This is a genomic window from Rhodococcoides fascians A25f, from assembly GCF_000760935.2.
Taxonomy (GTDB): Bacteria; Actinomycetota; Actinomycetes; order Mycobacteriales; family Mycobacteriaceae; genus Rhodococcoides.
In genome coordinates this window covers 2,150,344-2,208,014 of the sequence record NZ_CP049744.1, presented here as the reverse complement: position 1 = coordinate 2,208,014, position 57,671 = coordinate 2,150,344, and the positions used below count along the sequence as shown (strand labels likewise).

49 protein-coding genes, 2 tRNA genes and 1 pseudogene (2 of these 52 only partly in view) are annotated in these 57,671 nt (G+C 62.7%); 22 read left to right on the top strand and 30 right to left on the bottom strand.

Going from position 1 to position 57,671, the window contains the following annotated elements; genetic code table 11:
- The 4 genes in view from BH93_RS10510 to BH93_RS10495 are tightly spaced (at most 4 nt apart) and all read right to left on the bottom strand, a layout consistent with a single transcriptional unit that may run on beyond the window.
- Positions 1-1,438, bottom strand: the 5' portion of a protein-coding gene (locus tag BH93_RS10510; RefSeq protein ID WP_037177202.1) for a mannitol dehydrogenase family protein. 80 nt of this gene lie to the left of the window's left edge; the window shows 1,438 of its 1,518 coding nt (coding positions 1-1,438); its start codon is at positions 1,436-1,438; its stop codon lies beyond the left edge, outside the window.
- A 4-nt stretch (positions 1,439-1,442) separates the two neighbouring features.
- Positions 1,443-2,660 carry a D-mannonate dehydratase ManD gene (gene manD / locus BH93_RS10505; RefSeq protein WP_032379266.1) on the bottom strand — a complete coding sequence of 406 codons (1,218 nt, stop codon included), beginning with the start codon at positions 2,658-2,660 and terminating at the stop codon, positions 1,443-1,445.
- A complete protein-coding gene (locus BH93_RS10500; protein WP_052065826.1) occupies positions 2,657-3,664 on the bottom strand; it encodes a 2-hydroxyacid dehydrogenase in 1,008 nt (335 codons plus the stop codon). The genes manD and BH93_RS10500 overlap by 4 nt, the downstream gene beginning before the upstream one ends.
- Positions 3,661-4,677, bottom strand: a complete 1,017-nt coding sequence (locus BH93_RS10495; RefSeq protein WP_037177200.1) for a LacI family DNA-binding transcriptional regulator — start codon at positions 4,675-4,677, stop codon at positions 3,661-3,663. The genes BH93_RS10500 and BH93_RS10495 overlap by 4 nt, the downstream gene beginning before the upstream one ends.
- Positions 4,678-4,831: 154 nt before the next feature.
- Here BH93_RS10495 and BH93_RS10490 point away from each other — a divergent pair, with 154 nt between their 5' ends.
- From BH93_RS10490 to BH93_RS10480, 3 genes are all read left to right on the top strand, one after another.
- Positions 4,832-5,761 (top strand): aldo/keto reductase, encoded by a 930-nt coding sequence (locus tag BH93_RS10490; RefSeq protein WP_037177198.1) that lies wholly within the window; start codon positions 4,832-4,834, stop codon positions 5,759-5,761.
- Positions 5,762-5,954: 193 nt separating this feature from the next.
- Entirely contained in the window at positions 5,955-6,317 is a 363-nt protein-coding gene (locus tag BH93_RS10485; protein ID WP_037177196.1) for an STAS domain-containing protein, read from the top strand.
- A gap of 112 nt (positions 6,318-6,429) precedes the next feature.
- The gene (locus tag BH93_RS10480) at positions 6,430-7,326 is read left to right on the top strand and encodes a glucose 1-dehydrogenase (protein ID WP_037177194.1); all 897 of its coding nucleotides are present in this window, start codon (positions 6,430-6,432) and stop codon (positions 7,324-7,326) included.
- Here the strand turns inward: BH93_RS10480 and BH93_RS10475 are convergent.
- The gene (locus tag BH93_RS10475) at positions 7,319-8,938 is read right to left on the bottom strand and encodes an MFS transporter (protein WP_037177791.1); all 1,620 of its coding nucleotides are present in this window, start codon (positions 8,936-8,938) and stop codon (positions 7,319-7,321) included. The two genes, BH93_RS10480 and BH93_RS10475, sit on opposite strands and share 8 nt — an antisense overlap.
- 92 nt (positions 8,939-9,030) lie before the next feature.
- Positions 9,031-9,624 (bottom strand): TetR/AcrR family transcriptional regulator, encoded by a 594-nt coding sequence (locus tag BH93_RS10470; protein WP_242459180.1) that lies wholly within the window; start codon positions 9,622-9,624, stop codon positions 9,031-9,033.
- Between the two features lie 112 nt (positions 9,625-9,736).
- On the opposite strand from BH93_RS10470, the gene BH93_RS10465 reads away from it, so the two are divergent.
- The 4 genes from BH93_RS10465 (at position 9,737) to BH93_RS10450 (ending at position 14,048) form a co-directional block, all read left to right on the top strand.
- Complete coding sequence (locus BH93_RS10465) at positions 9,737-11,425, top strand: nitroreductase family deazaflavin-dependent oxidoreductase (RefSeq protein WP_037177190.1); 1,689 nt, start codon at positions 9,737-9,739, stop codon at positions 11,423-11,425.
- A gap of 96 nt (positions 11,426-11,521) precedes the next feature.
- Positions 11,522-12,493, top strand: a complete 972-nt coding sequence (locus tag BH93_RS10460) for an alpha/beta hydrolase (RefSeq protein WP_037177186.1) — start codon at positions 11,522-11,524, stop codon at positions 12,491-12,493.
- Between the two features lie 9 nt (positions 12,494-12,502).
- Positions 12,503-13,552 carry a helix-turn-helix domain-containing protein gene (locus tag BH93_RS10455; RefSeq protein WP_242459179.1) on the top strand — a complete coding sequence of 350 codons (1,050 nt, stop codon included), beginning with the start codon at positions 12,503-12,505 and terminating at the stop codon, positions 13,550-13,552.
- Positions 13,553-13,559: 7 nt separating this feature from the next.
- Entirely contained in the window at positions 13,560-14,048 is a 489-nt protein-coding gene (locus BH93_RS10450; RefSeq protein ID WP_037177184.1) for an SRPBCC domain-containing protein, read from the top strand.
- 1 nt (position 14,049) lies between these two features.
- On the opposite strand, the gene BH93_RS10445 is transcribed toward BH93_RS10450, so the two are convergent.
- A complete protein-coding gene (locus BH93_RS10445) occupies positions 14,050-14,331 on the bottom strand; it encodes a DUF7218 family protein (RefSeq protein WP_037177183.1) in 282 nt (93 codons plus the stop codon).
- 113 nt (positions 14,332-14,444) lie between these two features.
- Here BH93_RS10445 and BH93_RS10440 point away from each other — a divergent pair, with 113 nt between their 5' ends.
- Positions 14,445-15,563: a hypothetical protein gene (locus BH93_RS10440; RefSeq protein WP_052065824.1), complete on the top strand. Its 1,119-nt coding sequence runs from the start codon at positions 14,445-14,447 to the stop codon at positions 15,561-15,563.
- A gap of 59 nt (positions 15,564-15,622) precedes the next feature.
- On the top strand, positions 15,623-16,330 hold the full coding sequence (locus BH93_RS10435) for an enoyl-CoA hydratase-related protein (RefSeq protein ID WP_032379278.1): 708 nt from the start codon (positions 15,623-15,625) through the stop codon (positions 16,328-16,330).
- A gap of 9 nt (positions 16,331-16,339) precedes the next feature.
- Here the strand turns inward: BH93_RS10435 and BH93_RS10430 are convergent, their stop codons facing one another.
- The 4 genes from BH93_RS10430 to BH93_RS10415 all read right to left on the bottom strand — a co-directional run bounded on the left by BH93_RS10430 (position 16,340) and on the right by BH93_RS10415 (position 19,550).
- Positions 16,340-17,368, bottom strand: coding sequence for an LLM class flavin-dependent oxidoreductase (locus BH93_RS10430; RefSeq protein ID WP_032379279.1), 1,029 nt, complete (start codon positions 17,366-17,368; stop codon positions 16,340-16,342).
- Positions 17,369-17,451: 83 nt separating this feature from the next.
- Positions 17,452-17,622 carry a hypothetical protein gene (locus BH93_RS10425; protein ID WP_155291123.1) on the bottom strand — a complete coding sequence of 57 codons (171 nt, stop codon included), beginning with the start codon at positions 17,620-17,622 and terminating at the stop codon, positions 17,452-17,454.
- Positions 17,623-17,975: 353 nt separating this feature from the next.
- Complete coding sequence (locus BH93_RS10420; RefSeq protein ID WP_037177182.1) at positions 17,976-19,157, bottom strand: lipase family protein; 1,182 nt, start codon at positions 19,155-19,157, stop codon at positions 17,976-17,978.
- A 60-nt stretch (positions 19,158-19,217) separates the two neighbouring features.
- Positions 19,218-19,550 carry a putative quinol monooxygenase gene (locus BH93_RS10415; protein WP_052065914.1) on the bottom strand — a complete coding sequence of 111 codons (333 nt, stop codon included), beginning with the start codon at positions 19,548-19,550 and terminating at the stop codon, positions 19,218-19,220.
- A 118-nt stretch (positions 19,551-19,668) separates the two neighbouring features.
- Between BH93_RS10415 and BH93_RS10410 the strand changes: the two genes are divergently transcribed.
- From BH93_RS10410 to BH93_RS10400, 3 genes are all read left to right on the top strand, one after another.
- Positions 19,669-20,145, top strand: coding sequence for a hypothetical protein (locus BH93_RS10410; RefSeq protein WP_242459178.1), 477 nt, complete (start codon positions 19,669-19,671; stop codon positions 20,143-20,145).
- Between the two features lie 45 nt (positions 20,146-20,190).
- Positions 20,191-21,255: a hypothetical protein gene (locus tag BH93_RS10405; protein ID WP_155291122.1), complete on the top strand. Its 1,065-nt coding sequence runs from the start codon at positions 20,191-20,193 to the stop codon at positions 21,253-21,255.
- 128 nt (positions 21,256-21,383) lie between these two features.
- Positions 21,384-22,052, top strand: coding sequence for a hypothetical protein (locus BH93_RS10400; RefSeq protein ID WP_155291121.1), 669 nt, complete (start codon positions 21,384-21,386; stop codon positions 22,050-22,052).
- 18 nt (positions 22,053-22,070) lie between these two features.
- Here the strand turns inward: BH93_RS10400 and BH93_RS10395 are convergent, their stop codons facing one another.
- From BH93_RS10395 to BH93_RS10385, 3 genes are all read right to left on the bottom strand, one after another.
- Positions 22,071-22,553 (bottom strand): GNAT family N-acetyltransferase, encoded by a 483-nt coding sequence (locus BH93_RS10395; RefSeq protein WP_242459177.1) that lies wholly within the window; start codon positions 22,551-22,553, stop codon positions 22,071-22,073.
- 326 nt (positions 22,554-22,879) lie between these two features.
- Positions 22,880-23,350, bottom strand: coding sequence for a hypothetical protein (locus BH93_RS10390; protein ID WP_037177178.1), 471 nt, complete (start codon positions 23,348-23,350; stop codon positions 22,880-22,882).
- Between the two features lie 144 nt (positions 23,351-23,494).
- The gene (locus BH93_RS10385; RefSeq protein ID WP_037177779.1) at positions 23,495-23,968 is read right to left on the bottom strand and encodes an SRPBCC family protein; all 474 of its coding nucleotides are present in this window, start codon (positions 23,966-23,968) and stop codon (positions 23,495-23,497) included.
- Positions 23,969-24,057: 89 nt separating this feature from the next.
- Between BH93_RS10385 and BH93_RS10380 the strand changes: the two genes are divergently transcribed.
- Positions 24,058-24,312, top strand: a complete 255-nt coding sequence (locus tag BH93_RS10380) for a DUF6461 domain-containing protein (RefSeq protein ID WP_037177177.1) — start codon at positions 24,058-24,060, stop codon at positions 24,310-24,312.
- 199 nt (positions 24,313-24,511) lie between these two features.
- Here the strand turns inward: BH93_RS10380 and BH93_RS10375 are convergent, their stop codons facing one another.
- Positions 24,512-25,438: a LysR family transcriptional regulator gene (locus tag BH93_RS10375; protein ID WP_037177176.1), complete on the bottom strand. Its 927-nt coding sequence runs from the start codon at positions 25,436-25,438 to the stop codon at positions 24,512-24,514.
- Between the two features lie 71 nt (positions 25,439-25,509).
- On the opposite strand from BH93_RS10375, the gene BH93_RS10370 reads away from it, so the two are divergent.
- Positions 25,510-26,574: a DMT family transporter gene (locus BH93_RS10370; RefSeq protein WP_080739260.1), complete on the top strand. Its 1,065-nt coding sequence runs from the start codon at positions 25,510-25,512 to the stop codon at positions 26,572-26,574.
- 677 nt (positions 26,575-27,251) lie between these two features.
- Here BH93_RS10370 and BH93_RS10365 read toward each other — a convergent pair.
- Positions 27,252-27,907: pseudogene (locus BH93_RS10365) on the bottom strand (Fic/DOC family protein).
- Positions 27,908-27,923: 16 nt separating this feature from the next.
- On the bottom strand, positions 27,924-28,106 hold the full coding sequence (locus BH93_RS10360) for an antitoxin VbhA family protein (RefSeq protein WP_080739259.1): 183 nt from the start codon (positions 28,104-28,106) through the stop codon (positions 27,924-27,926).
- Between the two features lie 544 nt (positions 28,107-28,650).
- Between BH93_RS10360 and BH93_RS10355 the strand changes: the two genes are divergently transcribed.
- On the top strand, positions 28,651-29,817 hold the full coding sequence (locus tag BH93_RS10355) for a hypothetical protein (RefSeq protein ID WP_155291120.1): 1,167 nt from the start codon (positions 28,651-28,653) through the stop codon (positions 29,815-29,817).
- 224 nt (positions 29,818-30,041) lie between these two features.
- Here the strand turns inward: BH93_RS10355 and BH93_RS10350 are convergent, their stop codons facing one another.
- The 6 genes from BH93_RS10350 to BH93_RS10325 all read right to left on the bottom strand — a co-directional run bounded on the left by BH93_RS10350 (position 30,042) and on the right by BH93_RS10325 (position 38,839).
- Positions 30,042-32,468 (bottom strand): SIR2 family NAD-dependent protein deacylase, encoded by a 2,427-nt coding sequence (locus tag BH93_RS10350; RefSeq protein ID WP_165712686.1) that lies wholly within the window; start codon positions 32,466-32,468, stop codon positions 30,042-30,044.
- A 177-nt stretch (positions 32,469-32,645) separates the two neighbouring features.
- Positions 32,646-32,864: a hypothetical protein gene (locus BH93_RS10345; RefSeq protein ID WP_155291119.1), complete on the bottom strand. Its 219-nt coding sequence runs from the start codon at positions 32,862-32,864 to the stop codon at positions 32,646-32,648.
- A 729-nt stretch (positions 32,865-33,593) separates the two neighbouring features.
- Entirely contained in the window at positions 33,594-34,694 is a 1,101-nt protein-coding gene (locus tag BH93_RS10340) for a hypothetical protein (RefSeq protein ID WP_037177167.1), read from the bottom strand.
- 419 nt (positions 34,695-35,113) lie between these two features.
- Positions 35,114-37,612 carry an AAA family ATPase gene (locus tag BH93_RS10335; protein ID WP_037177165.1) on the bottom strand — a complete coding sequence of 833 codons (2,499 nt, stop codon included), beginning with the start codon at positions 37,610-37,612 and terminating at the stop codon, positions 35,114-35,116.
- An 836-nt stretch (positions 37,613-38,448) separates the two neighbouring features.
- Positions 38,449-38,525 (bottom strand) — tRNA-Lys (locus tag BH93_RS10330).
- Between the two features lie 92 nt (positions 38,526-38,617).
- Positions 38,618-38,839 (bottom strand): DUF3618 domain-containing protein, encoded by a 222-nt coding sequence (locus BH93_RS10325; protein WP_032375974.1) that lies wholly within the window; start codon positions 38,837-38,839, stop codon positions 38,618-38,620.
- Between the two features lie 77 nt (positions 38,840-38,916).
- Here BH93_RS10325 and bcp point away from each other — a divergent pair, with 77 nt between their 5' ends.
- A complete protein-coding gene (bcp, locus tag BH93_RS10320; protein WP_037177163.1) occupies positions 38,917-39,390 on the top strand; it encodes a thioredoxin-dependent thiol peroxidase in 474 nt (157 codons plus the stop codon).
- On the opposite strand, the gene BH93_RS10315 is transcribed toward bcp, so the two are convergent.
- On the bottom strand, positions 39,379-40,743 hold the full coding sequence (locus tag BH93_RS10315; protein WP_037177162.1) for a dipeptidase: 1,365 nt from the start codon (positions 40,741-40,743) through the stop codon (positions 39,379-39,381). The genes bcp and BH93_RS10315 overlap by 12 nt on opposite strands.
- A 76-nt stretch (positions 40,744-40,819) precedes the next feature.
- Positions 40,820-42,202, bottom strand: coding sequence for a hypothetical protein (locus BH93_RS10310; RefSeq protein ID WP_165712681.1), 1,383 nt, complete (start codon positions 42,200-42,202; stop codon positions 40,820-40,822).
- 349 nt (positions 42,203-42,551) lie between these two features.
- Between BH93_RS10310 and BH93_RS10305 the strand changes: the two genes are divergently transcribed.
- The gene (locus tag BH93_RS10305; RefSeq protein ID WP_371829127.1) at positions 42,552-43,193 is read left to right on the top strand and encodes a TetR/AcrR family transcriptional regulator; all 642 of its coding nucleotides are present in this window, start codon (positions 42,552-42,554) and stop codon (positions 43,191-43,193) included.
- Positions 43,194-43,269: 76 nt separating this feature from the next.
- Here BH93_RS10305 and acpS read toward each other — a convergent pair whose 3' ends face one another.
- Entirely contained in the window at positions 43,270-43,662 is a 393-nt protein-coding gene (acpS, locus tag BH93_RS10300) for a holo-ACP synthase AcpS (RefSeq protein ID WP_037177160.1), read from the bottom strand.
- A complete protein-coding gene (locus tag BH93_RS10295; RefSeq protein WP_037177158.1) occupies positions 43,662-52,967 on the bottom strand; it encodes a type I polyketide synthase in 9,306 nt (3,101 codons plus the stop codon). Before BH93_RS10295 ends, acpS begins: the two co-directional genes overlap by 1 nt.
- A 435-nt stretch (positions 52,968-53,402) precedes the next feature.
- Here BH93_RS10295 and BH93_RS10290 point away from each other — a divergent pair, with 435 nt between their 5' ends.
- Entirely contained in the window at positions 53,403-54,134 is a 732-nt protein-coding gene (locus BH93_RS10290; protein ID WP_155291117.1) for a hypothetical protein, read from the top strand.
- Here the strand turns inward: BH93_RS10290 and BH93_RS10285 are convergent.
- Positions 54,101-54,889: a TetR/AcrR family transcriptional regulator gene (locus BH93_RS10285; protein WP_037177156.1), complete on the bottom strand. Its 789-nt coding sequence runs from the start codon at positions 54,887-54,889 to the stop codon at positions 54,101-54,103. The genes BH93_RS10290 and BH93_RS10285 overlap by 34 nt on opposite strands.
- An 83-nt stretch (positions 54,890-54,972) precedes the next feature.
- On the opposite strand from BH93_RS10285, the gene BH93_RS10280 reads away from it, so the two are divergent.
- The 4 genes from BH93_RS10280 (at position 54,973) to BH93_RS10265 (ending at position 56,626) form a co-directional block, all read left to right on the top strand.
- Positions 54,973-55,054 (top strand) — tRNA-Leu (locus BH93_RS10280).
- 71 nt (positions 55,055-55,125) lie between these two features.
- Positions 55,126-55,785, top strand: coding sequence for a maleylpyruvate isomerase family mycothiol-dependent enzyme (locus BH93_RS10275; RefSeq protein WP_037177154.1), 660 nt, complete (start codon positions 55,126-55,128; stop codon positions 55,783-55,785).
- Positions 55,786-55,874: 89 nt separating this feature from the next.
- Positions 55,875-56,276, top strand: coding sequence for a glucitol operon activator (locus tag BH93_RS10270; protein ID WP_037177153.1), 402 nt, complete (start codon positions 55,875-55,877; stop codon positions 56,274-56,276).
- On the top strand, positions 56,273-56,626 hold the full coding sequence (locus BH93_RS10265) for a DUF3817 domain-containing protein (RefSeq protein WP_037177152.1): 354 nt from the start codon (positions 56,273-56,275) through the stop codon (positions 56,624-56,626). The genes BH93_RS10270 and BH93_RS10265 overlap by 4 nt, the downstream gene beginning before the upstream one ends.
- Positions 56,627-56,628: 2 nt before the next feature.
- Here BH93_RS10265 and BH93_RS10260 read toward each other — a convergent pair whose 3' ends face one another.
- Positions 56,629-57,438, bottom strand: coding sequence for an esterase/lipase family protein (locus BH93_RS10260; protein ID WP_037177151.1), 810 nt, complete (start codon positions 57,436-57,438; stop codon positions 56,629-56,631).
- Between the two features lie 3 nt (positions 57,439-57,441).
- A protein-coding gene (gene rdgB, locus BH93_RS10255) for an RdgB/HAM1 family non-canonical purine NTP pyrophosphatase (RefSeq protein ID WP_037177150.1) crosses the window boundary here: on the bottom strand, positions 57,442-57,671 show its end. It continues 385 nt past the right edge of the window; only the last 230 of its 615 coding nucleotides appear in the window; its start codon lies off the right edge, out of view — the gene reads right to left on this strand; the stop codon is at positions 57,442-57,444.

The following is a 57,671-nucleotide window of genomic DNA, read 5'->3' as shown; positions in this document are numbered from 1 at the left end:
CGTGACGAACAACAGTATCCACCAATTCCGCAGTGCGTGTGATGAATTCGGGAAACTGCGTCAACTCGATGGGGAGAATGTCGCCGCGCTCGAGAACCGAACGGACGAAATCCTCACTGGACGCTGCCGAGGCGGCAAGTCCTGCCAAACGCGCACGTGCGGGGTCGGCCATCGCACGGGCGTGCCGGCCTGGGTCGAAACCGTCTGGCGGGCACATGCAGCAGAGGTACGCAGCCAAGGTCAATGAGAGATATTGCGGTACAACACCGTTGCGCAAATGGTAGAGCACTGGGGTCGGAATTCTCTGCGCGAGCTTCGCCGAGCCGTCGGAACCGACCTGCGCGGTCTTGTGACCCAGAGCCGAGTTGGACCACCGCACGAACAGCTGGGCGATGTAGTCGTCGATGTCCACCCCGTCCGGCACGGGCACGGTCGGGAGATACTCGTCGACCAGCACTGCTCGGGCCGCAGCCTCGACGAAAGGGCGACCGATCGAGTCCGGAATTGTCGCGCAGCCGTCGAGTGCGCCGAGATATGCGATGAGAGAGTGGGTTCCGTTGAGCAGCCGAACTTTCATCAGTTCGTACGGCTCGACGTCTTCGGCGAACACGGCACCGCCGGCTTCCCACTGGGGACGCCCCGCGGCGAATTTGTCCTCCATCACCCACATCGTGAACGGCTCCGCCGGTACGGCAATGGTGTCCACAGCGCCCAATCCGGCGGTGGACTCGGCGTCGTACGACGATCTGCTGGACGGGACGATGCGATCGACCATGGAATTGGGGAACGTCACCGCCGTTGCCAGCCAGTCGATCACATCGTCCGCACCGCACCGGGTGAGGAATTGGCGTACGAGAGCGGCGGTGCGATCACCGTTTCCCAGCAGGTTGTCGCAGCTGGCCACTGTGATCGGAGCACCGTGAGTTCGAGCCCGTACCGCCAGGGACCGCGCCAGCTGTCCGATCGTGGTGGTCGGCACCTCTGACCGTGATAGATCCTGTTGCACTGCAGTTGATTCCAGATCGAGGGCGCCCGTCTTGGACGAGAAAGTGTAGCCGAGCTCCGTGACGGTGATCGTGACGATCCGAACGTTCTGGTCCGCGATGGCAGCCACGACGGCGGCGGGGTCGTGGGCCGCCACCATGACTCCGGTGTGCGCCCCGGGCACACCGACTCGCGCGCCGGACGGCGAAATCTCTACGACGCCGTACAGCAGGTCCTGGGCGAGCATGGCATCGGTGACCGTACGAGATCTGTTGGCGACTCCCAGGATTCCCCAGGATCCACCATCGCGCTCCAGTGCCGCGGCCGTGTACACGGCTTGATGCGCGCGGTGGAAGTTGCCCAGTCCCAGGTGCACGATTCCGGTTCCGTGCGGCCGTACGGGAACGAGTCCCGAACCGGCGAGCGCCGAACGGGACAGTCTCGGTTCGATCATCTCGTCACCAATCCGTCATGGAGCCGTCGAGGCGACGCGCAACCGGTAGATATGCGGGCTCGTACGGGTATCTCGCCGCCAACGACTCGTCCATGTCGACGCCGAGACCGGGCGCATCACCCGGGGTGAGGTAGCCGTCGGCGAACGACCATGCGTGCGGGAAGACTTCGTCGACCAGCGGGTCGTAGCCCATGAATTCTTGAATGCCGAAGTTCGGGGTCGCCATTCCGAGGTGCACGCTCGCGGCGAGGGTGATCGGCGAGACGTCGGACGGTCCGTGGGGCCCGCAGCGCACCTGATGCACCTCGGCGAGCGAAAAGATCTTGCGCACATGGCTGATGCCGCCGGCATGCGCGATGGCGACGCGGATGAAGTCGATCAGCTTCTCGGAGATCAACTGCTGGCAGTCCCAGATGGTGTTGAACACTTCACCGATGGCGAGCGGGGTGGTGGTGTGATGACGCACCAGCCGCAGGGCGCTCTGGTCCTCAGCGGTGGTGACGTCCTCGAGCCAGTACAGGTCGACGTCTTCGAGCGACTTACCCAGTCGCGCAGCCTGTTGCGGTGTCAGTCGGTGGTGCGCGTCGTGCAACAACTTCAGTTCGGATCCCACGTGGTCGCGCACAGCTGTCAGCACTCCGGGGACGTGATTGAGGTAGGCGTCGGTATCCCACACCTCCTCCACCGGAAATGCTCCGCGCCCTGCGGGTTCGTAGCCCTGCGCTCCCCGGTGCACGCCGTACACGGAATCCAGTCCCGGCACCCCGGACTGGGCGCGCACCGCACGAAAGCCCTGAGCCCGACGCCGATCGACCGAATCGATCAGTTCCGAGGTGTCCCAGCCGGTGGCATGGGTGTACGAGAGAATGCGGTCTCGGACGGCTCCGCCGAGTAGCTGGTACACGGGTTGGCCCAGCGTCTTTCCCTTGATGTCCCACAGCGCGAGATCGACTGCACCGATCGCGGCCATCGTCACCGGGCCTCGACGCCAGTAGACACCGCGGTAGAGGTACTGCCAGGTGTCCTCGATGCGCGCTGGATCTCGGCCGATGAGCAAGGGAGCGACGTGATCCCGTAGGTACGACGCCACGGCAAGTTCCCGGCCGTTCAAAGTCGCATCGCCGTAACCGACGACGCCGTCAGCGGTGGTCACTTTGAGGGTGACGTAGTTGCGAGCGGGGCTGCAGACGATCACGTCCGCGGCGATGATCCGATCGGTCATGAGATCGGCACCTCTGCGGTGAAGTTATCTCCCGCAACCACATTGGTCAGGGGTTCGCTCTTTGCGAGTCGACCGATGTTGGCAGTGATGTCGTCGACCCTGCCCTGAAAGGTTTCACCGGTGATGCCCGAGGAATGGGGTGTCATGAGGACGTTGGGCAGGGTGTGAAACGGACGCGGCGAGGGCGCACCGATGCCATCGGGCGACGGGTAGTCGTACCAGACATCGATGGCGGCACTGCCGAGCGATCCGGTGGACAGCGCCTCGAACAACGCGTCCTGTTGCACCAGTGGGCCACGTCCGACGTTGATCAGTACCCCGTCGGGTCCGAGGGAAGCGAGTTCCGCGGCACCGATCATGCCGGTGGTGCGCTCGTTCAGTGGCGCGGACACCACGACGACGTCTGCTTCGGCCATGAGATCGGAGAGGCGGTCCGTCGATGCAGCCCAGGCCAATCCGTTCTCGGCCGCATTCACAGATCCACTGCCGGTGACGGCGATGCCAGTGCACCCGAACGCCCGCAGCAAGGCCCACGATCGAGCGCCGATGTGACCGAAGCCCACGAATCCGACGGTAGCCGAACCCAACGAACTGGACTGCCGAAGTGTCCGGTCGTAGACCGGAGACGACCACCGGTCTTCTCGCAGTTGCCGGTCCTGCTCGAGGAATCCGCGTCGGAGCAATACTGCCGTTGCGGCAACGTACTCGGCAATCGAACGCTCGTGGTGAAAGGTGTTGGCCACCAGGGTGTGCGTACTCAGGGCGTCGAAGTCCACGCCGTCGGTGCCGGCTCCGGCGACATGCACCAACCGCAGCTCCGGCGATGCCTCGGCCAGGGCGGCCGGGAACTTCCCGCCGACGTACACGGTTGCATCGGCGATGTCGGCAGCGATCGCATCGATGTCGAAACTGTCGTGCCAAGACAGGTCGACTCCGGGGGCGACCCGATCCTCGAATCGTCGGCGATGGGGCAGAAGGTTGGAATCTGCGATGACGACCTTCACTTCGAATCGTCCTTTCCTGGAACGAGAGTGCGGTTGTGGACGGGGCCGGACGAGCCCCGGACCACGAGTTGGGTGGGGAGATGAATGGTGCGCGCCGGGGAATCGGGCTCGGCTGCGCGTTGGAACACCAGATCGGAGCTGACGAGGCCCGCACGGCCCATCGGAACGTTGATGCTCGTCAGCGCAGGATGCGCCAGCTCGGCGAGAGGCGAATCATCGATGCCGATGACGCTGAGGTCCCCGGGAACCGTCAGACCCATCGACCGGACTCCGTTCATGACGCCGATGGCCATGGGGTCGTTGTGAGTCATGACCGCAGTGGCTCCAGTGGCGACGACGCTGGCAGCGGCGGCGTGACCGCCCGCCAGGGTTTCCTGCTGCCAACCCAGAACGTCCAGCACGATTCCTCTTGCCGCACAGAACTGTTCGACGGCGTCAACGCGTCGCTCGTTGGACCAGGACCGCGGTGATCCCTGGACGTACGCCAGATGCGAATGACCGAGAGCTGCGAGGTAATCCACGGCCTGCCGAATTCCATCCTCCGAATCGGCCACGACGCAGTCGCATTCTTCCGAGGATCGGTTGACCAGCACCAGCGGGGTATCGCCGGCAAGTTGCACGATGTCCTCCGCGGGCAGACGCGGCGCACAGACGATCAGCGCGTCGACCCGACCCTGCAGCTCCCCGATCACCTCACGCTCTCGATCGGAGCTTCCGTCGGTATCGGTCAGAACGATCGTCTGCCTACGATGCCAGCCCTGAGCCTGCGCGGACTTGACGAAGCTCGCGAAGACGGTGTGCCCGATATCGGGCACGACGACGGCAACCGTGGTCGCGGCAACACGGGTGTCCGACGATCGGCCCGGGGCCGCGACGTAGCCGATCTCGTCGGCGACGGCGATGATCCGGGCCAGCGTGTCTGCACCGATACGGTCCGGATTGCTGAAGGCGCGCGACGCCGTCGACAACGACACACCTGCCTGTTGCGCCACCTGCGTGAGGGTGGGTGCCATGGTTCACCTCGGATGTCGTTTGTGATGCTGAGCACAACAGTTGCAGGTATTGCGCAATATTGTCAACACCTTGCGCAAAAGCACTGGAGGTAGCGGCCCAACCGTCTTTGACAGACTCGACCCGACAGCTCGACCGGCGAACAGGAGATCCACCGTGCGCACCTTTCCCCTCCCCCAGACCGGCGCAAGCGTCTCGAGCATCGTGCTGGGGTTCATGCGCATCACCGATCTGGACGAGAACCAGATCAGAAGGTTGGTGGACACCGCCCTCGACGTGGGCGTCACCGTGTTCGACCACGCCGACATCTACGGCGGCACCCCGCACACGTGCGAGAAACGATTCGGAGATGCGGTGAAGCTGACTCCGGCCCAGCGCGAGCGCGTCTACATTCAGAGCAAAGTGGGCATTCGCGAAGGCTGGTTCGACTTCTCCAAGGATCACATCGTCACCACCGTCGAAGAATCTCTCACTGCACTCGGTGTGGATCATCTGGACACGTTGCTGCTGCATCGACCGGACAGCCTCGTCGAACCGGAGGACGTGGCGGCGGCGTTCGACGAGCTGCACGCGTCGGGCAAGGTCTTGACCTTCGGCGTCTCCAATCACACACCCGGACAGATCGAGTTACTGAAAACTGCTGTGAAACAACCGATTGTGTTCGATCAAGTGCAGCTGAGCATCGTTCATTCCCCCTTGATCGCGGCCGGCCTGACCGCCAACATGAGCTCGGAGGATCAATCGATCGATCGCGACAACGGATTGTTGGACTACGCGAGGGCGCGCGGCATCACCCTGCAGGCGTGGTCGCCCTTTCAGAGTGGCAGCGCCTCCGGCGTCTTCGTAGGCGACCGAGTGAATTATCCCGAACTCAACACCGCACTCGATGAGATTGCCGAGTCGCACGGCTCGACCCCGTCGGCGATCGCGACAGCGTGGATCACCCGGCATCCCGCAAACATCCAGGTTGTGCTGGGCACCACGAATCCCGATCGAGTGGTCGAGGCCGCCGCCGGTTCGGACCTGCGTTTGACCAGGCAGGAGTGGTACCGGCTCTTCATCGCTGCAGGTCACACCTTGCCTTGAGCATCGCTCAGCTGCGTCACATCCACCGTTACCATCTCGTTATTCACTCGCTACCGCTCCGTGATGGAGAGGCCTCGATTCGGTGACGTTGCGCTGTCAAGATTGCCGCACGGCATGCGACGGAACCTGTAGCCCTCGGGTTCCACCCAGAGCATGCCGGTCGCTAGGCCATCCGAACTGAGAGGTTCGCACCGTGACTGTCACCGACCACCTCGAATCTCGAATCGCACCCATCGTGCGCAGCCGTCCCGGCTACTCGATCACGACCGAGTCGTACTCGGCAGAACTGACTGTCGTCCGGGCAGCCGGCGATCTCGAGCTGAACTCCTGCGCCGATCTGGAACACGCAATCCAGGATGCGCTGCACAGAGAAACCGTTGTGCTGCTGGACTTGTCGGCGGTGTCGTTCATCTACTCCGGGGCAGCCAGCGTGATCATCGACGCCGCTTCCCGCAGCGCCGGCCGGCTCGAAGTCTTCGCACCGACGCGGCCGGCGCGCATGATTCTCGAAGCCTTGGGTGCGGCGGCGATCGTGACGGATCCGCGCCGGTACTGACGGCTCAGGTTTGCAGAAGGCCGCATCCGGCAAACCCTCGGTGGACAGCGACTCCGGGGCGGCTCTCGTATCGCCGTCCGGAGCACTTCATGCACCGAGGCGAGGATCGACAATGTCCGACCAGTTCAGCAAGACCGACCCCACTTCCGCGTTCCCGATGCCGGAGCGGGCAGAGCAGAATCGCTTGGACCACCCCGGGTTGACGCGCGACATGGTGACCGCGCCCGATCACGGCGAAAACTCCTACCGGGGATCGGACCGTCTGCACGGTCGCAAGGCCCTGGTCACCGGCGGAGATTCGGGAATCGGGCGGGCCGTCGCATTGGCGTTTGCTCGCGAAGGGGCCGATGTCGTCATCGCTCATCTCGAATCCGAGGGTCCTGACGCGCAGGCCACCGTCGACCTGATCGAGAGTGCCGGCCGAGCAGGCAGGGCGATCGCGTGTGACCTGACCGACGAAGATCAGTGTGTCCAGCTGGTGGACACCGCGTCCGAAGTTCTGGGCGGACTCGATATCGTCGTCAACAATGCCGCGTTTCAGATGGCTCAGATGGGCGGCATCGCCGACATCACCACCGAGCAGTTCGATCGCGTACTCAAGACCAATCTGTACGCTCTGTTCTGGATCTCCAAACGCGCTGCGGAAACCATGGACGCAGGCGCGACCATCATCAACACCACCTCGATTCAGGCATCGAATCCATCACCGGAGCTGATGGATTACGCCACCACCAAGGCGGGAATCGTGGCCTTCACCAAGGGTCTCGCCGGCGACCTGGCAGCACGTGGGATTCGAGTCAATGCCGTTGCACCAGGACCGATTTGGACCCCACTGATCCCGGCCACGATGCCGACCGAGAAGTACGAGAAGTTCGGCGAAACCGTTCCTCTCGGACGACCCGGCCACCCCGCGGAGCTGGCTCCGGCGTATGTGTTCCTGGCATCGAACGAGTCGAGCTACATCACGGGCGAGACCATCGCCGTCACCGGCGGCACGCCGTTCAACTGACCCCGTCGGCGTTTGTGTGGTCACGCCACGCCAGAAGCACACCGCTACCCTCGGGGCGTCGCCACGGCAGGAACATCGCAACAGCGATTGCGCACGCCATGGCGGCTCCGACGGTGACGAACGATGCGAGCTGAAAGCCTTCCAACGAGGCCGCCTTCATCGCGTAGATCAGGTCCGCCTTCTGCGTCGCGAAGATCGGGTTGGTGGGCGCTTTCACGATCTCGATGACGCTGACAACCGTTTCGCGCGCGAACGCTTTTTGGTACGGCTCCATGATCGCGTCAGGTATGGCGTCGATTCTCGGACTCACCTGTGCGGTGTAGATCGACGCGACGATCGATCCGAGCACGGCAACTCCGAGGGTTCCGCCGACCTCCCGGGTGGTGTCGTTCACCGCGGAGCCCGCACCTGCTTCGTCGAGCGACACCGAAGACATGATCGATTCGGTGGCCGGGCCTTGCACGATTGCCAAACCAAGGCCCATCAGGACCATCGACACCACGACCGGCCCCAGATAAGGGGTTTCGACCTTGACCTGGCCGGCGATGAACATTCCGACGCTCATCACCACCAAGCCGAAGACGATCACGGCCGTAGTTCCGATGCGCTGTGCGATCACCGTGGCCATGGGTGCGCCGATCGCGATGGACACCGCGAAGGGCAGAGAGTGGATGCCGAACTGCAGCGGCGTCAGCTCCATCACACCTTGGAAGTACTGGGTGATCATGAACAGGAAGCCGAACATACTGAAATAGGCGACGGCAATTGCCAAGGCCGGCAACGAGAACCGCCTGTTCCGAAACAGATTCAGGTCCAGCACCGGGGATGGCGTCCGAAGCTCCCACCAGACGAACCCCGCAAGGGCGACCGCACCGGCAACGTAGGCAACGACACTCGTCGCAGACAACCATCCATTGTGCGGCGCTTCGATGATCGCCCACACCAGCACTGTGATACCGGCCAACGACAGTGCGATACCCAGCGGGTCGTATTTCCCGACGTGCTCGGCCCGCGATTCCGGAACACACCACACAGCCGCGATCAGAACCAGCAGCGCCACAGGAACATTGATCCAGAACACCGAGTGCCACGAGAAGTGCTCGAGCAGAAAGCCGCCTGCTGTGGGGCCGATTGCGATCGCGAAACCTGCCATCGCAGTCCAGGCGGCGATGGCCAGCGCACGCTCCTTGGCGTCGGTGAAGATATTGATGATCAGCGCGAGGGTTGCCGGGAACACTGCTGCGGCACACACACCCATTGCCGCCCGAGCCAGGACTACCTGCCCCAGATCCGCGGCAAGAGCGCCGCCGACGGACATGACCGCAATACCGGCCAGCCCGAGAATCATTACTTTTTTGCGGCCGTAACGATCACCGAGGTGACCGAACGCAAGCAACAGTCCGGCAAACGTCAGCGTGTACGCGTCGACCACCCACTGAAGCCCGCTGATATCGGCACGAAGCTGCAACCCCATGGAGGGCAGCGCAACGTTGACGACGGTGTTGTCGAGTACGACGAGCAACTCGGCTGCGCAGATGACGAGCAGCGCCAGGTATCGCCGACTCCGCGGCGGGGCATCTGCTCGGTGACGGGAAGTTGTAGGCAACGACATGAGGATCCCTTCGGCTATGACGATCGGCATAGCTCTCGAAGGAAAAGTAACTGTAACTGCGCGTTATAGCAACAGCGCCGACTGCGCCCGGCTCACGGACGAGGAGGGTTCGACGCGTCCAGCACCGCCCCGAGCAGGCCCAACAGTTCGGTTTCCGTCCGGTCCAGAGCGGTAGTGGATCGCTGCGCCTTGGCCACGATCAGCGCGCCTTCGATGGCGGCGATCGAGAAAGTCGCCAACGTGTAGGACCGCTCGCGGGCCAATCCACGCTGCCACAGGGACGCCGCGATCACGTCCTCCCAGGACGAGAAGGACTCACCTGCCGCCGTGACAGCGGCCGGCGCATGCAGCCCCTCGAGCGCAGCAGGCGCGACCGGGCACCCTGCAACGTAATCCGTCGCCAGCAGCTCGCTGCGGAATCCGTCGATGATCGCCCGTACGGTTGCCGCCGGACCGGCCGAAGCCAGGCCGGCCGAGATCATCGCACTCATCGCGGCACCCGCGGTTCGCGTTGCCTCCTCCACCAGCTGAGGCTTCCCGCCAGGGAAATGGTGATAGATCGAGCCACGCGGCGCGCCCGCGTGATCGATGACGTCGGCCAGCGAGGTGGCTTCCACTCCACGCCGACGGAACAATTGCGCGGCGCTGCGCAGCATGTCTGCCCGCGCGCTACTCCGATTGGCCATTCGAACCCTTCTCGACCGTTATTGACGTAACGCGGAGTTACACCTAGAGTCGCAGTGTCTATGCTGCTGAGCATAGCCCGCAACGGCTATTCACTGGAATCGGAGCAACGCCATGTCCCCCGACACCGAGGTCGTCGACCTGAGCAGCCCTCTCACACTCGCCTGCGGGCAGATCCTGCCGAACCGCGTGATGAAGTCGGCTCTGAGCGAGGGACTGGCGACGGCCGAGCATGCACCCGATTCCCGCCTCGAGACGCTGTACCGCCAATGGGGTGCGGGCGGCTACGGCCTTGTGGTGACCGGCAACGTCATGGTCGACCGATCCCATCTCGGAGAACCGGGCAACGTCGTCATCGAAGACGACCGCGACCGCGACGCACTTGCTCGGTGGGCAAAGGCGACATCCGACGGCGGTGCACCCATCTGGATGCAGCTCAATCACCCGGGCCGACAGGCCAATCCGATCGTCACCCGCACCAAGCCCGTCGCACCGTCCGCCATTGCCCCCAACATCCCGGGCATTCCGGCACCGCGAGCGTTGAGCGAGAACGAGATTCGCAACATCATCGATCGATTCGCTACGGCAGCAGCTGTGGCCGAGTCGGCCGGCTTCGACGGCGTCCAGATCCATGGCGCACACGGCTACCTGGTGTCTCAGTTCCTGTCGCCATTGTCCAACGAACGCGACGATGCCTGGGGCGGCGACCTCGACGGGCGAATGCGGTTCGTTCTCGAAGTGGTCCGCGCCATCAGGTCAACGGTGTCCCCCAGCTTCGCCGTGGGAATCAAACTGAATTCGGCAGACTTCCAGCGCGGCGGGTTCAGCGAAGAAGAATCGCGGATCACCGTCGAGCATCTGGTCCGCGAATCCATCGATCTGATCGAAATCAGCGGTGGTAGTTACGAATCCCCCGCAATGATGGGCACCTCGAGCACCCGAGCGCGCGAGGCCTACTTCCTGGAATACGCGCGGACGGTACGCGACGCCGCAGGAACGGTGCCACTGGCCGTGACCGGAGGATTTCGCACCCGTTCGGTGATGAGTTCGGCGGTCCAGTCGGGCGAGTGCGACATGGTGGGTCTCGGCCGTCCAACGGCCCTCGACCCGGCCGTCGCGAACTCTCTGGTCGACGGCACGCTGGATCGGGTCGAGTCGCCGCGCGTGGCTCTGCGCGTCCCGTCGAAGTCCAGCGCGTTCAAGCAGATCAACGGCGCTCTCGATCTGCAGTGGCACACCGACCAGTTGCAGCTCATCGGCGCTGGGCGGCAACCGAATTCGAGCCGTCCGGCGTGGAAGACTGCGGCCACGATGGTGCAGCGCAACGGCTGGGACGCGTTCCGTAACCGTCGCGGCACGGGCAATCCCACCAGCGCTGCCAGTGCTGCGAAGTTCCGACGCGAGCGCTTGATCGGCAAATACGTCGCGAATCCCGTCGTCAACGGATTGACATCCATCGGTGTGACCACCTCGCTGGTGACCGACATCGAGACGGTGGGCCGCAAAACCGGGCTCGCCCGGCGCGTGCCGGTGTCGGCGTCCTTCGACGACTCCGGTGCGTGGTTGATCTCCCAACACGGAACCAGATCCGGCTGGGGAGCCAACATCACCGGCGAGCCGAGGATCCGCATTCGCGTGGGCAGCCGGTGGCGCACCGGAACAGCAACGTTCGCGCCCGACGACGACGTCGCCCTCCGAGCACGATCCTTCTCGAACAATCCGGTACTCGGACGCATCATCGGTGCCGGCTTCCGAGCGCTCCAGACCACCCCGATCTCGGTTCGTATCGAGTTCGACGACTGACCGGTCTCGCTTGGTCCGACACCCGTCGGACGGGGTGGACTCGAATTCCTCCACGCGACAAGTGACACAGGCCACACCCGCGGTGATGATTGGTGCATGACCAACTTCCCCACTCTCGACCCCGAACTCGCCGCAGCCGTCACGATGCTTCCGAGCATCGATTTCGGCGACGTTCCGTCGGCGCGGTCGACGTTCACCTCACTCCTCGATGCCATGCTCGCCGATCTGTCGATGGACGGAGTTTCTCTACGCGAGCTCACCGCCCCCGGGCTCGACGGTGCTCCGGATGTCGTCGTCCGATTTTTCACGCCGGAGCAGTCGGACGGGCCGCTGCCCGTGTTGGTATGGATCCATGGCGGCGGATTCGCAATCGGGACAGCCGCTTCCAGTGATCCCTACTGCGTGGATGTCGTCCGGGAACTCGGATTCGCGGTGGCGAGCGTCGAGTACCGGCTCGCCCCCGAGACCCCGTTTCCCGGGCCCCTCGACGACTGCTACGCCGCGCTCACGTACATCCACTCGCACGCGGACGAATTGGGAATCGACCCGACGCGGATTGCCGTGGGAGGGCAGAGCGCCGGTGGTGGCCTGGCAGCCGGAACGGTTCTCCGAGCTCGCGACGAGGGCGTCGTTCCGGTGGCGTTCCAGTTGCTCGAGATCCCCGAACTCGACGACCGCCTCACCACCGTGTCGATGACCGAGTTCGTCGATACACCGATGTGGCACCGCCCCAACGCAATCCTGTCCTGGCAGTACTACCTGGGCGAGTCCTACAGCGGACCGGACGACCCGAACGTCTCGATCTACGCCGCCCCGGCTCGCGCCACCGATCTTGCCGGTCTCCCACCGACGTACGTCTCGACGATGGAGCTCGATCCGCTTCGCGACGAGGGCATCGACTACGCGGTGCGGTTGCTGCGAGCCGGAGTGAGCGTCGAACTGCATTCCTTCCCCGGCACGTTCCACGGCTCCGCGCTGCTGGCGACCGCGGAGGTGAGCAAGCGCGGACATGCCGAGGCGTTGGACGCCCTTCGCCGGGGCTTGCGCCTTCGTGTACCCGCCTCGTAGCGTCGGTCCATGCAGGGACTGATGTACCGGCTCGCGGAGCTCGACGCCGACTCCGCGGGTCTGGTGCGCGTGATCGACTATTTCGACGCACTGATCAGGCACGGCGCAGACACGTCCGCGATGCTGCGCGCCAGCGCGGCGTTGGCCGACTGCGTCGTCGGAATCGACGTCGTCGGCACGTCAGGCGGACACCGCCGGCATGCGCGGTGCGATCCGAAGGGCCGCTGGCTCACCCAGGCCGTCGCCGAGCGGTCTGCGACCAAGGACGTCATCGTCGACGACGTGGTGATGGGCTCGGTGTGGATCGAGCGGGTGGGCCCTGCACTGGCACTCGACGAGATGCTCGTCGATCGAATGGCCCTGACCGCAGCCATCATTCTGGTACCCCGGCACACACTGTCCACCGCCGAACACACCCGAGCGGTGTTGTTTCCGATCGACGACATCGCACTGTTGAGTTCGCTGACCGCGTTGCACATCGAGCCGACCGCACGGGTACGAGTTGCCATTGCTGCTGCCGGCTCTCCGACGGAAACCAGCATGCCGACCGCCGGACGATCCACCCCGATCTCGGTGGACGACCACGCGATGTATCTACTGCAGGGTGAACCGTCCGCAGCCCTCGTGGGCTCCGGTTGCATAGGCGTTTCGTTGGCCCTGACGGCGTCCGAACTCCATCGACATCTCGGAAATGCACGGTTCGCTCTGGCACAGGCCTGCGAGCTCGAGCCGGTGGTGATCGCCGACAGATTCGGCGCATTGAATCTGTTGGCGAAGGGAAATACGTTGGCAATCAGCGATATTCCCGATCTCGTACGCATAGCCGAACTTCGCACGACCACTCACGGGGTCGAGCTCATCAGCACCCTCCGCACCTATCTGGGTTCGGGCAGCTTGCGTGCAACCGCCGACCGGATGCATCTGCACCACAGCAGCGTCGCGCATCGTCTGGCCAAGATATCGGAGGCGGTCGGCTATCCGGTCGATTCCATCGAGCAACGTGCCCGTGCAACGGCAATGATGATGGTGCTCGACGGCAGTGGTACCGGAGTCGCATAATCACTCGATGGCACCGATACCTACGGGGACACTGAGAACCACCGACACCGGCTTCGCCCTCGAATTGAGCAGAACGATCGCTGCACCACGCGAGGACGTGTGGGCGCGCCTCACCGAATCGTCCCGGACGGCACTGTGGTTCGGTCCGTGGGAGCGCATTTCGGGCGACACCATTCGAGTCACCATGAGTTTCGAGGAGGGCGAGCCGGCCTCGGACATGATCATCGAAACATGTGAGGCACCGGGCCTCCTGGCAGTACGGATGACCGGCGAGGGCCAGTGGCCACTCAAGGTCCGCCTGACCGAGAGAGACACAGCGACCGTTCTCGTGCTCGTACACAGCTGCGAAAGCACGGACGGTCTGGGCGACATCGGACCGGGGTGGGAGTACTACCTGGACATGTTCGTCGCGGCCGGAAACGGCAACCCCCTCCCGAGTTTCGACGACTACTACCCCGCGCAGCAGGAGTACTACACATCGCTGCGCCCGCAATGAATCAGTGGTGTCGGAGCGCGTCGATGAGCTCCTCCTTCTTCAGTTTCGAGTAACCCTCGAGGCCCAGTTCTTTGGCTCTGTCGGTCAATTCGTCCACGGTCCAGTCCTCGTAGGATCCGGACTTCCCACCTTTCTCACCGATCTGCTCCCTGCCCTCTTTCGCGGCTGCGTTCGAGATTCGAGCAGCCTTTTCCTTCGAGTTGCCTTCTTCGCGAAGCTTCTCGTACAGGCCCTGATCCTTCAACTGCGGCTGGTTCTCGGTTTCGTTGTTCTTCGCCGGCATCGAAAACTTCCTCTCGCTGGACTACATCGATTGTTGGAGCCCTACCCGGTGTGCAGGACGACAAACCCATCTACGCGTGGTGTGCATCGAGTGTCATCGGGTAAGCGAACTGGATGCACTTGGATCGACCGGCCTCAGCGGGCCCGGACACCACCGACAACACACATGCCACCGACGCAGACGTCGCGCCCCTCTCGGTCGGTGTGGTCAGTGACGACGGCTTCGCGTCGACCGTCGCGTCCGCCATCATCGAGAAGTTGCCCGATCACGCGATGATCGACGGGCACCGGCGAGAATTACGGGTGTCCGGAGCATCGGTTCCGCTCCCACCCACCGCAACCGGTGCCGCCCCACTCGGTCAATGGCTGGCATCGGTGCAAGCCACCGACAACTACGACATCGTCTTGTGTGTCTCGGAGGTTCCTCGCCGTCTCGGGTCGCGCCCGGTGATCGCCGAGATTCGCGGCGGTACGACAGGCGCCCTGTACGTGCCCTCCTTCGGAACACTGGCGGTCCGGCGACGCGCCGTCTCGGCCGCACTGGCGGTGTTGCACGAGTTGATCGAAGCCGACGACCCCTCACGGCAACCACGGAGATACTCTCGCTCTCGCTGGGCTCCGAGTGATTCCGGGGAAGGTGCCGAAGTTCTCCTGACGTCGAGCATATTCGGGCGAATCAGGTTGGTATCGGGAATGATTCGGTGTAATCGTCCGTGGCGATTGGTTCCCACGTTGTCGAGCGCGCTTGCAGCCGCGAGCGCAGCGTCCGCCTTCGGTGTGTTCTACGCGAGCATCTGGCAGATGGCAGCGTCGATGAGCCTCGGACGACTGGCGATGATCGGAGTCACCGCGGTGATCGCCATGACGGTGTGGGTCGTCTTCCCCAACGGGCTGTGGGAGAAACGATCGTTCCGAAGCTCGACGATCGATCGCTGGATGTACAACGCAGCCACTCTGGGAACGGTCCTGACCGGTGCGCTCTGCATGTACGCGCTGCTGTTCGCAGTCGTACTGTTCTCGGCAGCGGTGGTCATTTCGCCGGACTTCCTGACTACACAGATCGGTCGCGACGCAACTCTTGGCGACTATCTTTCCCTCGCATGGCTCGCCGCTTCGCTGGGTACGGTGGCAGGCGCAGTCGGCTCCTCCGTGGCAAATCGCGAGGACATTCTCGGTGCCACCTACGGTCACCGCGAACTGATACGTCGAGAGTCGGCGAGCGCGTCCTCGTGACCACCGTCGAACCCTCGGCGTTGTGAGTGAGAACAACCATATGTGGGTACGTTCGGGATATGCCATACCTCGAACGAGTTGCCGATGTCTTCGTACTGAACCTCGGAAGCCGAGGTGTCGACGACACCGAAAACCGCATCAGTCCGGATTGGGTTGCCGAGATCAACACTCTGCTCGACGAGGTCCAGGCCAGTTCCGGTGCTGCTGCGCTCGTCACGACAGCGACAGGCAAGTACTTCTCCACCGGAGTGGACCTGTCGTGGGGTGCCGAGAACCTCGACCAGATCAACCGATTCATCGGCACCGTTCAGGAGATGTTGGTGCGCTTTCTGACGCTTCCGATGCAGACGGTCGCGGCCATGCAGGGACACACTTTCGGTGGTGCCGCATTTTTCGTGATGGCGCACGACTACCGGATCATGCGATCCGATCGCGGCTTCCTCTGTTTCCCCGGTGTCAACATCGGCGCGACCTACAGCCCGGGAACCGTCGACATGGTGCGAGCGAGACTGGCGCCCCATGCCTTCCACGAGGCACTCACCACCGGACGCCGCTACGGCGGAGGTGACGCCATGGCACTCGGACTGGTCGATGCCGTATCGACCGCCGATTCACTGCTCGACGACGCCGTCGCTCGCGCCGGCGAACTGGCCGGAACGCGAGGCGACGTTCTCGGCGAAATCAAGCGAACGATGTACGCCAACGAAATTCGGTCACTGCTCAACCCGGTTGCCGGCGTCGACGAGATGGAATGGGCCTCGAACTAGGTAGGCGCCTCATTTTCCAGTCACGAGGGGCGCGACCTCGGTACCGAGCAATTCGATGCCGCGAAGCAGATCGCGGTGCGCCAGCCGTGGATTGGTCATCTGTAGCGACAGTCGATCCACACCGCCCAGTTGCTCCCCGACTCGAAGAATCTTGTCTGCCACCGTCTGCGGATCGCCCATGAAGAACGCGCCGTTCGGGCCGGAAGTGGCGTCGAACTGTTGCCGGCTCGGTCGGGCGAATCCACGCTCACGGGAGATCTTGGTGAACATCTCGTTCCAGCCGGGATAGATGGTGTCGGCTGCAGCCTGGGTTGTCTCGGCGACGAAGCCGAACACGTGCAGACCCACCTTCAACTGCTCGGGCGGGTGACCCGCTTGCGCGCCGGCGCGGCGGTAGAGGTCGACGAGCGGAGCGAACTGGCGTGGCTCGCCGCCGATGATGGCGATCATCAGCGGGAGTCCCAGAAGTCCTGCGCGAGCAAAGGATTCAGGGGTGCCACCTACACCGACCCAGATCGGCAACGGGTCCTGCAGTGGGCGCGGATAGATCCCCTGACGGTTGAGCGCCGGACGGTGCCGACCCGACCAGGTGACTTCCACGTTGTCGCGGATCTGCAGCAGGAGGTCCAACTTTTCGGCAAAGAGCGAGTCGTAATCGGCCAGATCCAGACCGAACAGCGGGAACGATTCGGTGAAGGAACCGCGACCCACGACCAGGTCGATCCGCCCTTTCGAGATCAGGTCCAGGGTGGCGAACTCTTGGAACACCCGCACCGGATCGTCTGCGCTGAGTACCTTGACGGCGCTGCCTAGCCTGATGTTCTCGGTTCGCGCAGCCGCGGCAGCCAGGATGATCGACGGGGCCGAGTCGTAGTACTCACTGCGATGATGCTCGCCGATGCCGAACGAATACAGCCCAACCTGATCGGCGAGTGCGATCTCCTCGAGCAGGTGACTCATGCGTTCCTCTGGAGCGATCACCCGGCCATCCGTCGGGTCGGTCACGGAAGAAACGAAACTGTCGACGCCCAGATGCACGATGGGACCTTTCGATCGATGATGGACGTATTCGTCAGCGTAGGTGAAACTTCAATTATTCCGCGGCAGACCAGAAGGGGCGTCTATTCTCCCCAGCGTTTCAACTCGTCCCCCGCGAAGTACATCTGTTGACTGCCGCCGAAGCGAACCAACAGTTGGTGCATCTCCTCGTAGAACCAGACCACGGTTCCGTAGACACCACTCATGGGCCCGCTCAGCGGTGTCACGCCGTCGCCTATTCCGAATCCGTCCATCCCTGCACCGTACCGATCTAGGTTGCCGGAATCGGACAACCTACGCACACTCGCCGTTAGGCTTATCGCCCTCCGCGCTTACGTGCGCGCCGTTCGTCCAGCTTTCGCTTTCCGTAGCCCCATGTGATGCGGCCGAGACCCTCGAAGAGTCGGCTGGAGAGACTTCTGCGGCTGCTCATACCGTGGCCTCGTTTCCGGTGGTGATCATGTTCTGTTGGTCCCTTTCTCGAAGCAGCAAGCCTTTCCGGTACGCCGTGTACCTGGTAGCTGCGCCGAGTAAGTCGAATCGAACACGAGCAAGCACACATCGCTCACGCGTGATCTACATCACTGACTATGTACCGGGTACCGCGTCAGGCCTGTGCGACAAGTCGGTCGATCCACTCGAGCAACTCGGGGTAAGCAGCGATGTTGGTGGCCGTATGGTCGACTGCGGGAACGAGATCGGTTCCGAAATCGAACTCCCGAACGATGATGTCGGTACCTCCGGCGGCGCGCCAGCGCTGCGTCAGGAGTCGGCTCTGCTCGATCTCGACAGAACGGTCGTGGATGCCGTGAACGATCATCACGGGAACGGCGGGCGCGGTGAATCCAACGGTGTTCGCCGCCGTCAGTGGGCCCAGTACGGGACCCAGCATCAGCGCGCTCAGTGACGTGCCGTCCCCAGTCAGGTCCTCGGACCGCAGTGATCCGTAGGCGAGCGCGTCGGTGTTGCAGAAGGCCAGTGCCGCATCGAGAGCTGCCCGTCCGCGATCATTGAACAGAGCGCGGATTCGGTCGGCCTGGTCGGGGTGCGCGCCGATCAGGCCGTCGATCGTATAGAGCATTGTCGCGGCCCACGCGGAGCCGTCCTGGCCTTCGACGCGGACCACAGGATCGGTCGGTGCGGCACCGACGAAGGCCCCGACCACGGACACGTCGGGCGCGTACGTGGAGGCGAGCTCTGCGGCGGCAGCCGACGCGACGCCGCCCGCCGAGTAGCCGTAGAGCACGACGGGCGCGTCGGTCTCACGTGCCGCGGCCCGGGCCGAGTCCAGTAGGGCACGGCCGCTGGCGACCCGGCCGAGGAACTCGTACTCGCCCGGGGTTCCGAGACCTTGGTAGTCGGTCGTGACCACCTGGTACCCCTGCGCCAACAGCGGCAGCAGCGCCGGCATCGTCGTTGTCAGTCCCAATTCGGAGGAACCCGAGCAACGGTCGGCGATCCCGTAACTGCCCGGCGCATAAGCGATCACGGGCCGCGGTCCAGGACCCGACCACGGACGGTTCGGTGTGACCAGAAGCCCCGACACCGCCACCGCACGATCACGGGGATCGGCAGATCGGTACAGAATGCGCTCGGTGTGCGAGCCCAGAAGGTCGAGCTGCGGCACGGGTTCTCGGCGCACGATGGACCCAGGTGCGTACGCCTCCAAATCGGCAACGGGAGCACCGTAGAAATCGGCACTACCCGGTGCCGCCGAGACGGGTGCGGCCGACAGAACGAGGGACCCGATAAGGACGGAGAGGGCGAAGGTGACGGAAAGGAGTCTCATCTCGCGGCCAAGTATGCGGCCCCGAGTGCTGATCCGCATTCGCTGTTCGCCGTCTTCCCGCTAGTTTCCCGACTTGATCCATGTCGGGACAAGGGTGCGTACCTGCGGTGCACCGGCCAACAGCGGTGCCACTTCACGTTCGTACTCCCGATAAGCGGGACGCTGGAGAAATGTGACCGCATCCTCGGCGGTGCGGTAGTGCTGAAACGCAGTGATGCGATCGGGATCGTCGGAATCGAGACAGTAGTAGTACGCGAGATGCCCGGGATTGTCGAGCACAGCCGGAGCCATGTGCTTTTCCCACAGGGCTCGGACAGCGTCGCGCTGGTTCGGCTGGGTCGTGTGAGAGACGACCACCGTGACGCCGGGGCCGGCCTCGGGTTCTGTTGACATCTCGCTTTCCTTTCGGTCGACGCATCCAATGCCAGCGATCATGCACCATGGGTCGGACATTCGACGGTGACGCGTTGATACCAGAGCCGGATTTGTCCGGCCTGTAGTGTCGCCGATCATGATCATGAGAGCTGTGGCTAGATTGGCGGTCGTCGCGGGTGCGGCCATCGCGTCGACGGTCTGCGTTCCGGCGCTGGCGCATGCGCACCACGCGGAATTCACACCTCTGCCGGTCGCTTACTCACTGGGAGAGAACTTCTCGGTACCGTGCAGTGGGCAGTTGACGGGAACTGTCCATACACCGCACGACAGGCCGGGGCAGGTGACGGTGTCCGTGTCGTGGCTGCCCTTCTTCACCGGTCAGTGTCACAACGCAATATTCGTGAACTACTGGTCGGCCGCCGGAGGGAACGGGCAGGGAAGCGGCAATCGATTGATCCTGCTGCCCTTCGCTTCTCGGGCGTTCGAGCCACTGACAGGAGAAATCACCTTTCCGATGCCATCGGGTGGGGGTTCGATGACTGTCGCGACCAACGCCGTGAGCACGACATACCTCGATCCGTTGGCAAACACTGTGCGGTTCGCCGTTGCGTGACACACACGCTCCGGAGTCGTAGCTCATGGATAAGCGGTTACGTCCGTGATGTGGTCTGCGTGGCGACTGAACCGGACATCGCTGCTGATCTCGCTGAGCATCATCGCGATCCTGATCGTGGCAACCTTGACGGCTGGGTTCTACGTTCCACGCTATCCGCAGGTATCGTGGTCGTTCTTGCGAATGTGTTCTCGATGGAACGATGTCGGGCCGTGCAGACCGGAGACCGCACTGACCTTGTCGACGCTGTGTGCGTTGCTTCTACCGTTGCTGCTTGGGATGTTCGTCGGAGTCCCCGCATTCGCCCGTGAAGTGGACGCACGTACCCATGTGTTGGCGCTGACCCAGTCCACGAGTCGAATCAAGTGGTACCTCGCGCCCGTCATCGTTGTCTTCCTACCCATCTCGGCGGACATGACGTGTCTCGGCTTGGCACTGCATTGGGCAACGGGCCTGTCTCGGGATTCCTCGAGCGTCCTTGTTGGATCGTCCCTCAGTTTCTCGTGGTTCGACTTCCCTCACTTCGAAACAGCCGGCGTCGTTCTGGGTGCTTACACACTGCTGATGCTGCTCGTCGGGAGCACGTTGGTGCTGATGTTTCGCAGCGGAGTTATGTCCATGCTCGCCACCCTCTTCATTTTTCTCTTCTTCGTTCCGGTGGCGTTCACGTGGATCGCACGCGAGCACTACGGATCGCCCACCGTCGAAAGTGAACCGATCAACGGCTTGTATCGCGAATCGGAATATCCCCCGGACCCGTACTACACCACCGATGGAACGTGGGTCGTTCACGCCGGGTACGTCGACGCCAGCGGGGCGGCCATAAGACCTGAAACAGATCGTTGCGCGCAGCCGTACCCGGACGATTACTGGAATCCACGTCCCGGGGATACGAACGAGGAGCGTACGGAGCGCACTCGACTCGAAACCCTCGATCGTGCAGCACGATTCGACGAGTGCCTACGTGAGCAAGGCGTCGACCGCTACGACATCCGTTTCTACACCGAAGACAAGTTCTGGCGATTCCAAGCCATCGAAACCGGCCTCATGCTCACATTCGCTCTCATTGCGAGTGGCATGGGAATGTGGAGAGTCCGGCGACTGACCTGAGAACGACTGTCGGCAGCTATTTACGAAAACCGACTTGCTCATCGCATGACAATGGTCTGCGAGGGGTTGTCGACGAGCGTGCAAGTATCGACCTCGATGCGACAGTGGTCTGAGCAGGAAGGGAACCCATGAATACAATGCGTCCGCGATCCTCGAAATCTGCCTGGTCGACGGCCGCTGTGATTATTGCGATCGTGGCAGTCGGCGTCGTCGTGGCGGGACTGCTGCACAACCCTCAGCCCGATGCGATAACGATCCCCGGGTGCGACGAGGTTACGCAGCCCGAGGACCTGCACCGCGTCAATTTCGCCTACGTCCCGAATGGGTCCTACGACAATGCGGATTACCCCTGGTTCTCGCGAGCCAAGGCGGCCGCGATGTCTGATGCACTGGCCGGAGCGCTACCCAGAGGTGCCACTGTAGAGCCCGATTCGATGGGGCCGAGCTTGGTGTTCGGACCGATCAGTAGTTCCCCGGGGGGAGGCATCTCCGGCGGAGACACCAGCGCAAATGGATTCCTGTCGATGGGCAGCGTCGAGGGTGGCCTGACGGTCACTGTGAGCAAGTCCGATCAGCCCCCAGGCCCGTGTTTCGCCGGCTACGTCGACGAGCGCCGCACCCTGGCCGACGGAATCGTCGTCGATATTTCTGGCGGCGAGAAGAACAGACGCGTTCAGGCATTCGTACCGGACGGCAGTCGGATCGATGCCTCTTCGGCTGGACTACTCACGGTCGAGCAATTGATGGACATCGTGACTGCACCGGGTTTGAGAGTGAGCGTCCCAGTACCCTCCTGATCGGGGCATCGAAAACGATCACCGGAGTGTTGGGCCCGTCGAGTTGTGCTCGGTCGAGTGCGGATCCGCACGGTAGATTCGCTCGACCGGTCTACGACCGTCAGACATGATCCACTCTGCCGGACGCCTGTCGACCAGCGTCCAGCCGGTGCGTTCGTACAGTTCGATCGCTTTGCCGGAGCGCTCGATGACGTCGAGCATCGACGCACCTCCAATTCGCGCCTGCCGCAACAGCGCATCTCCGACGAGCGAGCCCCGGTGTCCCGGTCGCACGAAGAGTCGGGACACCCAGAGGCCGCCTGCCTTGTCGACGATGACGACGTGTCCGACGATGCGATTGTCATGCTCGGCAACCCACGCGGCCGCCATGTTCTCGGGTGTCAACCAGTCAGCCGGATCGTGTGGCCAACGATGCGGATAATCGTCGGATTCGTGGACCTCGATCAGCGCCTCCACACACCGCGGCAGGTCAGCTGGATCTCTCGATCGGACGACCACCATCGATCCAGTATCCCGCACCGACAGCCGTCAACGCTGATCAGGTCGCTCGGACACCAGCGATCGCGCACGGGTGGTTTCTGTTCAACGACGCCGACCCCGAGCCTTCACGTCCCACCGCACCTCGGCTCCGTCGCAGATCATCCGAGAAGCCTTTGGCAGCAACATTTTCGACGATTCCTGGACCACCGCATCGTGGGAAGCCACAGCCCAACGCGACCCCGAGTTCATCGTCATCGTCGATTACGTTGCCGGACGGTCGAATTCGGCTCCTCCTCGAAACGTATCGGTTAGACAGAGCTGCCAGAGACCGAATCAGGTTCCAGCGCTCAACTTTCGATCGTTACGATCGGCGATGCCTGCTGCACGGTGTACGAGGTCCACGGCAGGGTTGCGAGGACGTCGGGGAGGCCGGGGTAGTCCGAGACCCACGCTGTTGTGGGATCGACGCCTTCGGTAACGCACGATGCCAGCGCGACATAGGTGCCGGCCGGGATATCGGTGACGTGTTGGGTACTTATTCCGACCTGGCCCGCGTCGTCGGTCGAGTACAGCGACTGACCGTTGCCGACGACCTCCCACACTGGAGGCAGCACTCCGCCCGGTGCGGGAGCCAACGATGTGCCGCAAGTCAGTTCGCTACCGGAATTGTTGGTGATCGTGTTTGTCACGGTCGACCCGTCGACCTCGAACGCGTACGTCACGTCGGTCGACTGCGCCGCCGAGGCCGTCGCGGGGAACACCAATAGTGCTGGGGCGCAGAGTAGAGCCCCGAGCAGAGGTCGGCTGGTCGATTGCATGGCAATTCTCCTCGTTCGAGCGAACTATGTCCGGGTCGACAGTCTGCCTCAAAAAATACCGATCAGCATCTTTCGAACCGAATGCAGCCTGAGGTCGCACAAACAGGATCGAGAACCGTTGTGTCGGTGTCAGATTGCAGACGTCTACCGTCCACCAGTTCCCTGCCCCGATTCTGCACGCTTCTTGATGTACGCATTCCGAACGCACAGGACGCGCCGAAGATACAGCTTACCGGGGACGTCCAGGATCACAGCGCCGAGTCGTCCGCCACGGAATGTCACCGACATGATGTCGACCATGTGCGTGTGTTCACGTCGTGCGAGAAACAAATGCTCGTGACGCATCGAGGCAAAGGGGCCGGTGACCTGCTCATCCACGAAATATCGTGAGGGCTCGTACTCCGTGATGCGACTGGTCAAGGTGAACCACACGCCGAGGTGCCTGGAACGGATTTCAATTTCGTCGCCCAAGCGAAGATCACTTCGACCCGAGTCGACCCGCACGCTCTCACCGAACGAACCCTGAGACTGGGCGTGAACGACAGCATCCGATTCCAGATCGAAAACCACTGCCGGGTCCGCGTCGATCGACGTCGTCACCCTGATGATGAAAGACATCCGCACAGCTTCGCAGGACACCTTCCGCTGATCCAGACGGCCTTCCACACAGGCGGAATCCGCTACGTCGAGCGTGTGAGAATTCGGCTATGCCTGCAACTTGGGAAGACTTCACCTTCGGTTTGGAGGGTGTCAATGCCGATGTCGAGGTCGTTGGCATCGTGGAGGTCGGTGATTGGGTTCTGGCGGTCGCACCGTCCGTGGCGGGTTTGGCCGATGAGCTGATGGCACCGTTGTCGGTCGGTGGTGAAGCCATCACTTTCGCCACTCAGGTGGGTCACTGCAATTTCGCCCAGTGGGTCGACGGTGCCCGAACGGCGATGTTCGATGCACTCCTGAACTGACTCCGGAGCTGTTGCGCAGCGCGCAATTTCAGATTGGTGACTCCCTCGAATAGTGGAGGTTGGCCCCAGGTGTCGCTAGCTCGACCAAGGAGTCGTCCGTTCAGCGGCCAAGCTTTCAGCCGGGCCTCTCGGTCAAGCCGATGCACGCGGTCGGGGGAATCCTTACAGCGGCTGCGTCCCAACACGGCCGGACGCGGTGTCAGCGTGCAGTGATGTCTGCCGGGTCGCGCACCAGGGCAGCGGACGCGCTGTCGATCGCGTCCCGCAGACGCCGCAGTCCAGGGTCGGTGGCCGAGCTGGTACGCGCAGCGCAGAACAAGTGCCGGGTCACCGGCTGTGCGAGCTCGAGCAATCGCACCCCTGACGGAAGCCGGTCGACGGCCAGATCGGGGACCAGCGCGACACCTGCTCCGGCGTCGACGAGCGCGAGGAGCACCGCGAAGTCGGTGGCCTCGGCGACCACGCGGGGAACGAAACCGGCAGCCCCGCAGGCGCGGAAGACCATGTCGTAGCAACTGCGTTCACGACGAGGCGCGAGCCAGTCGTCGTTCGCGAAGTCGCGGAGGTCGGCGGGCTCGGCGCACTGCCGGTCCGCCGGCACCGCGAGCCACACCGATTCGGATCGCAGCGGCCACAACGACACGTTGCGCGCATCGACGGGTTCCATTGTCGAATACGTATGCGTCACTGCGAGATCGGCGTCGCCGGAGCGCAACGCTGCCATGGATTCGTCGGGCTCCATCTCGATCAGTTCCAGCTGCACCGAGCCGGCACCGGACGTGCGCAACGCGGCCCACGTCGCTGCGATGATGGTGCGGGCGGCCGACGGAAAGGCCGCAACCCGGTAGGTACCCGAGGCACCGTCACGGAGAGCTCGAATTTCCATCTCCGCCAAAGTCAGTCGTTCGACGACGTCGACGCCGTGCCCGGCCAGTACACGTCCCGCAGGTGTGAGCCGGACGTTGCGGCCGTTCTTTTCGGTCAGCGCAACGCCGACCTCCTTCTCCAGAGCCGCCAGCTGCATCGACACCCCCGGAGCGGTCTGACGGAGGCACTCGGCCACGGCAGCGATCGTCCCGAGTCGTTCGAGCTCGGCCAGCATGCGCAATCGGCGGGGATCCAACACCTAACGGGACCTTACGCATCACATCAAAACAAGTAAATAGCGCTTTATGTATCGAGAGAGCAGGCTGAACCATGCCCAATTACCCTTCGTCGCCCAGGTCGAGCCTCGCCGCAACCGCGGTGGCCGGCGCGGTGGTCGTAATTTCCTGGGCCAGTGCGTTTCCCGCCATCAGAGTGGCCGCACCGGAACTCGGTGTGGTCGGTCTCTCCCTCGTGCGCCTGGTGGTCGCCGCCGTCGCGCTGCTGTCCATCGCGCCGATCATGGGTGTCCGATTGCCGGCACGCCGCGATCTTCCGCTGGTCATCGCGTGCGGGTTCTTCGGCATGGCCTCCTATCAAATTCTGCTCAACTGGGGCGAATTGCACGTCCCAGCGGGCACCGCGAGCATCATCGTCGCGTCCGCGCCGCTGGTCAGCATCGCCATCGCCGCAGGGGCGTTCGGCGAACGGCTGACCGTAGTCAAGGTCGGCGGTAGTGCGGTGGCCGTCGCCGGTGTCGTGCTGGTGTCCACCGCCCGCTCGGACATCTCCGTCTCGTCGGCGATCTGGATCGTGATCGCTGCCGCCGTCGTCCAGGGGATCTACCACCCGCTGACCAAACCCCTGCTGCGCCGGCACACCGGGCTGGAGGTCGCGACGTACGGGATGGTCGTCGGGGTGGTCGTGACGCTGCCCTTCGCCGGTTTCGCGTGGGCGGACATGGCAGACGCGAACGCCGGCTCGTGGTGGGCGGCGGTCTATCTCGGAGTCGTTCCGTCCGCTCTCGGCTTCGTCATGTGGGGATACACCGTCTCCCGCGTCCCGGTCGCCACATCCACCTCGTTGCTGTATCTCGTTCCTGCCGTGGCGATCCTGATCGCCTACCTCTGGCTCGACGAGGCCCCTGTACGCGCCGAACTCTTCGGCGGCGTCGTGGTCATCGCCGGGGTCGCCACGGTGACACTGGGCGACCGCGTGCGCTCGCGAATCCACTCGCCCCACCCTCGACGCTCCGACGCCGACACAGCTGCAGCGGCCGTTCGGCGCGGGCGAGCCGTACGACGAACACAGCTTGCTGATCGTCAGGGACCCGGCATGGGGCGGAATGCCCACGGATACGAGCCGCGTTCCAATGTGAGGACTCGAAAAGCTGAGTAAGCGATGGCCGGAGCGTCCACACGCGTCGAACCGCTACCCAGCGTGGTCCAATCCGCCGCACGATTCGCAGGTCAGCAGCATGGCAGCCGGTACCTGACTCCCTGTGTGTGCGATTGAAGGTCAAGTCTCCGAAACGCCCTGAGCCACTTATGAATCCGCAGGTCACAGAGTTATCCATTATCGCGAAGCGTGCGGACGCCCAGACACGCCCGGACAACAAAAAGTGCCCCTGACCAGCGATTACGCTGTTCAGGGGCACTTGGTGTGCGCCATCAGGGATTCGAACCCCGGACCCGCTGTACCAGAGATAACAATTCACGTGGATGCACTCGCGTCCATCTTCGGCCCGTTGAGCTGGGTGTCCGGCGAATCGAGTGACCATCGACGTCCGCGTGAATCCATCCGGGTAGGCCCCAAAGTGATGAGTAAGCGATGACCACCGGCGACCTGCTCCCGGTCCATCTGAGTCCCGTATGGTCCCCCATCGGCTAAACGGACTGCCGTGGCCATTCAACTCCACCACGATTCAAAGTGATGAGCTCCCTCGAACTGCTTGGAACCCGAGCATCGGGACGAGGACACGCTCCGGACACGCCGCACCGAAGAGAACTTGCCCGTGCAGTGCCCATTGCCGTGGACTGCGAACCGCAGGCTACACCAATCCCGATGACCGCCGTTCACGAAATATCACGGCCGAAAAGGTATGCCGGATCGTCGTCGACGATTTTCGCGAACATCATTCGCAGCGGTTCTATGTTCTGCTCGGCCGCGCAAGATGGCATGCGCGGTGCAGTTCAGTCAGCTCGATCGCATCCCACGCCAGACCACGCCCCGACTCGGACAACAACTGATCGAAGAACTCTCTTTGCGTGCGGCCGTTTCCCTCCCGAAAGGGATGGGCAAAATTCACGAAGTCGTACATCTCCGCGAGACGGCCGGGTAGGACTGCGTTCGAGATCGAATGGAGCTGCTTCGTCTCGGCGATCTGCGCAGCGATGTAGGCGACCGGCCGCCCAATGTCGTTCGGCGTCATGAAGGACTCATTTTCTTTCTCGATACCTACCGTCCGCAGTTCACCGGCCCACTGAAACACATCTTGAAACAGATACTGATGCAATGCCTTCAAGTGATCAAGGTCGTACGTTCGCATCACGGCGACGGGGTTGTTCCGCAGTTCGGCTACCCGCACTTCAACGAGATCGTTCTCGGCAGCGGCCAGTGCTTCCCTCGTTATCGCTCCCACGCGGTTACGCAGCACAGAAGAGCCCGGAATGAAATACCCGGCCCAATCGAGGTCGTAGTCGCCGGTATCCCATGGGGGTGCGTCATCCACCGCGAGGCGATCCTGATCAGGAAAGGTTGTACCGGCTGCGCACCCGATGCCCGAGCTCGGCTATGTCGATCTCGCCGCGAACATAGGCATCCTGGTCCGCACGGGTCGCGTCGGTGCTGCGTGCACCCTCCAGGGCGCTATTGGTGCGGGCAACATGGATTGCTCGCGCACGATCCCCTGACGGTCGTCGTATCGACATCGGACTCCTCCTCAACTTGACCCACACTACTGCCAAACAGGCCAAGACAGCCGCACCACAACGCCGACCACGATCGACCTGCCGACCCGGATTCTCACCCTGCCATCGCTGGACAGAACGCCTTCGGAGAATCAGGCAGACGCGCTGTGTCCGCGCAAAATAGCACTTGCACGTACAGAGGCCATCCGCCGCGGACTGCGATGCGTAGGTTTCGGTGCCAATGCCGGTGACCGCCGTTCACCAAAGATTGCGAGCGAAAAGGCATGCCGGATTGTCGTCGACGATCCTCGCCAACAGGCTATTGCCATACGGCACGAGTTAGCTGACGCCACCGCGCGGCGCAACCACATAGGTCGCCACTCTAGATTGCGGTGGTCCGACTATCCGGGGACGTGCCAGCAGCCTCGACCAGTCCCAGGGCGGGTTTAGTTCCAGTAGACTTCACACCTGATTTCAGGTCAAACTGGCTATTAAAGCCCTGGGAGGCAAGATGTTGGTTAGCATTACAGATATATTTTTGAGGGTCATATTGGGAACGGCCATCTTGACTACCATCTATTCAGCTCTTCGCAGTAATTGGCCTACCAGCTACTTTTCCGCGTCGGATTTAATGACCGACTGGTTTTCTGTAAATCTACACCGATATCTTCTATTCCGGTTTGTCCCAGTTTTCCTGGTCTCCCTTTGCGCCTGCAGTGGTCTGGAGAATCGCTTTACCGAACGCATGACTGTTGGTAGCGCGATCGCAGTAGTTCACATTTCGCAAACATCTCTTCGGGCCGCAATAGCCAACCGGGCAGATCGAATACAGAACCGCAGCGCCGCTATCATCGCGCAGAGTTTAATCATTCTTGGTGTATTATTGACCACCGCTGCAGCCATACTCTGCCAGCCACTTGTCTCAAACATATTGCCTCACTGGTCAGATTACTTCCAGGCTTTGATTACAGCAGTGTTCGTGACCTGCTTCGGATTCGCAGCCATTGCGATCACCAGAAGGCGAGAACAGGGCCCGGGCGAATCTGTCGAAGTACTGGAAAACGATTTTGTCAGTTTGATCATCAGATGGTCGCATCATTACAAAGTTGATTCGGACGTCGCCCTTGCTATCTTCGCGACTGAAAATTCCCAGCGGCCGAAGTGGGTAGGACGGGCAGAGAAGATGCTCGGTCGATTTGGATTAGTCCGGACCTTTGGAATTGGTCAAACCTCGCCCACTCCGCCGACTTCAATGGATGAAGACGTACAAAACACCCTTGCACCGCTCGCAGGCAGCAACTTTTCGGGAATCGACCAGTACGGGCGTCGAACTTGGGCGGAGGTCTATTTCGAGCGCCACAACCAAAGTCAGACATTCGTCGAATTCGCCGCTCAACGTTGGCAAGAATACGACAACCGCACAAAAAAGACCGAATGGATTGGTTCGACTGGCAACCCGATTCTGCGGAGCTCCTATCAGCTCCGAAGAGTTGCACAGACATTCATCGCGTCTGGAACCGCAACAAAAGATGTAAAAGTTCTGATCGCGACGGGTCCAGATGGTTCATCACAGGTTGTCCAGCTACCGCCGGTATCCAACAGAGCAGATGGGTTACGGGAATGGAACGTCTCATCCCCGCTGATGTCGGGCGAATTACGCATCGAAGCTGTTCTTAATACACCCAATATCGCCGCGACACCAGACGCCCGGACGGTTACCCTTTATGGTTAAGGCTGGCCCTCTGGACTAGAACCGAACGGTTTTCGTTGGACACCGCGCCGGGCCGCGAGGCGCACCGTTCACTATAAATACAGATCGACCTACGCAGCTGCGTCAGTTTGCACCACTGATCCTTGGCAGTAAACTGCCGATGTGTACTGACCGGCATAGGAGCACACCATGAGGCCTGTTGGAATAATCTAACCTACATCAGTCTATCGAAGAGCCCCAACCCGCTAGGACATCTCACTTCTTGCATCGTGCTCTGTGCGCAATCTACGCAACCGCGATTCGAGGTCCCGCCTGTCGCGTATTAAATCTGGATCCGTCGCGTCTATCTCTTCACTTCTCATCCATTCGACTGTTTCTTCCAGTAACTCGAACTTACCGGCCCGAGTAACGAGCTCTAATGCAATATCGGATAGCGCCCGGAAATTGTATCGGTCTTGAGGATTGCGTTCGACACAACGCCGTGCGATCCGCTCGGCTTCAAGCAGCATTGCAACTCGATCCTCATCTAGTATCCCCTTGGTCAAAGTCGCCCGCCTATAGGCCAGAATCGCTCGATACCGATCAATAATGGCGTCAGAACCGATTTGCTGGATCGCCGTCGCAATCGCACGTTCGGACGCGTCTAAATCATTTTGATCCAGATGTAACCGGACAAGCCTGCGCCGTGGAGTGCGTTCAGCTGGAACGACACTTATCAATTTGCTTAAAAGTTCCTCTTTCCTGGAAACGCTAGAAAGTCTCGGTATTCCCATGTCATCGGCAGCGATCGCTCGCGCCGTTTCTAGTTCGATGTGTATAGTCGGATTCAGGCCGTCAATAAGGTTGGCGAGAAGCGTATACAATTCATCCTGGTCTGCGTATTTGTAGGTTGCGATTACGTGGGCAATGACATCATGCCGAGTGCTCCATCCGTAAAGCCCGTCTCGGTTCGATATATCGTACTCAGACACGACGGCATCCATTTGCGCCAACAGTCCAACTAGCGAACCTGCTTCGATTCCTAGTAGACGGACGACTAATTGACGGTGCACCTGAACGCCCATAGATTGCAGTGCAGCAACGTGGCGGTATACGTCTCGCGCCGCTGTATCAAGATCTGCGTATTCCTGAAGTAGGATGTCGTCGAGCCGTTCGGTATGAAATATATTTTTCAGGCAGACATACATCTCTGAGCTGCAACGTTCTCGCAAGCGCCTGATTCTGTCTTGACGTCCAAGACCAAGAAAGTCCGTTTCGACTAATGCCCGCACTGCTGGTGTGGTATCGACTAGATTGACCAACGCGTCAACATCATCGTTTGACAAAATGCTTACACGTTCTTGATTTCCATGGGTGGAGAATGCGGGCGATTTTGTACGGGTAGCCCACTGTCCCGCATTCACTGTCAGCACTAAACGCAAAAACGGACGGTCTTGTTTGGCGAGTTCAGTAGCAAGCTTATTCACTGAGCCAAAATGGCGTGCACAATCATCAACGAGGAGCATTCCCTGACGGCCAAGTTTTCGGAGCTCGACATTAACCAGTAGCCACGATTCTACATCTAAGGCGTAATGCGGAATATGCTCCCAGCACAGAAAGTTCTCAGACAACCGGCTGTACAGTAACCTGCGCGCTAGAGAGGTCTTACCGACTCCGCCGGCTCCCGCGATAACCAGGAAGAATCCTCGCCGTCCGTCTTGGGCATCACGCAGCCGTTGCTCACTGGCTCTTTCAATCGTGAAGCCGTTCTCGATGTCGGCGTAGGTCGCCGGACTGCCGTTGAATAGGCGGTTGACATCGGGTGCCAATGTGGTTGAGTGCGCGACGTTAATTGTGGTGGCGACCAGCTTGGTGGGCAAGGCCTGGTCCACACTTGTGGCTGTCGAATGGGCTAGCGCGCTTGCCGGTTGACCCTGCTGGAGTGCATAGATGAGATCATTGAGCGACCCTCCCACGACCTCAATCCCATACTGCTCAAATAAATGAGCCCTGTCGGCGTCGTATTCGTAGACTAGAAGAAAGACTCGACCAGCCCCACCCTGGGTTTGCCGTAGCGCGCCGACATCTTTAGCCATGGTTCGGAGATGAGCATCCCTTAGCGACTGACCGATTATAAGAGTGTTGTTTGTCATCATCAAGCCCTGTAGGCTTACAAACAGAGACTGCCTGTACTTTTGGACGTCGTCATAATCCCGCTCTGTTAACACCATCCGAGCTGTATTTCCGAAGCCGAGATCCTGGCTGATGCAGCCATGTATTTTGTAGAGTCTTACGGTCTCCGCGGTGTCAGTTGTACTGAAATCATAATTCGACCTTACGACTGATAGTTCTTTTCCTGCGGCGCGGTAGGAAAGTTCAACAAGCCGGTCGAAGTTGGTTGAGTAGATAGCACGCCAGGGCAGAGCTGGAATTGCTAGAAGTCCACCGGTGGGCCGCAACGGTTCTAAGATTGCTTTGACAGACCGGGCCAGTTCGGTCCGGCCGACACGGCGTTCGTAGATGCCGCATACATCCGAAAGATCGTCGGCATCGGGTTGCGGTTTGAGCTGAGAAGCAAGTTGTTTGGCAAGTGCATCGCCAGACGGTGCACCCGACGGGATCGATGCCCCAGCTCCCAACAACAAAATCGTGTTCGGAGCCTGGATCGTGGTTGCAAGTGTCTGTAGATCCAAGGTGCAAACTCCTAGGTACAGCGCCAAGTGCCGAAACACCAACCATACTCATTGGTCTTCCCAGGATGAGAGGTGACACGCGAGGCGGGAGCCCAATCGCGCAACGCTACGCGCCAGGCATCAGCTGTTCTGGGGGCTGCGCGAGCTACAGACCGACGTCGGTGACCCCGGTTTCGCCTAGGGGGCGCGCAGCGGCACACCTCGCTGAGCCAAGGCCGACGTGGTGAGGGTTTCGCGGGCCTTGGCGAAGCCGCCCGCTCCAAGACGTGCGTCTTGGTGCACGAATGCAGCGCACAGAGGGTGCCCGCCGAGGTTCGCGACAGCTTGCCGGGTCGTGATGGCGTACCCAGCGCCGTACGGGGTGGCCTTGCGAACCGCGGTCCCAGACGGCGGCATGATACAAAAGTCGCCGTCTCTATGGCCGCCTCGAAGAACGGGCCTGCACGGTAGCGCCAGGTTCTCCCTCACTGCGGCCAAGGACGTCGAACGGCCCCCGTTGTGTGAGAAGCCGGGTGACCAACTGACACTAACCTTGGCATCAGCGCCCCAAAGTGATGAGTAAGCGATGACCTACCCACAACGGTCTTACCCGAACACCATTCGACCACCAGCGAATCGTCTAAACGCACAGGTCGCAGTTACGGAGGAGCCGGGGGTCAACGCACTTGACTCCATGACACACCGTCTTGCGATTCGAGTCATCACGACTGCCGCGAAATTGAACGCGACCTGGAAAAAACACCATGATTCACTCATCACTTTGCCCTCACAGTGATGAGTAGACCTGGCACCACGACGCAAAAAAAGAGGACCCCTTGACCTGCGTTTCCGCTGGTCAAGGGGTCATTCTTGTGCGCCATCAGGGATTCGAACCCCGGGCCCGCTGTACAAGAGAGAACAATTCACGTGGATGCACTCGCGTCCATCATCGGCCCGTTGAGCTGGGTGATCGGCGAATCGAGTGACCATCGGCGTCCGCGCGAATCCGCTCGGGTGCGCCCCAAAGTGATGAGTAAAGGATGACCACCTTCGGCTGCATCTCGGTCCACCACCGTCCCACTCGAAGCCCGGGTGGTGATACCGAAAAGACATTAGGTTCGGTCTGTTCGGGGTTCCGGAGCGAGCTTACTCGCGATTATTGGGACCCTCCGCAAACTGGTTGATCCACTCTGCCGCTTCTGCAGGTGTTGAGGCCACGAAAAACGGCAATATGCCGTCACTGTCACCCACTGACTCGTGAGAGCCGGGAGCATGAAATACCTCAACCTCAAGCCCTCTTTGCGCCAGATCCTCCATCATCCACAGGAATACACGATCACCCTCTTGCTCGCCGGCTACCCAATTGCTGGCCCGCAATTTCATCGGCCAAGCACCATTGTTACCTGTTATTAAGCGAACAGCATCCAATTCCAATTGACCAATAGTGGATTTTGGTAGCCGCCCTTCAATAGCGAGCGACCAGGGCGAGTTCTTTCGCTTGTAGGCGACGGCAGCCAAAGGTGTAAAGAAGTTGCGATGCTCTACATCGAGTGATGTCCACGGCATCTCAGCGGTACCGTAGCCAACTTCCAATGTCGGGATTTCAGCATTGAAGGCGCGGACTTTCCAGTCAATTAAGCACTGACGTGAATCCAACGAATCTGTGATTGTCGCGAGAGGGTGATCAGGTCGATAATTCGGCCGGCGTTTGCTGATGAGTTGCCACCACAGACGCGGATTGACTCTCCCGACCGAGCGGCGAACATGATAGGAAAACAGGATAATGGCGGAACTTGCATCGTCCGTCGCGCGCTTCTTCTGCCAAGTTGAGGGCCAACACTGTGTGCCACTCAAGGGAGTGGCTTCGTATAGCCACTGCTCCCAGGCTGCCGCAAGACCGGACGCATACCTCGCCACATGCTTGTCGCCATACGCGGCGACATCGACCGTTGCCCGCATGATCGCATCGATGTCGTCTGCGTTCGCGTCATTCAATTCCTCGAGACCGTCCTCGATGGTCTGCTGTACCGACCTGCGGGCGACTCCCCCGGTGACACGAAAGTACGAGGACCACAAAGCCTCCTGAAATACAGCGTACGCTTTCACCTGCTGATCACGCTGCCAAGCACGACGTTCACGACGATCAGTCGCTCGCGCTGTGTATACGGCTCCAATCACAGCCCCCAGGCCGAGGGCACCCAGAGCACCCACCGGATTCGCAAGCAAACTGGCAAGGATTTCCTCCACCAAGCACCTCAGTTCATTTCGACGGCCGCAGCAGCTTATCGCAAAGACCGCTAACTCTCCGCCGCCGGAGTATTATTTAGCACAACACGTCCGCAGCAGTGTCTAGTGAAGTTTCCTGAGCACCTACGAGTTGTCAAAGAACCATAACGGCTCGTTTGATCGCGTAGAGGAGTAAAAAATCCCTGATACTTGGTGAACTTCATGACCGCTGACAGCGCTACGCAGCGCGGCATCCGACACGGAAATGACGTGCCGGACTATCGGCGTGCGCGTTCTGAAACGGACCTTCAATTCGCGCGAGAGACTTGGTGATTTTCGCGTTCGATGAGCGCCGTCACATCCGCTACTTCAACCAACAGCAGTCAGTCCTGTCGCCATCGACGCCGACAACTGGACCAAACACAGCCTTTTTCATTCCACTACATCGAGGATCGCTGAGGCGCAAGAACCAGATCCTTCAGCCTCTTCCGGAGGTCGCCGAAACCCTGAACGTTCGACATAGGCGAGTCGCTCAAGGTGAAGTCTTCACGGATCGTTCGGCAAGCCAACCGAACTGCCTCCTCCTCAAGTCGAGCTCCCCCTTCCAAATGCGATTCGATTTCATCCAGGAGCCGTGACACCGTGTGCTTACTTGCGCGCATCTTGTGATCACGCTTGAACCGATCCACGATCCGCTTCGTGATCTCCGTGATCCGTTCGCGGGAGTGCTCTTCCAACGCCTTCTCCTGTAGCAGGTTCAACTCCGCGAAAAGCGCCCCAAAGTTTCGAAACAAGTCGTCGAAATTCTCCGCACACGCCGGATCCCTGACCAACTCAGAAATTGCAAGTGCAAACTCAATCTTTCCAACCGACAGGGGTGAGTCGGCAGTAGTACTGGCGTCCAGCAGGGCCTTATGTGCCTGGTCAAAGAGCCGTAGGTTTGGGTCGAACACGAGCGGGTTCGGTAGCTCGTCGATGATTTTCCGCTTGCTCTCAGCGCTCCTGAAGGCCCCGACAAACTGGGCGAGAGCGGCCCGAGCCACACTCGCGGGCACAAGATCCTCAGGCTCGTGAATCTCAAGCACATCAACAGATAACACGGAAATGGGCAATTGATTAATCGCGAAGATTAGATCCGTGTTGAAGACGGGCTTGTCACCGAACCCGTTCTGCAGCTTACTCAGGTCTGCCCCGGCTCGATCACCGGCCTTATCGGAGTCCAAAAGAACCACAATTGCGGGGCGGTCGAGATCGCGGCTACGCGTGAGATGGACCAGGTACCGGTAGTTTCCCGCACCGTGTACCGGTACCAGCGTCAGGGCGTTAAGGTCCAGCGTCGGGAATGCTCTCGCCGCGCGCTTTATCCCTGCGCTGATGCCCGAGAACAAAATAAGGTCCGCGGGCCCTTCGACCAGGAGGTTGCATGTCCCAATGAACGTAGTATCAGCATGAAACGAAGAGAAAGCCGAGCGGAGCGGCTCGTACTTGTCGGTGGCAGCTTTCTGGACGACACGCGTCCCCTCCTCACCGAGACCCTTCTGAAGTACTCGGATCCGATGGGGGTAGTTCTTGTCGATCAAGAACGGACTATGCGTCACGTACATAACCTGCGCCGCGGGCTTACCGTCGTCAGGAAACGCGTACCGCGTAAAGACGCGCATCAGATCCTGCTGACCCATACTCGATAGATAAGCGTCGGGCTCATCCATCAACAGTATTTCGGAACGACTCGAATCCTTCGGACGATACGCCTCGCGCTGGATGAAGTAGCTGAGGAAGTACTGCATACCACCGCTGCGCTCGTCGAATGTGTATGTCTGTCCAGTTTTGTCTTTCAGTGTGAAGACAATATGAAATGCATCCTTGTGCACCTGTAGCGAAAAGTCGCGATCTTGTGACCACCATTTCTGAAAGTTCAGCGAGACTCCAAGAGCTTCGGTGACGCTCGTGGTCAGCGCTGATGTGTACCCGTCGTCCTCCGCGTCCGCATTCAGAAGCTCCGTGTACGCCTTGGAGTCGACTTCCGCGACACTTTCGAGTAAGGCGATGACAAGCGCCAGTGATTTCGCGTCTTTCTCTACCTCTACGTGTTGGCGGTCGCGTACTTGCGGCAGCATCGCATTCACCGCAGTCTCGCCGGCTTCTGTTGGGCTGTCGGATAGACGCTTAAGTTCTTTGAATAGGACAAGCCACTGGTCGCGACTTCTCGGTTGAGAACTCACTTTTCCGGCAGCCAGGTCGAACAGACTCGCGCTGGACGGGAGCACCACCTTCGAGTCGATCCGTCGAGCGGTCGGAAGTGGCAGCATGTCGACTTGCTCAGCAGTCAGGTCAAGCGTTGTGATCGAGCCACCCTCGTCCTCGAAGTACAGGACAGGTCCTGCCTGCAGCCTGAAGAACCAGAAGTCATCAGGAACATCGCGCCGTGCCACGTCGGCCAACACTGCTCGCTCTCCGTCAGTTACCTCGGTGAAGTGGCCCCCGAACTCAGGCAGCCGCATAGACCGACGCACGCCGAAGAACTTCGAGTACCGGCAAAAATCACGTGGGCGGATCTCATGGTCACCGAGCAGACACTGGATCGCAGTAATCAGCTGGCTCTTGCCAGATTCATTTGCACCAACGACGGTAGTGATATCGCGTTCTAATTCAACTCTCACAAACGGGTAGTACGACTCGCCAGCCGTGTCGTTGACTACCGGCGCTATTGGGGATGGGCCTGACTCTGCGGCCGCACCAGATCCATCAGATGGCACCTCTGCTTCATCGCCGCCCTCGCCTGCAACAGTTTGGACTTCACCAGCTTCCTCTTCGGCCTCGTAGTCCTCGACACCGGCCAGCTCGTCCCAAGGGAACTTGTTTTGATCTGTCAGGTCTTGACGGAGAAAATCGAAGTTGAAGGAACGGAAGTGCCGTAAGTAGATTGTCTCAAGGATCAACGTCTTCCCCTCGTCAGGTGACCGAGAATTTGCCGTCCCCGTTCAATCGATCTGTACGGGCTGAGCCTAGGCGATTGGTCCGACAATACCGGGCCAAATAGCAGATCTACGGGTGAGCAAGTTGAGCCTCAGCGATCCTCCGTACAACCCAAACTCTCCCTAGCACGCAGTGAGTCTTGGCACGCTCGTGACAACGAAAGAATGACTAGTCCGGCAGGTCGGTCACCAGAGACCACAGGTCAGCTGTCAGGTGCGCCAAGTGCAATTCTAGGACGAGAGCGCCAAGTGCTCTAAACACTCGTTGTCAACGAATACGGCAAGTGCAGAGATGGCCTCCTCGCGCCCACCACGAACACCGAATGCGCGTCGCATTGCTGGCGTCGGCACGCCACATTGGGTTGCGTTACGTCAGCCTCGCGGTCTGAAATCGCACCACAAATCGCTGCTTTGCGTAACCCCGAGCGGGCCTTGGAATCGGCAAGACTTACCCGGACTCCCTCGCCGATCAGCAGCGTGAGCCTAGGCATCAGGGGCTCAAAGTGATGAGTAAGTGATGACCTACCCGCCGAACACGCACCCGTACGGCGATTCGACCAGCCGCAGACCTTCTAGACACGCAGGTCAAGGACACGGATGCGCAGGACCCAACGCACTTGACTCCACGACATACGGCCCCGGGATTCAAGTCATCACGGCTGCGGCAAAATATGACGCGACGTGGGGAAACACCCCCATATTCGCTCATCACTTTGCCCTCAAAGTGATGAGTAGACCTGACACCACGGCGCAAAAAGAAGACCCCTTGACCTGCGTTTCCGCTGGTCAAGGGGTCTTTCTGGTGCGCCATCAGGGATTCGAACCCCGGACCCGCTGATTAAGAGTCAGCTGCTCTAACCAACTGAGCTAATGGCGCCGATCCGCACCGCGTGTTCTCTGCGGTGCGGGAGAAACATTAACAGCAGATGCCGCCAGATGTGAAATCGGCTGGTCAAAGCGCCTGTTGCGTCAGTTGAAGATCCTGCGAACCACGAGAACTGCCACCACTGCGCCCACTCCGAGCAGAGTGAACTTCACTGCCGGCTCGTTGAGCTTGGCCACCACGGACTGCTTGGTGTTGGCGACGATGTTCTTGGGGCTGGCACGGACGCTCAGCTCGTCCAGGGTGCTGGCGAGCTGATTGCGAGCGGCCTCGATCTCGCGCTCGATTCGGTCGGTGTCCTTGGCCACGTGTCCTCCAACTTGTTGCAAATAGTCTCGGTCGCAGTCGAGCCTAGAGCACGACGATATTTCGATAGTCTCGTGCGGTGACCGAATACAGCAAGCTCGAGCCGGGCGACACCGCTCCGGCGTTCACCCTGCCCGATGCCGATGGCAACGACGTCTCCCTCGCCGACTATGCAGGCAAGAAGGTGATCGTGTACTTCTACCCCGCCGCGAGCACCCCCGGCTGCACCAAGCAGGCCTGCGACTTCCGCGACAGTCTCGCCGAGCTCAACGGCGAAGGCCTCGAAGTCATCGGCATCTCACCCGACAAGCCGGCCAAGCTCGCGAAGTTCCGCGACAAGGAAGAGCTGACGTTCCCGCTGCTCTCCGACGAGGAGAAGACGACGCTGCAGGCGTGGGGCGCATTCGGGGGGAAGAAGAACTACGGCAAGGTCTACGAGGGCGTCATCCGCTCCACGTTCCTCGTCGACGAGGCCGGCAAGATCGAGGTGGCGCAGTACAACGTCCGCGCCACCGGCCACGTCGCCAAGCTCCGCCGCGATCTAGCTGTCTGACACTGCCAGCCGCTGCAGGAACAACGCCTCGGCGACGGCCATCTTCTCGATCTCCGTCGGGTCCACGCTCTCGTTGGGAGCGTGGATCCGGCACCGAGGTTCCTCGACGCCCATGAGCACGATTTCGGCGTCCGGCAGCACCTGAGCCAACGCGTTGCACAGCGGAATCGACCCGCCCTGCCCGGCCGTCCCCATCGGATGCCCGAACGCCTCTTCCAGCGCCTCGGACAGTGCTGCGTAGCCCGGTCCGTCGGTCCTGGCCCGGAAGGGCGATCCGACAGCCTCACGCTCGACGGTGACGCGCGCATTCCACGGCGTTCGCGCCTCCAGATGAGCCACCAGAGCATCCTGAGCCGTCTTGGGATCCATTCCCGGCGGTACGCGCAAATTGAGCCGCGCGGACGCACGCGGTGAGATCGCCGCCGCAGACCCCACGACGGGCGGGCAGTCGATCCCCAGAATGGTCAGAGCGGGCCGCGCCCACACTGCGTCGGCCACAGTGCCCGAGCCCGCCAGCCCGACGCCATCGAGCACCCCGGCATCGGAGCGGAACTGCTCCGTCTCGTACGCGACTCCGTCCCACGTCTGCACTCCGTCGAGACCGTCGACCACGGTGTCACCCTGCTCGTTGCGCAGGGTGGAGAGTACCTGCACCAACGCTGCGAGTGCATCGGGTGCTGGACCGCCGTACATGCCGGAATGCACCTCTCCCGCAAGCGTTTCCACGTGCACTACTACATTCGCGATACCGCGAAGCGTGGTCGTCACCGTCGGCGATCCCACCTTCGCGTTCCCGGTATCGCCGATGACGACCACGTCGGCGGTGAACAATTCCGGTCGCTGCTCCACGAGCGCTTCGAGCCCGCCCGTACCCGTCTCTTCCGAGCCCTCGCAGACGATCCGAACGCCGACGCCGATCGACTCCCCCAGCGCCCGCAGCGCCAGCAGATGCATGATCACGTTGCCCTTGCAGTCGGCCGACCCTCGCCCGTACCAACGGCCGTCTCGTTCGGTCAGCTCGAAAGGCGCACTGCCCCAAAGATTTCCATCTCCCGGAGGCTGGACGTCGTAGTGCGAGTAGAGCAGAACGGTCGGCGCTCCTGCGGGTGCCGGACGCGAACCGACAACGGCCAGCGAGCCGTCGACTGTCTCGATCAACTGGACGTCCGGAACTCCCGCATCCAGAAAAGCCTGCTGCACCCAGCGCGCCGCCCCGATGCATTCCTCGACCGGAAACTGTCGGGGATCGTGTACCGATGTGAACCGAACCAGTTCGGCCAACTCTGCTTTCGCACGGGGCATCGCTGCTTCGATGCTGGATCGAACGTCGACGGGTTGTGCATCGGCAGGCATGAATCCTCCAGACGAGAAAATGACAGACGGGCTCTCGCCAGTCTGTCATCACTCGTGACAGCGAATTCGCCGCCGTCTAACCGCCGGTGAGCTCCTGTTGGATCCACGCGCCGGTGTGCTGCCAGTGGCGATCCCATGCCTCCTGCTCGAGCTGCTCCTGCGACTTTCCGGGCTCGGGCACGACAACCGGAACGGTGAACTGCGGCGGGTCGACCGTCGTCGATGCCGGCGCAGGTACCGGCTGCGGGGCGGCCACGGCCTGACGCGGCGCATCCTGCGTCACCCACGCCTCCGTTGTCGGTGCGGGCGCGACATCCGTCGCTGGATCCACGGTCGGAGGAATCGCCTCGGTCGGTGCCACGGCGGGTGCCGGTCCGGCGATCCACGGAACCGGGTCGGTCGTCGTCATCGGATCCACGTGCCGTGTTGCTCCGACCAGATCGGCGTCGGCATCGCGTTGTTCGACGCTCTGCTCGGCGGTCGACTCGGAGTCACCCGGCAAAGTCGCGGCAACTGCCACACCTGCCGACAGCACACCGGCCAGCAGCACAGCCGCGAACACGAGCCTGCGACCGGAACTCCCCGACCGTGACGGCTTCCCGTCCACCGCGGGAGGCGTGGCGGGCGCAGAAACAACGGTCACCGGGAGAGACACAACGACAGCGTCGAGATCCGAAGCCTCTTTCGGCTCTGCCGACTCGTCGGACACCGGTTCGGCCACCTCGGACGTAGCGGATTCGTCGAGCTCCGATTCGTCGAAGGACGGCGCTGCAGGCACGAGGGCCGGTGTCACGGTCGCCTCCCCCGCCTGGTCGGGCACGTCCTCGAGCGCCAGAAGCGCAGCCCCACGTGCCGCGATCTGATCGGCATCTCCCACTCGCACCACGGGAACACCGAGTCCGAGAGCCAGGATGTCGACGAGGTCGCGATTGCTCGACGAGTCGCCGAACAGGGCCACGAACTCGGGCTTCTTGCCGGAGTGATCCACTACGTCCCATGCCAGTGGAATGGTGCTGCCGATGCGTTCGGGCGACATCGAATCCAGCTCGGCGGTTCTGGTAGGGGTGAACGAAGCCTCTGCTGCGTCCGCAAGAGAGATGGAAACGCCCGCCTCACCCATGTAGTACAAGAGCACTGTCTTCGCGTCGGCGAGTTCTTCCGATTGGGCCAGCCAGGTCAGAAACGACTCGGACGCCGAACACAACGTCACAGGCTCGTCGCCGAGAGCGCCGCTGAATTCGGCACGTTCCGCCTCGGATCGATACACCACGCCTACAGCGTCGACGTCGGCATCCAGGGTCGCAGCCTCGGTACGCATGATCTCGATCGCTTCGGTCAGTGCGGTGGCCGCGTCGGGGTGCAGTGGCGTCGTCCGATCGGCGAGTACCTCGCCTGAGGTCGGCTCGACAAGAATTGTCTGCATCGAGCCAGATTCGATCGCTATACCAATAGTTGCCATGGCAGTCTCCCTGTGCTCAGGGTGGAGGCGCCCGACCATGAACGTCATCCAGCGGATCAGAACGACGATCACCCTGCACGGAAATTGATTCTGTTACCTGAACCATACCTGTTGACTGTTAAATTGGTCCAGATCAGTCTTGGAGTTTGTCACAGGAATTGGAACCAGCCGTTGTCGCCAACCCCAGGTTCGTTCGAAACTCTTGCCTGCCGACCCGCAGGTAGCGGACCAGGTGTGGCTACCGGACCCGTCCGCCGGATAGCCTGACCGGGTGGAATCCTCTGCTCGTGCTCAGTCCTCGCGCCGTCTCGACGCCGCGCTCGAGTCGACGGCACAGACGCAGGAACTGATGCCGCGCCGCCGACCCACCCAGGAACGCAGTCAACGCAAATTCGACGCCCTGCTACAGGCCTCGCGCGAGTTGCTCAGCGACGTGGGGTTCGAGTCGTTCACCTGCGAGGAAGTCGCGTCGCGCGCCGAACTGCCGATCGGAACGCTGTACCAGTTCTTCGCCAACAAGTACGTCATCGTCTGCGAGCTCAACCGCCAGGACCTCGTCGGAGTACAACAAGAGCTGGCCGAATTCGACGGAGAGGTCCCGTCGCTGGACTGGGTGCGGTTCCTCAACAACTTCGTCGACCACATGGCGGGCATGTGGATGACCGACCCGTCGCGCCGTGAGGTGTGGCTCGCCATGCAGTCGACGCCGTCGACGCGTGCGACCGGAGTCATCCACGAGCGAGAATTCGCCGATCAGGTCTCGCGCATGCTCGGGCCGTTGACTCCGCGCACACCACGGCACCGCCGGAACCTCATGGCTCAGGTGCTGGTGCACATCGTCTACTCGATGCTCAACTTCTCCGTGCAGGACGGCCAGAGCCACGAGGACGCCGTCGCCGAACTCAAACGCATCATGATGGCCTATCTGCTCGTCGCCGAGAAGGAGAGCAGGCGTTCCGGCGGCTCGGCGAGCGACAACGAGCAGGCCTGAGCAACCCGAGCCCGCACAGACGAAAGGCCCGCCCGATCTCGTGGATCGGACGGGCCTTACTCGTTTCAGAGGAGACTCACTCCTCCAGGATCGCCACCGCGGCAGCGATATCGCCGTCGTGCGTCAGCGACAGGTGAATCTTGACCGTCGGCAGAAATTCCTGCGCGATGCCGTGCAGCTTGATGGACGGACGGCCCCATGCGTCGTTGACGACCTCGATCAACGGGTACGGGTTGTCGCCGATCTGCGGTGGACGCGCGAATCGCGATGTGGCCCATGCCTTCAGCACTGCTTCCTTGGCGGCCCACCGTGCTGCGTAGTGGCGCGTCGGATCGGAACTCTTCGTCGCGGCATGCCGACGCTCGCCCGCGGTGAAGCTGTCGCGGATCATCGTCGTGCCGACCTTCTCCATCTGCTCGGCGAAGTCGGACACCGTCACCAGGTCGAAACCCACTCCGATAATCGCCATCAGATGGCACCCGGCAGACCGGAGGAGTAGACATCGTCCTCGCCGAGGCGAGCGGACTCGTTGAGCAACACGTGTGCCTCCAGTTCGCGTGACGCCTTGGCCGGCGTCCCGTCATGTCCCAGCCGTCGATCGTCGGGCCGCTCGTACAGGGAGTCGCCTCCCACCATCGCGGAGATCAGCCTGCGCTGACCGGCGATGCGACGCTCGTTAGCCTTGGCGACGTACTCGGCGCGTCGATCCGCCGGAACGGCCTCGATGAACGCCTGCGGGTGCACCAGGGCGATGAGTCCGGACACGTGCCCGAACCCGAGCGAGGTGAGCAGACCCGCCTTGAGCGGAACCGAGTCGCCGAAGCGCAGCGGCTCGCGAGCCCACACCAGGTGCTCGAAGCCGGTCATCTTGTCGTCGACGCAGTCGAGGCTGCGGTTCGGCGGGATGACGCCGTTGGCCAGCACCTGGCACAGGCCGATCAGCTGCCAGGCAGCCGCTCCACCCTTCGAGTGTCCGGTGAGGCTCTTCTGCGAGACGACGAACAGCGGAGCGCCGTCCGAGCGGCCGATGGCCTTGGCGAGGCGGGTGTGCAGTTCCGCCTCGTTCGGATCGTTGGCTGCAGTGGACGTGTCGTGCTTGGAAATCACGGCCACGTCGTCTGCACTGACGCCGAGTGCGTTGAGCGAGAGCGCAAGTGCCGAATCCTTGCCGCCACGACCGGCACTGAGCGCGCCGAGTCCCGGAGCCGGGATGGAGGTGTGCACTCCGTCGCCGTACGACTGTGCGTACGCAACGACTCCAAGAACCGGCAGGCCCATCTCGAGTGCCAGATCACCGCGTGCGAGCAGAATCGTTCCGCCGCCGTGCGATTCGACGAATCCACCACGCCTGCGGTCGTTGGCGCGGGAGAAGCGTCGATCGCTGATTCCCTTGGCGGACATCGCTGCCGAGTCCGCGGTGGCCGACATGTCACCGAAGCCGATGATGCCTTCGGTGCTCAGGTCGTCGAATCCGCCGGCGACCACGAGCTGAGCCTTGCCCAGCTTGATCTTGTCGACGCCTTCCTCGACCGAGACCGCAGCGGTGGCGCAGGCGGCAACGGGGTGAACCATCGCGCCGTAGCTACCGATGTACGACTGGACCACGTGCGCAGCAACGACGTTCGGCAGAGCCTCCTGCAGAATGTCGTTCGCACGAGCATCACCGAGCAGGGTATCGATGTACAGCGAGCGCATGGACTCCATGCCGCCCATGCCGGTGCCCTGAGTGTTGGCGACCAGAGTGGGGTGCACCCAGCGCATCAGTTCCGACGGGTTGAAGCCCGAGGAGATGAACGCGTCGACCGTGGTGACGATGTTCCACAGGGCGACACGGTCGACCGAGCTGGCCATGTCGGGCGAGATGCCCCACTTGGTGGGATCGAACCCGGTCGGAATCTGTCCACCCACGGTGCGGGTGAGCTTCATCTTGCGCGGAACGCGAATCTCGGTGCCCGCCTTGCGGGTGACCTGCCAGTCGCTCGAATCCGGAACCGGTGTGATCAGCGTGTGCTCGGGATCCGCTGCTGCGAACGACCGGGCATCGATCTCGGTTCCGACCACGAAGGTGAGGTCGTTGTCGAGGAAGACCGAGGTCATCAGCGGAGCGGTGTTGCCGACCATCGCGCCGTCGTCGCCGTAGGTGCGGATACCGCACTTCTCGACCACGATGTCGTGGTACTTGTCGGCGATGTCCTCCTCGGGCACCAGGTCACCGGACTCGATGTCGTACCAACCCGGCTTGGGATCGTTCTCCCAGGCGATCAGGCCGGTGTTCCATGCGAGTTCGAGAACGCCTGCGGCAGAGAGCTGCTCGTCGACCTCCATCTCGAAGCGGGTACGCGCCGAACCGTACGGTCCGAGCTCACCGGCCCCGACGATGACGACCAGGTCCTTCGGGTCGACGTCCAGTGTCGGCCACGCCGGAGCGGTGGTCGACGTCGACAGCCGCGGCGGTGCGGGCAGTGCCGCGATGACCGAGTTGTCCACTGTCTCTTCGGTCTTCTCGGCCGCGGCCGCAGCGGCGTCCCGAGCGAGTTCGACGAGGTTGAGCTTGGTGCTGGCCAATCCGCCGGTGAGATCGGCGACGATCGGCTCCTGAGCGGCCTGACGACGAGCGTCAGGCGTGCACAGCTGCAGCAACTCGGTTGCCATCTCGTCGGTCGACCAGGTGCGCACACCCTCGGCCTCGACGGCCTCGACGATGGGATCGTTGCCACCCATCAGGCCGGTGCCACGCACCCACCCGATGTGGGCGTGGGCGATGGACACCCGCTCGGCCCAATTCTTTTCCGAGCCCCACTTGGCGACAACAGCGTCGAGTGCAGCCTTCGATTCGCCGTAGGCACCGTCGCCACCGAACATTCCACGGTTCGGCGATCCCGGCAGCATCACGTGCAGGTGGGTGTCGATGTCGGTGTCGTAACCGACCTTCGCCAGTCCGGTGATCAGACGCTCGACCGACCAGAGCAGCACGCGCATTTCCATCTCGGCGCGAGCACCGGCATCGGACATCTCGCCCATGACCCGAGGTGCGGCGAACGGGAACAGCATCGTCGGCGTGGTTGCGGCCTTGACCAGAGTCTTTGCGCCACCGGCAGTGTCGATGAAGTCGCTGCCGATCCACTCGATGAGTGCATCGACGTCGGTGTACGACGCGATGTTGGCCGGAACCACCCACAGCGACGCTCCGCTACGTGCGTTGTCGCGGTAGAGCGAGCGGTAGAAGCCCAAGCGCTCGTCGTCGAGCCTGGAGGTGGTGACGAAGACCGTCGCTCCCCCGGCCAGCAGCTTCGCGGTCACCGCTGCTGCGATGGATCCCTTGCTGCCACCGGTGACGACGGCGACCTCGTCGGCCCACTGGCCCTTGTCCTCGGATGCGACCGCGATGCCGGAGATGCGTCCGAAGGTCTCGGCGAGCACGGTCCTGTTCTCGTAGTCGGCCTTGGCCTTCCACCACTGTGCTTGAGCTGCAACGGCATTGCCTGCACCGGCGAAGGACTCGACGGCGACATCACCTGCGGTACCGAGCCACAACCGGGCCAGATCCTCACGGGCAGTTGCCCACCGGTCGTCGATCAGGACGGCGCGCTTGGCGTCGAACGCGGGAGCGACCAGGCGAGGCCAGTCCGATCCGAGTTCGGCCGAGACCAGCTCGACCAGAGCGGCGTCGGGATCCTCGGCCAGCAGGGCGTTGGGTGCATCAGCCAGTCCGAGCTGTTCGAGCACCAACCGGGCTGCGGAGGCGAGAACGCCGTCGCGGCCGGTGATGTGCTCGGTGAACTCACCCAGAGCAGCAGCGTCGACGGTTCCGCCGGCCCCACCGCCTGCTTGCGGCATCGAGACTGCGACGCCGCGACGTGCAGCCACTGCAGCTACTGCCGCATCGATGACGTTGTCGACAGCATTGCCGTCGGCGAGAGCGCCGTCGGCCAGACCGCCGAGTGCACCGCCGCGGACCGAGGCACCGTCACGGGTGCCGAGGGCTACCTCGGCGGTGACGTGATGCGCCCAGCCGTCGCCCAATTCCCAGGTCTTCTTGACGCGATCGGCGATCGAGGCCGGGCGCCGACCCGAGGGGCCGAAGACCTTGCGGAGGTGATCGTTGATCGAATCGCTCAGCACCGGGCCGAACGGCTTGTAGGTACGAGCCAACTTGTTGACCGTGCCCGAGAGCGCGCCCATGTCTGCATCGGCTGCGCCGTCGATGGCACCGAGCGAGAGCTCGGAGCCGAGGTCGACGAGCAGCTGATTGCGGCGTGAGGACACGCCGTCGCACAGCGCCTCGATGGTATCGGCGGGCCCGATCTGATCGAGCTGCAGTTTGGTCCACAGCCCGATGAGGATCTTCGTCGCGTCGGCAGCGACGAATGCGATGTCGTCCGGGCGAGGTCCGCCCGACGGTGCCGCGACCGGAGCGGGTGCTGCGGCGGGTGCCGCTGTTGCTGCCGGAGCCGCGGCGGCCTCGGGAGCGGGAGTTGCCTCGTCCTCGTCGGCCGGAGCCGGGTCGGTGTCGGTGCCGTAGACGATTGCGGCTTCACGTTCGAGGTTGAGCACCTCTACCGGGTGACCGAAGCGGCCGGGCAGCTTGAGGGTCTGCGACGCGAGGTTGGCGACGGTCGGCGTTGCACCGAGACCGATCTCGACGAAGCGCTCGACACCCATGCCGCCGTCGGACTCGTCGGCGAACAGCAAGTCCTGGGTCTCGATCCAGCGGACCGGGCTGGCGAACTGCCATGCCAGCAGCTCGGTCAGGATCACGCGGCACAGATCGCTCGGCCGTGCGGCCCACGAATCGAAATCCGCGAGAACGGTGTTCAGCGGCTCGGACGGCACCAGATCGGCGATCTCCTGGACGAACTCGCGGTCGAGCGAGAACGGCTTGGGCACCAGGTTCGGGATGTAGCGCCCCACCAGGATCGCCGGATCCAGCTGCTCGGGAAGCAGGGTCTGCAGGCGGTTGCGGAAGTCGTCGACTCCCCCGCGCAGCACGGTCGAGTGGAACGGCACGTCGATGCCCGGGACCATGATGTATGCGGCCTTGCCACCGAACTCTGCCCGGCGAATCGCGATCTTCTTCTCGAGCTCGCCGAGGCCGGCGACCGTGCCTGCGATGGCGTACTGCGAACCGCGCAGGTTGAGGTTGACGATCTCGAGGAATTCACCGGATTCTGCTGCGACACCGGCGACGAAGCCCTGCACGTCCTCGTCGGCCAGGCCGATCTGAGATGGGCGAATGGCTGCCATGCGGTAGTCGCTGCGACCGTTCTCGTCACGGGGAACGAGTGCGTGCATGGCCGAGCCACGCTGGAAGACGACCTCGAGGACGGCTTCGAGCGGGAGGACACCGGCGACAGCGGCAAGTGCGTTGTACTCGCCCACCGAGTGGCCGGCGAGGATGGAGTTCTCCACGAACGCGCCGGATTCACGCAGTTCGGCAACCTGTGCGACACCGAGAACGGCCATCGCGACCTGGGTGAACTGGGTCAGGTGCAGCACACCGTCGGGGTGCTTGTGCGTGACGCCGCGCGCCTTGAGGGTTGTCGGGTTGTCGCGCACCACAGCGAGAATCGAGAATCCGAGCGCGCTGCGGGTGTGCTTGTCGGCACGCTCCCACACCTCACGAGCGGCCTTCGACCGAGCCCGTGCGTCCAGTCCCATACCCGGGCGCTGGATGCCCTGGCCGGGGAAGGCGTAGACGGTCTTCGGCGCTGCGGTGCGAGCAGTGGCGACCATGACGAGCTCGCCTGCGACACGGCAGGACACCTCGACGAGCTCGGCACCCTGATCGAATCCGGTGCGGTCGACGCGAACGTCGATCTCGGCTCCCGGGCGGACCATGCCGAGGAAGCGTGCGGTCCATGCAGTGAGGCGACGCGGCGGAGTCTTGGTGTCCGCGTGGTCGACTGCGGTGACGGTCTGCTGGGCAGCTGCCGAGAGCCACATGCCGTGCACGATGGGGCTGCCGAGACCGGCGAGCAATGCCGCGGCGTCCGAGGTGTGAATCGGGTTGTGGTCGCCCGAGACCTGAGCGAACGCAGCCATGTTGCGCGGGGCCACGATGGTGGCCTGACGACGGCGACGACGCGGGGTGTCCTTGGCGTCGGCGCTGAGGGATCCGCCGGCGCGAGCCGGATCTGACAGCTCGCCCTTACCGGTGCGTCCACGAATCGCGAAGCGCTCCACCAGAGTTGCGACGGAAGGGGCATCGAGACCCTCGCCGAGCATGGCACCGATCTCGACGGTGACCTCGACGACGCGGCCGAGGTCGGTGTCGAGCACCTCTCCGGCTGCGGCCTTGACCACGAGAATGGAGGTGTCGGTGGGCAATTCACCGACCAGGTTGACGCTGTGATCGAGGTGCACCAGGTCGAGCATGCCCTCGATGACGTCGATGCCATCGGCGTTTCGGGTGGCACCCAGGACGGCGAAGACGGCCGGCCAGCAGGCACCGACGAGGACGTCGGGAACGGCCTTGCCGCTGACGGTGAGCGTGTCCGGGAGTCCGGATCCGGTGACGCCGGCGTGGTCGGCGATCAGATCGGGGATCCACGCGATGTTCAGCCGTGCGACACCGCTCTTGACGGCCGGAAGTTCCTGACCTGCAGCAACTCCGAGCAGAGCCGACATGGCCTGCTGGGCGTCCTGTGCGGTGACGACGGGAGCGCCGCCGTCGATCGTGGAAGCGGGCACCGTCAGACGGATGCGTACTTCCTTGCCCGGAGCGAGTGGAACCAGCAGCTCCACGTGCTCGGCATCGAGCACGGTCAGCGAGGAGCCGGTCTGCGGATGCGAGGCGACCGAATCGGAATCGACGGTCCACTCGGCCGGATCGCCCAGGCGCGCAACGGGGTTCTGCGTCATACGCGAGGCCCAGGTGACGTCGGGAGCTGCCAGCACGATGCCGAGCAGTCCGGGTGCGATCTCGGCGTGGCGACGGCTGGCGATGGCCGACGGCTCGACGCCCTCGGCGAGAAGCTGGTCCGCAGTGGCCTTCTCGAACCGGTTCAGCAGTTCGCCGACCGGCTCGTCCACGCGGGTGATGCCGGCGACGGCAACGGTTCCGGGGATGATGCAGACCTGATCGGCGGAGTAGCGAGCGTCGTGTGCCTGCCACAGCGAGTCACTGCGCCACCAGCGGCGCACGTCGCCGTCGACGACGGGGACGAAGTTGACCGGCTTGCCGGGCATGCGGCACAGCGAGGTGAAGAAGGTGATGTCGGCCGGGTGCAGCACCACGTCGGCGGCGTCGGGGAACTGTGCCAGCAGCGACTTCAGTGCTGCACGCGGACGTTCGAGAACCTCGGCGTCGGCGAACAGGGTGGGGATGGGTCCACGATCGACCGGGTGCAGACGAGCCTCGGCGCGCTGCAACATCTCCAGGAAGCGGGTGCGCCACGTGATGTCGAGCCAGACCGATTCGCGGGCCTCGGACACGGCGTCCGTGAACTCACCGCCGCAATCGAACTCGCTGCGCGAGTCGGTGCCGATGGCCAGGTCCAGGTAGCGAACGAGCCACTGCTGGTAGGTCATCTCGGCGACGTCACCGAAGAACGGCTTTGCGGTGCCGTCGAGTGCGGCGATGATCTCGTCGCGACGCTCGGCCACGGCGTCGGCGTTGCCTGCGACCTCGTCGAGCAGTCGACCGCAACGCGATGCCGCGTTGTCGATCTCGTGGATGTCGGCACCGAGCTGGCTACGGCCCGAAGCCATTCCGCCGTTGGCGGTTCCGGCACCGACCCAGTCGGGAGTTCCCGGTGTATCGACCAGAAGCTGCTTGACCTCGGGTGCCGTGGTGGCTTCGAGGGTGGCCATGGCTGCGGTTCCGACGAGGATGCCGTCGAGCGGCATCTTCGGGTAGCCGTAGACGGCCGACCAGGTGCCGGTGAGGTATTCCGCTGCGCGCTCGGGGGTTCCGATACCGCCGCCGACACAGATGACGAGGTTGGGCCGCGACCGCAACTCTGCGTACGTGGTCAGCAGCAGGTCGTCGAGGTCCTCCCACGAGTGGTGTCCGCCTGCGCGACCACCTTCGATGTGGACGTTGACCTGGTAGGACGGCACCTCGTTGGCGATGCGGATGACAGCGCGAATCTGCGCGACCGTGCCGGGCTTGAACGAGACGTAGCTGATGCCGGCCTCGGACAACTCTTCGATGAGAGCGACTGCCTCGTCGAGCTCGGGGATACCTGCGGTGACGACGACGCCGTCGATGGCGGCACCTGCTGCGCGAGCGCGCTGCACGATGCGGCGACCGCCGAGCTGCAGCTTCCACAGGTAGGGATCGAGGAACAGCGAGTTGAACTGGATGGCGCGGCCGGGCTCGAGGAGAGTGGAGAGCTCCGCGACGCGATCGGTGAAGATGTCCTCGGTGACCTGGCCGCCACCGGCGAGCTCGGCCCAGTGGCCTGCGTTGGCCGCTGCGGCAACGATCTTCGCGTCGACCGTCGTCGGCGTCATGCCGGCGAGCAGGATCGGTGAACGTCCGGTCATCTTGGTGAAGGAGGTCTCGACCACAACGCGGCCGTCGGGCAGCGTGACCGGCTTGGGCGCAAAGGCAGACCATGCGGGCTGCACCTCGGGTGCGGCTCCCGGAGTGAGTAGATTCCGGTGTCCCCCGCGTGAGGATGCGGCGATGATGCCGACGCCCTGTCCGCGGAGTGCCGGAGTGGTCATGCGGGTGAGCAGGTCGCCCGGACCGAGGTCGAGGATCCAATCGGCACCGGCGTCGACAACGCCGTCGATGGCGTCGACCCAATCCACGGAGTCGACCAGGATCTTCTGTGCGAGGCCGCGAGCAAGCTCGACGTCGAGTCCACAGCGCTGAGCCCAGGCGCTGACGAGTTCGACAGCGTCCTCGAGAGCGGGGTGATGGAAGCCGATCTCGACCGGAAGCTGCTCGAAGACCGGAGCGAACACGGCTCCGCCACGCTTCTTGGCGTCGCGCTCACGCTCTTCCTCGGCAGCGATCTGCTCGCACTTCTCCTGAACGCGAGCCAGCTGGGCCGGCGGTCCCGAGAGTACGACGCGACGACGACCGTTGCGGATGGCGAGTGCGGCGGATCGCTCCGGCGCTCCGACGATCTCGAGGTCGGCGATTATGGCCTGCAGGCGTTCGGGCTCGACGTTGGCGACCGAGACCATCGGCGCACGGTCGCCGGCTCCGATGATTCCGCGGCGGCGGCCGACGAGACCCGCTGCTGCACCCACGAGCTGAGCGATCGCGAGGAAGTTCGCATCCTGCGCGCCGTCCGCAGCGACGGACTCGGCAGCGATGAGCCCCTGCGAGTGTCCGACCACCTTGACGGGAGGGGTCTGGGAGGGATCGAGTCCCTGCAGCTTCAGCGCACGCAGTGCTGCGACCTGGGTGAGGAACACTCCGGGAAGCGAGACTGCGGCTGAGGTCAGCGCAGCCTCGGACGGTCCGTACGAGCCGACGGTGTCGTCGTCGGCGAGATCCTGCTCGAGCATCCAGCCGATGGGGTCGAATCCGACGGAGCGGACGACCAGTAGTTCGTCGGAGACGGGCGCGAGTACGGCTGCAGCCTCGTTGACGAGATCGGTGAGTTCGGGCTCGAGTGCGGAGTCGCGGGCCAGCTCTTCGAGGGAGCTGAGCCACGGTGCACCCTGGCCACCGAATGCCAGAGCGTAGGGCTCACCCGCGGCGAAACGATCTGCCAGAGTCCGAGAGCCGCCATTGCTTCTAGGGGATTTGCCTGCGTTGCCGTTGCCCCGCGTGCCGCGTCCGTGTGATGGTGTGCTCTCGTTGATCGTCAAGGCTGAAGATTCCTCTCGTGGGCGCCTCGGGGGTCGGGGCGCTCGCTGTGATGGCTGCCCGAGTGCGTCGTGGGCTTTCGCGGCAGAAGCAGTGAGCCGGTCGTCGTCGACAGGTCTCTCCGCGCTGCTCAAGATTGACACAAAATCATGAGGAAATCCTCAGGTTTGCTCGGACGTCCGAGTGCTACCAGCGAGTACGCCCCGTCGGGCGGCATTACTTTTTGTTTACCCAACTCGTCGGTAACCCACATTCACGCTGGCGAGGGGATCGCCCCGGCGCGGAGAACATGAGGAAACCCTCGCATTTTTCGTTATCTTTTCGTGATGTGATCTCGAGCACAGATGAGCTCCGGCCAACCCTGTCGGTGGGGTCCTCTAGCTTCGTCACTCGAACCACTCCTCACGAGGGTGGTCGACAGAATTCGGGGGGAATTCATGTATTCATCGGTAACAGACATCTGCACGCCGAACGAACTCGACGCAGTACTGCTGCACATCGAATCGGTTGCGTCACAATCATGTTCGCCGCACTGGACACCCGGGTGGCGAGGCGAGAGCGAGGTCGCGTTGCTCGATGCTCTGTTCTCCGCCCGCGCCCCGTACGGCGGACCGACCAGCGGGGTCCGCGCAGTGCTCGCGCGATGGCGGTCGCATCGTGGCGATAACCGACTCGACGACTTGACAACACTCGCAGAACTGACCTCGGACCCGGATGTACTCGTCGAGATTCTGTCCAACCGTCAGTTCGTTCCGGGCAACAGTCGAACCAAGGCAGCAGCTGCAACCGTGGCGGCACAGACGTTGATCTCGGTGGGGTTGAGTTGTTCGACCGATTTCGAGCAGCACACGAACGAACAATTCGACGCGTTCCGCGCGATCCCCGGCCTCGGCGAGACCACCTGGGAATGCATGCTCATGCACCTCGGGGTGCGCACCGACAAGGCGACCGCACATCTGAACTCGTTCGTCGCCGACGCACTCGAACCCCTCCACCAGAACCTCGCCGCTGGAATTGCCGAAGACCGCTCCCCCGTGATCCTCACAGCGGCAGCGAACGCACTCGGCACCGACCTCGCCTCGCTCGAGCACGCAGTGTGGCGATACCAGCACAAATCACGCAGGGCGAAGCAGCGTCACTCCGAAGCGGAATTGCGATCGGCAGGCTGACCGCGAGACATCAGCGCCTCCACACCGTCGAGAATGCACTCCAACCCGAACCGGTAGGCGTGCACAGGGTCGCTGGCGGCGTCGTACGACGCCGCCGCGGCCGTTCCGACCCGAGACGACACCGGAAAACGCTCACGGTCCATCACCCGTTCGATGATCGGAGCAGTGGCCGCCCACCACTGAGCGTCGGTCATTCCCGACTGCTCCTTCACCCGCACGACGCCCGCGAGGGCACGCGCGGTACCGGAGACGTGCGTGAGTACGAGTGTGAGCACGGAGTCGATCTCGATGTCGGTCAGGCCGGTGCCGACCAGGGGGCGTAGTTCGGCCTCGTACTTGTCGTTGGTGTGCGGCCCCAGCACCGGCCGCGCCCCTTCCGCCTCCAGCAGCCACGAATGCCGTTGATACAGAGACCAATTGCGCTCGGCGACGAACCGCAGAGCAGGACGCCACCCGCCGGGAACAGAGGACGGCTCGTCGACATGCGAGTAGAGGCCGACGAGGGATCGGTCGATCATCAGATCCGCCAACTCCTCTCGACCCGGAACGTGGGTGTAGAGCGACATTGCGCCGACCCCGAGATGCTCGGCCACGTTGCGCATCGACACGAACTCGAGGCCGTGCGCGTCGGCCAGCTCGATGGCGGCGTCGACGATCGCGTCCACGCTCAGTCCGGTACGGCTCGGCTTGGCGTCGACTCGCCAGAGCAACTCGAGAATGCGCGCTGGGTCGTACGAGTTCTCCTTCTTCACCACCCGGCGAGCCTAATCGGAGGTCGCCCCGGCTCGACGAACCGCGTCGCACGCGCAGGAGCATCGGTTGTAGACTTCATCGGCACGCGCGAGTGGCGGAATTGGCAGACGCGCTGGATTTAGGTTCCAGTGTCTCAGGACGTGGGGGTTCAAGTCCCCCCTCGCGCACAACGGTCGTTCGGCCCGGCGTTTCTCGAGGCTCCCAGGTATACAGGTTCCGACGTGTGAAGGTGGCTCGTATGTCCAGCGATCCCGACGACGACGCGATCTTCGCCGAAATTTCCGACGAACGACGCTCCATCGCGCGCACACTCGAGACCTTGACCCCCGAACAATGGGACACTCCGTCGCTGTGCGACGCCTGGACTGTGCGCGACGTCGCCGCCCATCTGGTGGTCCCGCTGATCGTCCCCCTCTGGCAATTCGGCCTCGCCATGGCACGTACCCGAGGCAACTTCGACCGGGCCAATCAGCTGATGACCCAGCGTGTGCGTCGCAAGCACGGCGTCGAACTGCCCGCGCTCCTCACAGCTCACGCAGACAAGAAGTTCACCCCGCCGGGACACGGGCCGATGGCTCCCTTGTCCGACGTCATCGTGCACGGATTGGACATGTGTCGACCGCTGGGCATCGAGCACCACGTTCCCGACCACCGCATGATCACGATGCTCGATTATTTGGTGCCCGCAACCGGCGCAGCACCGTTCAAAGGACCCGAACTTCGATTGCATTGGCGCGCAACCGATCTCGACTGGACCCGCGGCGACGGTCCGATCATCGAAGGATCCGCGGGCACGCTGGCGCTGATTCTTACCGGACGTAGCAGCGCTCTCGCAGACGTCACCGGGCCCGGTGCCGAGCAACTCGCCCAGGCACGGGCCAACCGTCGTCGGGCATGAGCCGCACCCGAACCGTCCATGGTGAGAATCACCGCGGGCGGGCACCACGCGACTACCTCCGGTAGTAGCACCTCCGGTACCGTCGAAGCGTGACCACCTCCCGCCCGAACCGTCGACCTGCGTTGATCGCGCTGGTCGTGGTGGCAGCGGCGGTCTGTCTCGGCCTCGGCTGGTGGCAGTGGGAACGCTTCGAGTCGGTCGGTGGCAACGGCCAGAACCTGGGGTACGCGTTCCAGTGGCCCTTGTTCGCCGCGTTCGTGGTGTACGCCTACCGCAAATTCGTCCGACTCGAGGACGAGGATCCGGACGAAGCGGCAGCCGCGCGACCCGACGGCCCCACCGAGGTGCCCCTCGACCTGCTTCCCCAGCGGCATGCCCCGGCGGCGGACACGAACGATCTCGACGATCCCGAGGCCCGGCAACTACTCGAATACAACAGCTACCTCGCGGAGCTGAACGAATCCCGCGGGACCGACAGGAGCACCACGTGAGTTCGGCACCGGAGAAGGCGCAGGCATCTGCGAACAAGACCCAGAAGATTGCATCCGCGTTGCTGCGTTACCGCGTTCTGGCCTACGCCACCGGTATCTGGTTGCTGGTCCTCGTGGCCGAGATGGTCGCGAAGTACATCTTCAAGGTCGAGAACGTGCCGAATTGGATTGCCGTCGTACACGGTTGGGTCTACCTCGTGTACCTGATCCTGACGATCGACCTCGCGATCAAGGTGCGCTGGCCCGCAGGCCGCACCATCGGCACGCTACTGGCCGGCACCATCCCGTTCCTCTCGTTCTACATCGAGCACAAGCGCACCAAGCAGGTCAAAGCCGATTTCTCCGTCTGACGTCAGCAGCTGATCGGCTGCGCGTTCTCCGGATCCAGTGCGTTCTGCACCAGCCGCTGGGCGAGCGGATCGTAGGAAATTCCTGTGTGCTCGACGACGTTCGCCGTGCATACGTCCTGCAACACCACGTTCGTGTTTCCTGCACCGGTCAGCAGTGACGCGGTGTACGGAACGACGATCTGGTCGTAGCGGGTGACGATCGTCGTGTACTCGATCCCCGTGACGGTGTCGCTCCCCTCGTTCAGTCTCTGCAGCACGTCGTCCTGCACGGGCGGGCCCGCAGTCGGATAGTTCGGCGGCGACAACGCGACAATCCGTGCCACCGTGCGATCCCCGCCGAGGAAGCGCGCGTAGTAGCGGGGCACCGTGCCACCCTTCGAGTGGCCGACGATCGACACCTTCTCGGCTCCTGTTGCCGCGAAAACGGAGTCGACGAAGGTCGACAATTCCGCAGCGCTCTCGGGGATGGACTCGAGTGCTCCGAGCGCGGGCACCGGCCCGGTGCTGCCGTAGTCGATCGCGAACACGCAGTACCCGGCATCGGCCAACTTCGGCGACAAGGACGCCCAGTTGTCGTACGAGTTCTCCAGGAAACCGTGCACCAGCACCACCGGTTCCGGGTGCTGCGCACTGGGGACGCACGAGTAGTCGTTCGAGCCTGCAGGCGTCACTCCCGGGTGCGCGATCGAATATGCGAAAGCCTCGGCGAACGAGCCCGCCGCAGGTGTGGCCGAGGCCGGGATGCCAGTCAGAACCACCGCGACGCCGGCGAGCGCAACCGACGTGCGCCCCAGCACTGCGCGCGCCCGCACGAGCTACCGCCCCGTCAGTTCTTCGAGCGCGGGAACAAGTTTGCGGAGCGCGCGGCCACGATGCGAGGCCGCGTCCTTCTCGTCCGGGCTCAGCTGCGCTGCACTGCGGCCGTCGCCCTCGGGAACGAAGATCGGGTCGTACCCGAAACCGTTCTCCCCCATGGGCTCTCGCCCAACGACCCCCCGCCATTCCCCGCGGACCACGGTCTCGTTGCCGCCTGGCAGCACCAGCG

What these genes read in the sequence shown, in the direction of transcription:
- manD (WP_032379266.1), bottom strand. Translation starts at nt 2,660, where the DNA reads ATGACCGATCGGATCATCGCCGCGGACGTGATCGTCTGCAGCCCCGCT.
- BH93_RS10495 (WP_037177200.1), bottom strand. Translation starts at nt 4,677, where the DNA reads ATGGCACCCACCCTCACGCAGGTGGCGCAACAGGCAGGTGTGTCGTTG.
- BH93_RS10480 (WP_037177194.1), top strand. Translation starts at nt 6,430, where the DNA reads ATGTCCGACCAGTTCAGCAAGACCGACCCCACTTCCGCGTTCCCGATG.
- BH93_RS10475 (WP_037177791.1), bottom strand. Translation starts at nt 8,938, where the DNA reads ATGTCGTTGCCTACAACTTCCCGTCACCGAGCAGATGCCCCGCCGCGG.
- BH93_RS10470 (WP_242459180.1), bottom strand. Translation starts at nt 9,624, where the DNA reads ATGGCCAATCGGAGTAGCGCGCGGGCAGACATGCTGCGCAGCGCCGCG.
- BH93_RS10465 (WP_037177190.1), top strand. Translation starts at nt 9,737, where the DNA reads ATGTCCCCCGACACCGAGGTCGTCGACCTGAGCAGCCCTCTCACACTC.
- BH93_RS10460 (WP_037177186.1), top strand. Translation starts at nt 11,522, where the DNA reads ATGACCAACTTCCCCACTCTCGACCCCGAACTCGCCGCAGCCGTCACG.
- BH93_RS10455 (WP_242459179.1), top strand. Translation starts at nt 12,503, where the DNA reads ATGCAGGGACTGATGTACCGGCTCGCGGAGCTCGACGCCGACTCCGCG.
- BH93_RS10450 (WP_037177184.1), top strand. Translation starts at nt 13,560, where the DNA reads ATGGCACCGATACCTACGGGGACACTGAGAACCACCGACACCGGCTTC.
- BH93_RS10445 (WP_037177183.1), bottom strand. Translation starts at nt 14,331, where the DNA reads ATGCCGGCGAAGAACAACGAAACCGAGAACCAGCCGCAGTTGAAGGAT.
- BH93_RS10440 (WP_052065824.1), top strand. Translation starts at nt 14,445, where the DNA reads ATGCACTTGGATCGACCGGCCTCAGCGGGCCCGGACACCACCGACAAC.
- BH93_RS10435 (WP_032379278.1), top strand. Translation starts at nt 15,623, where the DNA reads ATGCCATACCTCGAACGAGTTGCCGATGTCTTCGTACTGAACCTCGGA.
- BH93_RS10425 (WP_155291123.1), bottom strand. Translation starts at nt 17,622, where the DNA reads ATGGACGGATTCGGAATAGGCGACGGCGTGACACCGCTGAGCGGGCCC.
- BH93_RS10420 (WP_037177182.1), bottom strand. Translation starts at nt 19,157, where the DNA reads ATGAGACTCCTTTCCGTCACCTTCGCCCTCTCCGTCCTTATCGGGTCC.
- BH93_RS10415 (WP_052065914.1), bottom strand. Translation starts at nt 19,550, where the DNA reads ATGTCAACAGAACCCGAGGCCGGCCCCGGCGTCACGGTGGTCGTCTCT.
- BH93_RS10410 (WP_242459178.1), top strand. Translation starts at nt 19,669, where the DNA reads ATGATCATGAGAGCTGTGGCTAGATTGGCGGTCGTCGCGGGTGCGGCC.
- BH93_RS10400 (WP_155291121.1), top strand. Translation starts at nt 21,384, where the DNA reads ATGAATACAATGCGTCCGCGATCCTCGAAATCTGCCTGGTCGACGGCC.
- BH93_RS10395 (WP_242459177.1), bottom strand. Translation starts at nt 22,553, where the DNA reads ATGGTGGTCGTCCGATCGAGAGATCCAGCTGACCTGCCGCGGTGTGTG.
- BH93_RS10390 (WP_037177178.1), bottom strand. Translation starts at nt 23,350, where the DNA reads ATGCAATCGACCAGCCGACCTCTGCTCGGGGCTCTACTCTGCGCCCCA.
- BH93_RS10385 (WP_037177779.1), bottom strand. Translation starts at nt 23,968, where the DNA reads ATGTCTTTCATCATCAGGGTGACGACGTCGATCGACGCGGACCCGGCA.
- BH93_RS10380 (WP_037177177.1), top strand. Translation starts at nt 24,058, where the DNA reads ATGCCTGCAACTTGGGAAGACTTCACCTTCGGTTTGGAGGGTGTCAAT.
- BH93_RS10370 (WP_080739260.1), top strand. Translation starts at nt 25,510, where the DNA reads ATGCCCAATTACCCTTCGTCGCCCAGGTCGAGCCTCGCCGCAACCGCG.
- BH93_RS10360 (WP_080739259.1), bottom strand. Translation starts at nt 28,106, where the DNA reads ATGTCGATACGACGACCGTCAGGGGATCGTGCGCGAGCAATCCATGTT.
- BH93_RS10345 (WP_155291119.1), bottom strand. Translation starts at nt 32,864, where the DNA reads ATGCCGCCGTCTGGGACCGCGGTTCGCAAGGCCACCCCGTACGGCGCT.
- BH93_RS10315 (WP_037177162.1), bottom strand. Translation starts at nt 40,743, where the DNA reads ATGCCTGCCGATGCACAACCCGTCGACGTTCGATCCAGCATCGAAGCA.
- BH93_RS10310 (WP_165712681.1), bottom strand. Translation starts at nt 42,202, where the DNA reads ATGGCAACTATTGGTATAGCGATCGAATCTGGCTCGATGCAGACAATT.
- BH93_RS10305 (WP_371829127.1), top strand. Translation starts at nt 42,552, where the DNA reads ATGCCGCGCCGCCGACCCACCCAGGAACGCAGTCAACGCAAATTCGAC.
- acpS (WP_037177160.1), bottom strand. Translation starts at nt 43,662, where the DNA reads ATGGCGATTATCGGAGTGGGTTTCGACCTGGTGACGGTGTCCGACTTC.
- BH93_RS10290 (WP_155291117.1), top strand. Translation starts at nt 53,403, where the DNA reads ATGTATTCATCGGTAACAGACATCTGCACGCCGAACGAACTCGACGCA.
- BH93_RS10275 (WP_037177154.1), top strand. Translation starts at nt 55,126, where the DNA reads ATGTCCAGCGATCCCGACGACGACGCGATCTTCGCCGAAATTTCCGAC.